Source organism: Micromonospora sp. NBRC 101691 (assembly GCF_030269285.1).
Lineage (GTDB): Bacteria > Actinomycetota > Actinomycetes > Mycobacteriales > Micromonosporaceae > Micromonospora > Micromonospora echinospora.
The window spans coordinates 1-57333 of record NZ_BSTB01000002.1 but is presented as its reverse complement, the minus strand read 5'-3'; the positions used below and the strand labels follow the sequence as shown (position 1 = coordinate 57333).

Annotated in this window: 53 protein-coding genes and 1 pseudogene (1 of these 54 only partly in view); 21 read left to right on the top strand and 33 right to left on the bottom strand. The window is 73.9% G+C overall.

What is annotated here, in order from left to right:
* Positions 1-298, bottom strand: the 5' end (the start) of a protein-coding gene (proS, locus tag QSK20_RS04325; protein ID WP_285787252.1) for a proline--tRNA ligase. It extends 1109 nt beyond the left edge of the window; 298 of the gene's 1407 nt are visible here — the first part of the coding sequence; its start codon is at positions 296-298; its stop codon lies beyond the left edge, outside the window.
* Between the two features lie 203 nt (positions 299-501).
* Between proS and QSK20_RS04320 the strand changes: the two genes are divergently transcribed.
* Both QSK20_RS04320 and QSK20_RS04315 read left to right on the top strand, forming a co-directional pair.
* Positions 502-1677, top strand: coding sequence for a PP2C family protein-serine/threonine phosphatase (locus QSK20_RS04320; protein WP_285787251.1), 1176 nt, complete (start codon positions 502-504; stop codon positions 1675-1677).
* Positions 1678-1734: 57 nt separating this feature from the next.
* Positions 1735-2325: pseudogene (locus QSK20_RS04315) on the top strand (TetR/AcrR family transcriptional regulator); the annotation flags it as partial.
* A gap of 165 nt (positions 2326-2490) precedes the next feature.
* On the opposite strand, the gene QSK20_RS04310 reads toward QSK20_RS04315, so the two are convergent.
* Positions 2491-3570 (bottom strand): amidohydrolase family protein, encoded by a 1080-nt coding sequence (locus QSK20_RS04310; RefSeq protein ID WP_285787250.1) that lies wholly within the window; start codon positions 3568-3570, stop codon positions 2491-2493.
* 279 nt (positions 3571-3849) lie between these two features.
* On the opposite strand from QSK20_RS04310, the gene QSK20_RS04305 reads away from it, so the two are divergent.
* Positions 3850-7395: a S8 family serine peptidase gene (locus QSK20_RS04305; RefSeq protein WP_285787249.1), complete on the top strand. Its 3546-nt coding sequence runs from the start codon at positions 3850-3852 to the stop codon at positions 7393-7395.
* Between the two features lie 55 nt (positions 7396-7450).
* Here QSK20_RS04305 and QSK20_RS04300 read toward each other — a convergent pair whose 3' ends face one another.
* The 7 genes from QSK20_RS04300 to ftsY form a co-directional block, all read right to left on the bottom strand.
* Positions 7451-8026: a Uma2 family endonuclease gene (locus tag QSK20_RS04300; RefSeq protein ID WP_285787248.1), complete on the bottom strand. Its 576-nt coding sequence runs from the start codon at positions 8024-8026 to the stop codon at positions 7451-7453.
* A gap of 71 nt (positions 8027-8097) precedes the next feature.
* A complete protein-coding gene (gene ffh, locus QSK20_RS04295) occupies positions 8098-9660 on the bottom strand; it encodes a signal recognition particle protein (RefSeq protein WP_285787247.1) in 1563 nt (520 codons plus the stop codon).
* Between the two features lie 205 nt (positions 9661-9865).
* Positions 9866-12145, bottom strand: coding sequence for a [protein-PII] uridylyltransferase (locus QSK20_RS04290; protein ID WP_285787246.1), 2280 nt, complete (start codon positions 12143-12145; stop codon positions 9866-9868).
* Between the two features lie 13 nt (positions 12146-12158).
* Positions 12159-12497 (bottom strand): P-II family nitrogen regulator, encoded by a 339-nt coding sequence (locus QSK20_RS04285; protein ID WP_172900363.1) that lies wholly within the window; start codon positions 12495-12497, stop codon positions 12159-12161.
* A 25-nt stretch (positions 12498-12522) separates the two neighbouring features.
* Positions 12523-13893: an ammonium transporter gene (locus QSK20_RS04280; RefSeq protein ID WP_352232273.1), complete on the bottom strand. Its 1371-nt coding sequence runs from the start codon at positions 13891-13893 to the stop codon at positions 12523-12525.
* A gap of 162 nt (positions 13894-14055) precedes the next feature.
* A complete protein-coding gene (locus QSK20_RS04275) occupies positions 14056-14844 on the bottom strand; it encodes an aminoglycoside phosphotransferase family protein (protein ID WP_285787245.1) in 789 nt (262 codons plus the stop codon).
* 81 nt (positions 14845-14925) lie between these two features.
* Entirely contained in the window at positions 14926-16110 is a 1185-nt protein-coding gene (gene ftsY, locus QSK20_RS04270; RefSeq protein ID WP_285787244.1) for a signal recognition particle-docking protein FtsY, read from the bottom strand.
* 147 nt (positions 16111-16257) lie between these two features.
* Here ftsY and QSK20_RS04265 point away from each other — a divergent pair, with 147 nt between their 5' ends.
* The 5 genes from QSK20_RS04265 to QSK20_RS04245 all read left to right on the top strand — a co-directional run bounded on the left by QSK20_RS04265 (position 16258) and on the right by QSK20_RS04245 (position 21278).
* Positions 16258-17967, top strand: a complete 1710-nt coding sequence (locus tag QSK20_RS04265; protein WP_285787243.1) for an alkaline phosphatase D family protein — start codon at positions 16258-16260, stop codon at positions 17965-17967.
* A 23-nt stretch (positions 17968-17990) separates the two neighbouring features.
* Positions 17991-18443 (top strand): MarR family winged helix-turn-helix transcriptional regulator, encoded by a 453-nt coding sequence (locus tag QSK20_RS04260; RefSeq protein WP_285787242.1) that lies wholly within the window; start codon positions 17991-17993, stop codon positions 18441-18443.
* A 107-nt stretch (positions 18444-18550) separates the two neighbouring features.
* Entirely contained in the window at positions 18551-20170 is a 1620-nt protein-coding gene (locus QSK20_RS04255; RefSeq protein ID WP_285787241.1) for an MDR family MFS transporter, read from the top strand.
* 11 nt (positions 20171-20181) lie between these two features.
* Positions 20182-20676 carry a universal stress protein gene (locus tag QSK20_RS04250; RefSeq protein ID WP_285787240.1) on the top strand — a complete coding sequence of 165 codons (495 nt, stop codon included), beginning with the start codon at positions 20182-20184 and terminating at the stop codon, positions 20674-20676.
* An 86-nt stretch (positions 20677-20762) separates the two neighbouring features.
* Positions 20763-21278, top strand: a complete 516-nt coding sequence (locus QSK20_RS04245; protein WP_285787239.1) for a DinB family protein — start codon at positions 20763-20765, stop codon at positions 21276-21278.
* Positions 21279-21393: 115 nt separating this feature from the next.
* Here QSK20_RS04245 and QSK20_RS04240 read toward each other — a convergent pair whose 3' ends face one another.
* From QSK20_RS04240 to QSK20_RS04230, 3 genes are all read right to left on the bottom strand, one after another.
* Positions 21394-22014, bottom strand: coding sequence for an HAD-IA family hydrolase (locus QSK20_RS04240; RefSeq protein WP_285787238.1), 621 nt, complete (start codon positions 22012-22014; stop codon positions 21394-21396).
* Positions 22014-25613 carry a chromosome segregation protein SMC gene (smc, locus tag QSK20_RS04235; RefSeq protein WP_285787237.1) on the bottom strand — a complete coding sequence of 1200 codons (3600 nt, stop codon included), beginning with the start codon at positions 25611-25613 and terminating at the stop codon, positions 22014-22016. Before smc ends, QSK20_RS04240 begins: the two co-directional genes overlap by 1 nt.
* A 257-nt stretch (positions 25614-25870) precedes the next feature.
* The gene (locus tag QSK20_RS04230; protein ID WP_088980213.1) at positions 25871-26065 is read right to left on the bottom strand and encodes a hypothetical protein; all 195 of its coding nucleotides are present in this window, start codon (positions 26063-26065) and stop codon (positions 25871-25873) included.
* Between the two features lie 393 nt (positions 26066-26458).
* On the opposite strand from QSK20_RS04230, the gene QSK20_RS04225 reads away from it, so the two are divergent.
* Positions 26459-27493 (top strand): CAP domain-containing protein, encoded by a 1035-nt coding sequence (locus QSK20_RS04225; RefSeq protein WP_502888839.1) that lies wholly within the window; start codon positions 26459-26461, stop codon positions 27491-27493.
* A 45-nt stretch (positions 27494-27538) separates the two neighbouring features.
* On the opposite strand, the gene mutM is transcribed toward QSK20_RS04225, so the two are convergent.
* From mutM to QSK20_RS04175, 10 genes are all read right to left on the bottom strand, one after another.
* Positions 27539-28396: a bifunctional DNA-formamidopyrimidine glycosylase/DNA-(apurinic or apyrimidinic site) lyase gene (gene mutM, locus QSK20_RS04220; RefSeq protein WP_285787235.1), complete on the bottom strand. Its 858-nt coding sequence runs from the start codon at positions 28394-28396 to the stop codon at positions 27539-27541.
* Positions 28389-29267 carry a ribonuclease III gene (gene rnc, locus QSK20_RS04215; protein ID WP_285787234.1) on the bottom strand — a complete coding sequence of 293 codons (879 nt, stop codon included), beginning with the start codon at positions 29265-29267 and terminating at the stop codon, positions 28389-28391. The genes mutM and rnc overlap by 8 nt, the downstream gene beginning before the upstream one ends.
* Positions 29264-30301 carry a phosphate acyltransferase PlsX gene (locus tag QSK20_RS04210; RefSeq protein ID WP_285787233.1) on the bottom strand — a complete coding sequence of 346 codons (1038 nt, stop codon included), beginning with the start codon at positions 30299-30301 and terminating at the stop codon, positions 29264-29266. The genes rnc and QSK20_RS04210 overlap by 4 nt, the downstream gene beginning before the upstream one ends.
* A gap of 66 nt (positions 30302-30367) precedes the next feature.
* On the bottom strand, positions 30368-30541 hold the full coding sequence (rpmF, locus tag QSK20_RS04205; RefSeq protein ID WP_088963525.1) for a 50S ribosomal protein L32: 174 nt from the start codon (positions 30539-30541) through the stop codon (positions 30368-30370).
* Between the two features lie 5 nt (positions 30542-30546).
* A complete protein-coding gene (locus QSK20_RS04200; protein ID WP_285787232.1) occupies positions 30547-31110 on the bottom strand; it encodes a YceD family protein in 564 nt (187 codons plus the stop codon).
* A gap of 112 nt (positions 31111-31222) precedes the next feature.
* Entirely contained in the window at positions 31223-31720 is a 498-nt protein-coding gene (locus tag QSK20_RS04195; protein ID WP_285787231.1) for a hypothetical protein, read from the bottom strand.
* Positions 31721-31870: 150 nt separating this feature from the next.
* The gene (gene coaD, locus QSK20_RS04190; protein WP_088980219.1) at positions 31871-32359 is read right to left on the bottom strand and encodes a pantetheine-phosphate adenylyltransferase; all 489 of its coding nucleotides are present in this window, start codon (positions 32357-32359) and stop codon (positions 31871-31873) included.
* Complete coding sequence (gene rsmD, locus QSK20_RS04185) at positions 32356-32919, bottom strand: 16S rRNA (guanine(966)-N(2))-methyltransferase RsmD (protein WP_285787230.1); 564 nt, start codon at positions 32917-32919, stop codon at positions 32356-32358. Before rsmD ends, coaD begins: the two co-directional genes overlap by 4 nt.
* A gap of 45 nt (positions 32920-32964) precedes the next feature.
* The gene (gene recG / locus QSK20_RS04180) at positions 32965-35163 is read right to left on the bottom strand and encodes an ATP-dependent DNA helicase RecG (RefSeq protein WP_285787229.1); all 2199 of its coding nucleotides are present in this window, start codon (positions 35161-35163) and stop codon (positions 32965-32967) included.
* Positions 35160-36785 carry a DAK2 domain-containing protein gene (locus tag QSK20_RS04175; protein ID WP_285787228.1) on the bottom strand — a complete coding sequence of 542 codons (1626 nt, stop codon included), beginning with the start codon at positions 36783-36785 and terminating at the stop codon, positions 35160-35162. The genes recG and QSK20_RS04175 overlap by 4 nt, the downstream gene beginning before the upstream one ends.
* A 225-nt stretch (positions 36786-37010) precedes the next feature.
* Here QSK20_RS04175 and rpmB point away from each other — a divergent pair, with 225 nt between their 5' ends.
* Both rpmB and QSK20_RS04165 read left to right on the top strand, forming a co-directional pair.
* The gene (gene rpmB / locus QSK20_RS04170) at positions 37011-37202 is read left to right on the top strand and encodes a 50S ribosomal protein L28 (protein WP_011905179.1); all 192 of its coding nucleotides are present in this window, start codon (positions 37011-37013) and stop codon (positions 37200-37202) included.
* A 184-nt stretch (positions 37203-37386) separates the two neighbouring features.
* Positions 37387-38640, top strand: a complete 1254-nt coding sequence (locus QSK20_RS04165; RefSeq protein WP_285787227.1) for an ATP-grasp domain-containing protein — start codon at positions 37387-37389, stop codon at positions 38638-38640.
* Positions 38641-38658: 18 nt separating this feature from the next.
* Here QSK20_RS04165 and QSK20_RS04160 read toward each other — a convergent pair whose 3' ends face one another.
* The 4 genes from QSK20_RS04160 to QSK20_RS04145 form a co-directional block, all read right to left on the bottom strand.
* On the bottom strand, positions 38659-39126 hold the full coding sequence (locus QSK20_RS04160) for a GNAT family N-acetyltransferase (RefSeq protein WP_285787226.1): 468 nt from the start codon (positions 39124-39126) through the stop codon (positions 38659-38661).
* Positions 39127-39219: 93 nt separating this feature from the next.
* A complete protein-coding gene (locus tag QSK20_RS04155) occupies positions 39220-40197 on the bottom strand; it encodes a hypothetical protein (protein WP_285787225.1) in 978 nt (325 codons plus the stop codon).
* The gene (locus tag QSK20_RS04150) at positions 40194-40733 is read right to left on the bottom strand and encodes an RNA polymerase sigma factor (protein ID WP_285787224.1); all 540 of its coding nucleotides are present in this window, start codon (positions 40731-40733) and stop codon (positions 40194-40196) included. The genes QSK20_RS04155 and QSK20_RS04150 overlap by 4 nt, the downstream gene beginning before the upstream one ends.
* 49 nt (positions 40734-40782) lie before the next feature.
* Positions 40783-41754: a thiamine-phosphate kinase gene (locus tag QSK20_RS04145; RefSeq protein ID WP_285787656.1), complete on the bottom strand. Its 972-nt coding sequence runs from the start codon at positions 41752-41754 to the stop codon at positions 40783-40785.
* A gap of 113 nt (positions 41755-41867) precedes the next feature.
* Here QSK20_RS04145 and QSK20_RS04140 point away from each other — a divergent pair, with 113 nt between their 5' ends.
* On the top strand, positions 41868-42101 hold the full coding sequence (locus QSK20_RS04140; RefSeq protein WP_285787223.1) for an Lrp/AsnC ligand binding domain-containing protein: 234 nt from the start codon (positions 41868-41870) through the stop codon (positions 42099-42101).
* Complete coding sequence (locus QSK20_RS04135) at positions 42102-42773, top strand: DUF3515 family protein (protein WP_502888838.1); 672 nt, start codon at positions 42102-42104, stop codon at positions 42771-42773.
* A 103-nt stretch (positions 42774-42876) separates the two neighbouring features.
* Here QSK20_RS04135 and QSK20_RS04130 read toward each other — a convergent pair whose 3' ends face one another.
* Positions 42877-43971, bottom strand: a complete 1095-nt coding sequence (locus QSK20_RS04130; RefSeq protein ID WP_285787222.1) for a D-alanine--D-alanine ligase family protein — start codon at positions 43969-43971, stop codon at positions 42877-42879.
* A 205-nt stretch (positions 43972-44176) separates the two neighbouring features.
* Between QSK20_RS04130 and QSK20_RS04125 the strand changes: the two genes are divergently transcribed.
* A complete protein-coding gene (locus tag QSK20_RS04125; protein WP_285787221.1) occupies positions 44177-45568 on the top strand; it encodes an ATP-binding protein in 1392 nt (463 codons plus the stop codon).
* Between the two features lie 42 nt (positions 45569-45610).
* Here the strand turns inward: QSK20_RS04125 and QSK20_RS04120 are convergent, their stop codons facing one another.
* Positions 45611-45829, bottom strand: a complete 219-nt coding sequence (locus QSK20_RS04120) for a hypothetical protein (protein WP_285787220.1) — start codon at positions 45827-45829, stop codon at positions 45611-45613.
* Between the two features lie 210 nt (positions 45830-46039).
* On the bottom strand, positions 46040-46213 hold the full coding sequence (locus tag QSK20_RS04115) for a hypothetical protein (protein ID WP_285787219.1): 174 nt from the start codon (positions 46211-46213) through the stop codon (positions 46040-46042).
* A gap of 230 nt (positions 46214-46443) precedes the next feature.
* Between QSK20_RS04115 and QSK20_RS04110 the strand changes: the two genes are divergently transcribed.
* Entirely contained in the window at positions 46444-47289 is an 846-nt protein-coding gene (locus QSK20_RS04110) for a helix-turn-helix domain-containing protein (RefSeq protein ID WP_088980230.1), read from the top strand.
* 2 nt (positions 47290-47291) lie between these two features.
* The gene (locus tag QSK20_RS04105; RefSeq protein ID WP_285787218.1) at positions 47292-47501 is read left to right on the top strand and encodes a DUF397 domain-containing protein; all 210 of its coding nucleotides are present in this window, start codon (positions 47292-47294) and stop codon (positions 47499-47501) included.
* Positions 47502-47534: 33 nt separating this feature from the next.
* On the opposite strand, the gene QSK20_RS04100 is transcribed toward QSK20_RS04105, so the two are convergent.
* From QSK20_RS04100 to QSK20_RS04085, 4 genes are read right to left on the bottom strand one after another with little or no spacing between them, the layout of a single operon-like run.
* Positions 47535-48344: a putative protein N(5)-glutamine methyltransferase gene (locus QSK20_RS04100; protein WP_285787217.1), complete on the bottom strand. Its 810-nt coding sequence runs from the start codon at positions 48342-48344 to the stop codon at positions 47535-47537.
* A gap of 9 nt (positions 48345-48353) precedes the next feature.
* A complete protein-coding gene (locus QSK20_RS04095) occupies positions 48354-49565 on the bottom strand; it encodes a cystathionine gamma-lyase (RefSeq protein ID WP_285787216.1) in 1212 nt (403 codons plus the stop codon).
* Between the two features lie 13 nt (positions 49566-49578).
* Entirely contained in the window at positions 49579-50577 is a 999-nt protein-coding gene (locus QSK20_RS04090) for an NAD(P)H-dependent glycerol-3-phosphate dehydrogenase (protein WP_285787654.1), read from the bottom strand.
* Positions 50578-50600: 23 nt separating this feature from the next.
* On the bottom strand, positions 50601-51356 hold the full coding sequence (locus tag QSK20_RS04085) for a lysophospholipid acyltransferase family protein (protein WP_285787215.1): 756 nt from the start codon (positions 51354-51356) through the stop codon (positions 50601-50603).
* A gap of 125 nt (positions 51357-51481) precedes the next feature.
* Here QSK20_RS04085 and cofC point away from each other — a divergent pair, with 125 nt between their 5' ends.
* The 5 genes from cofC to QSK20_RS04060 all read left to right on the top strand — a co-directional run bounded on the left by cofC (position 51482) and on the right by QSK20_RS04060 (position 57207).
* On the top strand, positions 51482-52117 hold the full coding sequence (gene cofC / locus QSK20_RS04080) for a 2-phospho-L-lactate guanylyltransferase (protein WP_285787214.1): 636 nt from the start codon (positions 51482-51484) through the stop codon (positions 52115-52117).
* A gap of 25 nt (positions 52118-52142) precedes the next feature.
* Positions 52143-52340: a cold-shock protein gene (locus QSK20_RS04075; protein ID WP_285787213.1), complete on the top strand. Its 198-nt coding sequence runs from the start codon at positions 52143-52145 to the stop codon at positions 52338-52340.
* Positions 52341-52574: 234 nt separating this feature from the next.
* Entirely contained in the window at positions 52575-54779 is a 2205-nt protein-coding gene (locus QSK20_RS04070; RefSeq protein WP_285787653.1) for an RNA degradosome polyphosphate kinase, read from the top strand.
* A 26-nt stretch (positions 54780-54805) separates the two neighbouring features.
* Positions 54806-56341, top strand: a complete 1536-nt coding sequence (locus tag QSK20_RS04065) for a CYTH and CHAD domain-containing protein (protein ID WP_285787212.1) — start codon at positions 54806-54808, stop codon at positions 56339-56341.
* Complete coding sequence (locus QSK20_RS04060) at positions 56329-57207, top strand: bifunctional NUDIX hydrolase/histidine phosphatase family protein (protein WP_285787652.1); 879 nt, start codon at positions 56329-56331, stop codon at positions 57205-57207. The genes QSK20_RS04065 and QSK20_RS04060 overlap by 13 nt, the downstream gene beginning before the upstream one ends.
* Positions 57208-57333 lie beyond the last annotated feature (126 nt).

Here is a 57333-nt window from a genome sequence, read left to right as displayed (position 1 = left end):
GCTGCTTGCCGCCGCCGTGGGTGACCACGGCCAGCTCGGGCGAGAAGCCCTCGACGTGCTCGGCCTCCCGCTTCAGGTAGCTCTCCGGGATGAAGAGCGGGAAGTACGCGTTCTCCGCGCCGGCGTCCTTGATCCGGGCGTCCATCTCGGCCTGCATCCGTTCCCAGATGGCGTAGCCGGCCGGTCGAATGACCATGGTGCCCCGCACCGGCCCGTTGTCGGCGAGCTTCGCCTTGGCGATCAGGTCCTGGTACCAGCGGGGGAAGTCCTCCGCGCGGGGAGTGAGCACGCGTGCCATGACCGGACATCCTATGCGCCCGGCCGCCGGGACCCACGACCGGACGCGGCGGGTCCCGCCGGTCCCGGGCGGACGACGGGCGGCTCTGCCATCATGGGGGAGCCCGTTCCGGGTCACCGGACCGAATCCGCGCACCTCCCGGCGTCCGTCCGGCGATCCGGACGGACGCCCGGGCCGGCGACGCGGAGAACGGGAGACGGACGGTGGATCTCGCCGAGGCGTTACGCCAGGTGCTGCACGTGTCGCACCGCGCCCGCCCGGAGGACCTGCCGAACCTGATGATGCGGGTCGCGCCGCTGCTCGACGCGAGCGCGGTGCTGCTCTACCTGGTCGACCACCAGCAACGGTGGCTGGTGCCGCTCACCGGCCCGCTCTCCCCGTCCCGCCAGCCGGTGCCGATCTCCGGCACGGTCGCCGGACGGACGTTCAGCACGCTGACCGACCACGAGGTCCCCGACGCGGACGGCGTGTCGCGCTGGATTCCCCTGCTCGACGGCACCGAGCGCCTCGGGGTGCTGGAGGTGGTCAGCACCGGCGGCCACGACGAGGCGCACCACGACGACCTGCGGGTCCTCGCCGCCCTGATGGCCGAACTGACGGTCACCCGGGGCCTGTACGGCGACACCCTGGAACTGGTCCGGCGACGGGCGCCGATGCAACTCCCCGCCGAGCTGTTGCGCGCCCAACTCCCGCCGTTGACCTTCTCCACCGGACGGCTGGTGATCAGCGGACTGCTGGAGCCCTGCTACCAGGTGGGCGGGGACGCCTTCGACTACGCGGTCAACGGGGACCTGGCCCATCTGGCGCTCTTCGACGCGGTCGGCCACGGTTCGCAGGGCGGCCTGCGGGCGGCGGTGCTCGCCTCGATCGCCCTGGCCGCGTACCGCAACGCCCGGCGCGGCGCGCTGCCGCTGGTCGGGACGTACCACCACATCGACTCGGCGGTCCGGGCCCACGACCGGGCCGGGATGATCACGGCGGTCCTGGCCGAGCTGGACCAGGGCACCGGACGGCTACGGGTGATCTCGGCCGGGCATCCGAGCGGGCTGGTGCTGCGCGGCGGAAGGGTGGTGCGGGTCCTGCCGACGCCGACCGCGCTGCCGATGACCCTGGGCGACCTGCAACCTCCGCAGGTGGTCGAGGAGGACCTGCAACCCGGCGACGACGTGCTGTTCTACACCGACGGCATCGTGGAGGCACGCTCGGCCGACGGTGAGCCGTTCGGCGTGGACCGGCTGGTCGACTTCGCCGTCCGGGCCCTGGCCGACGGTCTGCCCGCCCCGGAGACCACCCGCCGGCTCGTGCACGCCATCCTCGACCACCAGAACGACGAGTTGGCCGACGACGCCACCCTGCTGATGGCCCGCTGGCTCGGCTGACCGCGCCCCGCGCGAGCGCGACGGTCCGGCTGGTGCGCGACCGTAGACTTCGGCCGGATGGACGGGATCCGGGACGCCGCGCGGCAGCGGCTTCGTGACACGATCGTCGACGCCGCCCGCGCGCAGGCCGTCGCCGTCGGCTGGGACGGCGTGCGCATGGGCGGTGTGGCGAGCGCGGCGGGGGTGAGCCGGCAGACCGTCTACAACGAGTTCGGCAGCAAGGCGGGGCTGGCCGAGGCGCTCGCCCGCCGTGAGGTCGACCGGTTCGTCGCGGACGTCCGGGCGACGCTGCGCCGGCACGGCGACGACGTGCGCTCCGGGGCGTACGCGGCGATCGCGCACACCCTCACCGAGGCGGCCGGCAACCCGCTGGTCAAGGCGATCCTGACCAGTGCCCGGGGTGGCTCGGACGCGCTGCTGCCCTACCTGACGACGCGTGCGGAGCTGGTCCTCGACGAGGCGACGGGCGCGTTGCTGGAGTGGGCCGGTCACCGGCTGCCGGAGGCCGACCCGGAGGCCCAAGCCTTCGCCGCCGACGCGGTCGTCCGCCTGGTGGTCAGCCACATCGTGCTGCCGCAGGCACCCCCCGACCGGACCGCACGGCACCTGACGAACCTGGCGCTCCACCTGCTCTCCGCCACCACGGCCACCCCGGCGGCCACGCCGGCCCCACGGACGAGCACCACGACAGCGACGCCCGCCCCGGACACCACGCCCACCCCGGCGGTCGACCACGGGGGCACCGGCGCCCGGCGGGTCGACCCGCCGACCTCGTGAGCGCCGGACGGGGCGGCCCGCCCGCACTCCGTACGGTCAGCGGAGCGGGCGACCCCGGAGGACGACGCGGCTGGGGGCGCGCACGACACGCAGGTCGCGACGCGGGTCCTCGGGGTAGACGACCAGGTCGGCGGGGCCGCCCTCGGTGAGCCCGCCGAAGCCGAGCCAGGCGCGCCCGCCCCAGGAGGCGGCGGCGAGCACGTCCGGCGGGCTCATCCCGGCCCGCTCGTGCAACAGCAGCATCTCGTCGGCGGCCAGCCCGTGGTCGATGCCGCCGCCCGCGTCGGTGCCGACGTAGATCGGCACCCCTGCCTCGTACGCGGCCCGGACCACGTCGGGGAAGCCGTCCCGCAGGGCGAGCATGTGGTCGGCGTACCCGGGGAACTTCTCCCGGGCCTGGTCCGCGATCCGGCCGAAGGTCTGAATGTTGATCATGGTGGGCACCAGGGCGGTCCCCCGGCGGGCCATCTCGTCGACCAGGTCGAGACCGAGGCCGGTGCCGTGCTCCACCGAGTCGACCCCGGCGCGCACCATGATCGCGACAGCCTCCTCGGAGAAGGTGTGCACGGCGGCGCGTACGCCGGCGCGGTGTGCGGCCTCGACCGCCGCGGTCATGGTGGCCGCGTCCCAGGCCGGCGCGAGGTCCCCGACGCCCCGGTCGATCCAGTCGCCGACCAGCTTGACCCAGCCGTTGCCGGCGCGGGCCTGCGCGGCCACGGTCGCGGCGACCTCGGCCGCCGGCACCTCCACCCCGATGTCCCGCAGGTAGCGCCGGGGTGGGGCGATGTGCCGGCCGGCCCGGGCCAGTCGCGGCAGGTCCGGGTCGTCGTCGAGTTCGGGGTACGGGTACGGCGAACCGGCGTCGCGGATGGCCAGCACCCCGGCGTCCCGGTCCACGATGGCCAGTTCCCGCGCCTGCTCCAGCGAGCCGACCGGCGCGCCGCCCCGGACGATGCCGATGTGGCAGTGCGCGTCGACCAGGCCGGGCAGGATCCACCCGCCGTCGGCGATCGTCTCCGCGCCGGCGACCGGCTCGAAGGTCACCCGGTCCCCCACCAGCCACAGGTCGCGCTCCTCGTCGTCGGGGAGCACCACGCCGCGTACGTGCCAGGCCATTCGTCCTCCGTCTTGCCGGTAGCGGGCGGTCGCCGCCATTCTTCCCCGCCGCGCCGGAGGTCGCGGACCGGGCCGGGACGGAAACACTCATGTCCAATCCGTAACGAAACCAACACACAGAGCGACACGAACGGTTGATTGACAGATTTCTTTATTTAAGCCTGCCTTGATGTCGGGGGCACGCGGGATCAAGATGCACCGATGGATCCCGGGGTGCCCGGGCTCGTACTCCTCGCCTCACAAAGGAGCGTCACAACCGTGTCACCACGAAGATGGCGTGTGGCAGCGCTCGGTCTCGCGGTCGGTCTGACCATCCCCGTCGGGGCTGTCGGACACCCCGCCTCGGCCGCGCCGGACCAGGCCGGCACCGCGCGGGCGGTGGCCGCCAAGGTCGACAAGAAGGTCACCAAGCGGATCGCCGACACCGGCAAGTCGGCCTTCTGGGTCTTCCTCGACAGCCAGGCCGACCTGACCACGGCGGCGAAGCTGCGCACCAAGGCGGAGAAGGGCGCCGCCGTGCTGCGGGCCAAGACCGCCCACGCCGAGCGCAGCCAGGCCGGAGTCCGTGGCCTGCTGACCAAGCGAGGGGCCGACTTCACGCCCTTCTGGCTGGTCAACACCATCCGGGTGACCGGCGACGCCAAGCTCGTCGAGGAACTGGCCGCGCACGGGGACGTCCGCGAGATCGTCGCCGACGACCCGGTAAGCATCCCCACGCCGCTCCCCGGCCAGACCGTCGCGACGGTGGACGGCGTCGAGTGGAACATCGACCGGATCAACGCCCCGCAGGTCTGGAACGAACTGGGCGTCCGGGGCGAGGGCGTCGTCATCGGCGGCATCGACACCGGGGTCAACTACCTGCACCCCGCGCTCAACGCCAGCTACCGGGGCCGGGCCGCCGACGGCAGCTACGACCACGACTACAACTGGTTCGACCCGTCCGGCGCGTGCAGCACCGACGAGCCCTGCGACAACAACGACCACGGCAGCCACACCATGGGCAGCATGGTCGGCCTGGACGGCGAGAACGTCGTCGGCGTCGCCCCGAACGCGAAGTGGATCGCCGCCAAGGGCTGCGAGTCCAGTTCCTGCTCGCGGACCTCGCTGCTGGCCTCCGGGCAGTGGATGCTCGCCCCGACCGACGTCAACGGCGCGAACCCCCGCCCGGACCTCGCGCCGGACGTCATCAACAACTCGTGGGGCAACACCACCTACGACCCGTGGTACGCCGAGACCGTCTCGGCCTGGGTGGCCGCCGGCATCTTCCCGGCCTTCTCCAACGGCAACAGCGGACCCGGCTGCAACACCTCGGGCAGCCCCGGCATGTACTCGATCAGCTACAGCTCCGGCGCGTTCGACGTGAGCAACGCGATCGCCAGCTTCTCCAGCCGGGGCACCGGTGAGAACGGCGAGATCAAGCCGAACATCGCCGCTCCGGGCTCGAACGTCCGCTCCTCCACCCGCACCGGCTACGGCTCGTTCAGCGGCACCTCGATGGCCTCGCCGCACACCGCCGCCACGGTGGCGCTGATGTGGTCGGCTTCCCCCGCCATCCACGGGGACATCGCCGCCACCCGGGCCATCCTGGACTCGACCGCCATCGACGTGGACGCCCTCACCTGCGGCGGCACGGTCGAGAAGAACAACGTCTTCGGTGAGGGCCGGCTCGACGCGTACGCGGCGGTCGAGGCCACCCCGCGCGGCGCGCTCGGCACCGTGGACGGCCACGTCACCTCCGGCGGCGCGCCGCTCGCCGGGGCCACCGTGACCGTGACCGGCCCGACGACCCGCACCGGCGCCACCGCCGCCGACGGGTCGTACGGGTTCGACCGGCTCATGGTCGGCGACTACACCGTGACGGTCAGCAAGTTCGGCTACGTCACCGCCACCGGGCAGGTGACGGTCACCGAGAACCAGACGGTCAGCAAGGACCTCGTCGTCGAGCAGGCCCCCTCGGCCACGCTCAGCGGCACGGTGAGCACCTCGGCCGGACCGGCGGCGGGCGCCGCCGTCAGCGTGCTGAACACCCCGCTCACCGCCACCGCCGACGCGCAGGGCAACTACTCGGTCACCGTCCCGCAGGGCAGCTACGAGGTGCGCTTCACGCACGCCTACCGCTGCGCGGACGCGGTCACCCGGGCGACGACCGTCGACGCCGACACGGACCTGGACGTCGCCCTGCCCGACCGGGTGGACAGCTTCGGGTACGCCTGCGGCGCAGCCGGCGGCACCTTCACCCCCGGCACCGAACTGCTGAACGTCACCGGCGACGACCGGGCCACGACGGTCTCCCTCCCCTTCCGGGTGCCGCTGTACGGCAGGTCGTACAAGGACGCCTGGGTCAGCACCAACGGTGTGCTGGGCTTCGGCACCTCGTCCACCAGCCGGGTCAACACCACGATCCCCAACACGGTCGCCCCGAACCTCGCCCTCTTCCCGTTCTGGGACGACCTCTACGTCGAGACCGACTCGGCGATCTACACCACGGTCGGCGGCAGCGCCCCGCGCCGGACCTTCACCGTGGAGTGGCGCAACGTGGCGATCTACGCCAACCGAGGCCAGCGGCTGACGTTCAGCGCCACGATCGGCGAGGACGGCTCGGTCGTCTACCGGTACAAGGACATCGCCAGCACCGGCGACGAGACCGGCACCGGGGCCACCATCGGCCTGGAGAACGCCGACGGCACCGCTGGCTTCCTCTACTCCTTCAACACCGGCGCGGTCGCCGACGGCACCGCCATCGCGTTCCGTACCACCCGCACCGGCGTCCTCTCCGGCGTGCTCACCGACGCCAACGACGGGCTGCCGCTGGCCGGGGCGACGGTCACCGCCACGGTCGGCGACGCCACGGTCAGCGACACCTCGGACGCCAGCGGCCGGTACCTCCTCCAGGCCCCGGCCGGCGCGGTCGGGCTGAGCCTGACCCAGCCGAACTACGAGACCTCCACCGCCACGGCCACCCTGGCCGCCGGCGCGCTGGAGACCCGGTCGGCGGCGCTGCGCACCGCCCGGATCGGCGCCAACGCCAGCAGCGTCACGGTGACCGCTCCGGCCGGGCAGACCCGCGGCCGGTCGATCGCCCTGAGCAACACCGGGTCGCTCGGTACGGACGTGACGGTGACCGAACTGGACGCCGACGGCTTCCCGGCGGACCTCGGCTGGCTAGAGCTGTCCGGCAGCACCGCCACCGTGGCGGCCGGTGGCCGGCACACCGTCGGGGTGACGGTCCGCACCGCCGGGCTGGCCCCGGGCAGCCACCACCAGGCGAAGGTGCAGATCAGCTCGACCAGCGGCCGGAAGCCGGTGATCGTGCTGCCGGTCACCCTGGTCGTGCCGAGCTACGCGCTGGCCATCGACGCCGGGGGCACCGCCGCCCGGACCGATGTCGAGGGGCAGACCTGGTCGCCCGACCAGGCGTACGCCACCGGCAAGGCGGGCTACCTGGGCAGTTCGAGCCGCCGGTCCACCAGCACGACGATCACCGGCACCAACGACCCGGCCCGCTTCGCCACCCAGCGCGAGGGGATGTACGAGTACCGGGTCGACGGGCTCGCCGACGGCTGGTACACCGTCGAGCTGGACTTCGCCGAGGTCAAGCAACAGCGGCCGGACCGGCGGGTCTTCGACGTGCTGCTGGAGGGCCAGGAGATGCTGCCCTCGCTGGACGTGGCCGGTGAGGTCGGCAGCTACGCCGCGCTGAGCCGCACGTACACCGTCCAGGTGACCGACGGGCAGCTCAACGTCCGGTTCGTCACGCACGCCGGCTACGGCCAGCCGATCGTCAACGCCCTCCGGGTGACCAACCGCCCGGACCTCGGCGTCTGACCCGAGGTGAGTGGGGCCCGGCCGGTCGGCCGGGCCCCACGTCGTCGTACGGGGATCAGGCCCCCCGCTCCAGCACCGCCCGCCGCCGGGCGGTCAGCGCGGGCAGGTCGACCGAGACCTTCCAGGGCCGTTCGGTGACGAAGACGTCATCGGTGTGGGTGACCACGTCGTACTCCCCCCGGGGCCCGAGGGCGTACTCGGTGAGCGTGATCCGCTCGTGCAGGGGATCGACCACCCAGTACGTCGACACCCCCGCGTGCCCGTACACCTTCGCCTTGTCGTACAGGTCGCGGAAGTTCGAGGTGGGCGAGATGACCTCGACCGCGAGCAGGGCACCGTCGACCGGCACGGGGCTCCGGTCGGCGTGCTCCCGCCGGATCGCCACCACGTCCGGGCGGGGCTCGTTACGCCGGTCGATCCGCACCGACAGGTCGAAGCTGACGAAGTACTCGGGCGGGCAGTCGGCTTCGAGCGCGAGCAGCAATCGGACACACATGTCCTGGTGCAGGGCGGTGGGGGAGGGCAAGATCAACCTTCCGTCGACCAACTCGTACGGAAGGTCCTTCGGTAGGTCGTCGAGGTCGTCGACCGTCCACTCCGACCGCTCGGGCAGGATGGGCGCCGCAGTCATGGAGAACTCCTTCCAGGGAACTCCGTCACCGTAGGCGTTCATCAGATCACCCTAGGTCATCGACACGCGGGTCAACCCTGCTTGCCGTCGCCCTTGCCGAACTTGTTGAAGTCGATCTTCGGGAGCTTGAAGCCCGGGGGCAGTCCACCCTGCCCGCCCAGGTCGTTCGGGTTCATCCCCGGCGGGAGCTGGGGCATGCCTCCCGGGAATCCACCGGGCATCCCGACGCCGGCACCGGCGCCGGTACGCGGCCGGTTGCCACCCTTGGTGCCCTTGCGCTTGTTCTTCGGGCTCTTGGTGGCCTTGCGCCGCCCACCGCCGGGCAGCCCCATCATGCCGCCCATCTGCTTCATCATCTTCTGCGCGTCGGCGAAGCGGTTGAGCAGTTGGTTGACGTCCATCACGGTGACCCCGGAGCCGTTGGCGATCCGCGCCCGCCGGGAGCCGTTGATGATCTTCGGGTTGGTGCGCTCGGCCGGGGTCATCGAGCGGATGATCGCGGTGACCCGGTCGAAGTGCTTGTCGTCCAGCTCGCCGAGCTGGTCCTTCATCTGCCCCATGCCGGGCATCATGGCCAGCACGTTGGCGATCGGGCCCATCCGACGGACCGCGATGAGCTGGTCGAGGAAGTCCTCCAGGGTGAACTGCTCGCCGCCCATCAGCTTGGCGGTCATCTTCTCCTTCTGATCGGCGTCGAAGGCCTGCTCGGCCTGCTCGATCAGAGTGAGGACGTCGCCCATGCCGAGGATGCGGCTGGCCATCCGGTCCGGGTGGAAGACGTCGAAGTCCTCCAGCTTCTCGCCGGTGGAGGCGAACAGGATCGGCTGCCCGGTGACCTCCCGGACGGAGAGCGCGGCACCACCCCGGGCGTCGCCGTCGAGCTTCGACAGCACCACACCGGTGATGCCGACGCCGTCCCGGAACGCCTCGGCGGTGCGGACCGCGTCCTGGCCGACCATCGCGTCGATGACGAAGATGACCTCGTCGGGGTCGACCGCCGCCCGGATGTCGGCGGCCTGCTGCATCATTTCGGCGTCGATACCGAGTCGACCGGCGGTGTCGACGATGACGACGTCCCGGGCGGCCCGCCGGGCGTGCTCGATCGAGGCCCGGGCCACCTGAACCGGGTCACCGGTGCCGTTGCCGGGCTCCGGAGCGTAGACCTCGACGCCGGCCCGGCCGCCGAGGACCTGGAGCTGCCCGACGGCGTTGGGACGCTGGAGGTCGGCGGCGACCAGCAGGGGCTGGTGCCCCTGGGCCTTGAGCCAGCGGGCCAGCTTGCCGGCGAGGGTGGTCTTTCCGGAACCCTGGAGACCGGCCAACATGATCACGGTCGGCGGCTGCTTGGCGAACTGGAGCCGCCGCCCCTCGCCACCGAGGACGGCGATCAGCTCCTCGTTGACGATCTTGATGATCTGCTGGGCCGGGTTGAGCGCCTGGGAGACCTCGACGCTGCGCGCCCGCTCCTTGACGTTCGCGATGAAGCCCTTGACCACCGGCAGCGCGACGTCCGCCTCCAGCAGCGCCAGCCGGATCTCGCGCGCGGTGGCGTCGATGTCGGCGTCGGTGAGCCGACCCTTGCCGCGGAGCTTGGTGAAGATCCCGGAGAGGCGGTCACTCAAGGTGTCAAACACGCGAACATCCCGTTTGTCAGTGTTACGGCGGGCACAACGCGGCCGGGGAACAGGGTCCGACCAACGTTTAGCGTAGCCCGCCGCCCGCACCCACGCCTCGGGCCGTGCCCGGCCGCACCACGCCCAGGTGGTTGCAGGGGACCCTTCCTCGGCAGAAAGCGGTAACAGGGTGCCCCTGCAACCACCCACCACCGGCAAGCCGCTCTCACACGACGGCGAGCACGGTGGCTTCCAGGTGGGCGCGCCTGTCGTCGTCCGGGCCGGCGCCGACCAGGTAGAAGGCGTCCACCACGTCCCCGCCGAGAGTGGAGATCCGGGCCGCCCGCACCTCGACGCCGGCCGCGTCCAGTGCGCTGGTCACCCGGTAGAGCAGTCCGGCCGCGTCGGCCGCCCGCAACTCCAGCACCACGGCGTCGGTCGCGGCGTCCCGGTGCCAGACCACCCGGGGGGCCGCGCCGCCGGTCCGGGCGGCCAGGGCCCGACCCCGCAGCCGCTGGATGACCGAGACGTCCCCGACCACGGCGCGGCGCAGGTCGGCGGCGAGCGCGACCGGATCCGGCGGCAGCCCGTAGCGGGGCTGGACCCGGCAGGTGACCAGGGCCCGCCCGTCGACCGTGGCGGCGTCGGCGGCGACCACCTCCAGCCGGTGCAGGGCCAGGCAGCCGGCCACGGTCGCGAGCAGGCCGCGCCGGTCCGCCGCGGCCACCGCCACCGTGTCGGCGGTCAGGTGGACGACCGGCAGCGGCTCCGCCAGCAACGCCGGGTCCGGGGCGGGGGGCGCGGGCAGGGCTCCGGTGTCCAGCGCGGTGCGGACCCGGCCGACGAGGCCGGCGACGAGGCGGCCCTTCCAGTCCGACCAGGCGGCCGGCCCGGTGGCCGCGGCGTCCGCCCGGACCAGGGCGTACAGCAGGTCGAGAGTGGCCACGTCACCGACCGCCTCGGCGACCCGGGTGATGGTCACCGGGTCGTCCAGGTCCCGCCGGGTGGCGACGTCCGGCAGGAGCAGGTGCAGCCGGACCAGCGTGCCGATCAGCGCCACCTCGGCCGGGGGCAGCCCGACCCGGGTCGCCACCGCCTCGGCCAGCGGCGCGCCGAGCACGCTGTGGTCGGCCGGGGCGTCGACACCCTCGCCGGGCAGCCCCTTGCCGATGTCGTGCAGGAACGCGCCGAGCAGCAGCAGGTCGGGTCGGTCCACCTCGCGGGCGAACCGGCTCGCCTCGGCGGCGGCCTGCACCAGGTGCCGGTCGACGGTGTACCGGTGCACCGGGTTGTGCTGCGGCAGGCTGCGCAGCCGGGGCCACTCCGGCAGCCAGGCGTCGACCAGTCCGTACCGGTCGCAGGTCTCCCAGGCGGCGACCAGGCCCGGACCGGCCCCGAGCAGGGTGACCAGCGCGGCGCGGGCCTCCGCCGGCCAGGGCGACGGTAGCGGTGGGCAGTACGCCGCGAGCCACTCGCAGGTGGCCCGCGCGATGGGCAGCCGGGTGGTCGCCGAGGCGGCGGCGACCCGGAGCGAGAGGACCGGGTCGGGGCGGGGTCCGATGGCGGTACGGGCGAGCACCAGCTCACCGTCGTGCTCGACCACGTCCCGGGCGACCGGACGGCGCACCGGGCGACCGTCGGTGCCGCGTCGCCGCCGGACGCGCAGCCGGTCGGCGGCCCGCCAGGCGTCGTCGAGCGCGTGGCTGACCGTGCGGGCGTCCCCGGCGACCCGGCGCAGCAGGGTGTCTCCGTCGTCCAGGTCCAGCAGCCGGGCCACCCCGGCGCGTTCCTGCGCGAGCAGCCGGTCGACCCGCCGGCCGACCTGCTGGTGCAGGGCGTCCCGGGTGTCCAGCAGCCGCAGGTGGGCGGCCCGGACCGCCGGGCGCAGCGCGTCGGTGAGCCCGGCGGTGGCGATGCCCCGCAGGATGCCCACGTCGCGCAGCCCGCCGGCCGCCTCCTTCAGGTCCCCCTCCAGCAGGAAGGCCAGCTCGCCGTGGGTCTGCCAGCGGCTCTCGGTGACCTCCCGCAGCGCGGGGAGCTGACGGAGGGCGGTACGCCGCCACTGGTCGGCGGCGGTGCGGACGAGTTCGTCGGCGACGCCCCGGTCCCCGGCGACGTACCGGGCGTCGAGCAGACCGAGCGAGACCTTGACGTCGTCCAGGGCCACCGAGAGCGCCTCGCCGACGGTGCGTACCGAGTGGTCCAGCCGAACCCTGGCGTCCCAGATCGGATACCAGATCGAGGCGGCCAGGTCGTCGACGCCGGACACACCGGTGTGCACCAGCACCAGGTCGAGGTCGCCGTGGGGTGCGCACTGCCGGCGACCGAGACCACCGACGGCGACCAGCGCCACGCCCGCCCGCTCGGGCAGCAGGGTGCGCAGCCACCGGTCGTGCCGCTCGGCGCGGTCGCGCCGGGCGGCCTCGCCGACGCCGACGACCCCGCCGACCACGGGAGCCGGGCCGCCGGGGGCGGCGGTCGGATCCGGTGCGGTCGGCGGGGTCATCGTGGGTCGGCGATCAGAGGGCGTCGAGGCCGCGCTCGCCGGTGCGGACGCGGACGACCTCCTCGACGGCGGTCACCCAGACCTTGCCGTCGCCGATCTTGCCGGTCCGGGCGGCGCCGACGATGGCGTCCACGACCTTGTCGACGTCGATCTCGTCGGTGAGCACCTCGACCCGGATCTTGGGCAGGAACTCGACCGTGTACTCGGCACCCCGGTAGACCTCGGTGTGCCCCTTCTGCCGGCCGTAACCCTGGACCTCGCTGACGGTCAGGCCGGCCACGCCGAGGGCGTGCAGGGCCTCCTTCACCGCGTCCAGCTGGTACGGCTTGATGACCGCGGTCACCAGCTTCATGTCCAACCCTTCCATCGCAGAAACGTTAGCCCGCGACCTTCTCGCCGACTCCGGTGGTGGGTGCGGGCTCGGCGGCCTTCGGCGTCGTCGCCGTCGGGGTGCCGATGCCGGCCATCGCGAACGCGCCACCGGCGCTGCCGGTCGAGGGCGAGAGGTCGTAGCCGCTCTCCGCGTGCTCGGTGATGTCGATGCCGTTGACCTCGTCCTCGGCGGAGATCCGGAAGCCGATGGTCTTCTGGATGACGAAGCCGAGCGCGAAGGCCACCGCGAAGGAGTAGACCGTGACGATCAGGGCGCTGAGGGCCTGCACGCCGAGCTGGGCGACCCCGCCGCCGTAGAAGAGGCCCTCGTCGGTGACGAGCGAGCTGACCGAGCTGGTGCCGAAGAGGCCGATCCAGAGGCAGCCGATCCAGCCACCGACGAAGTGCACGCCGACCACGTCGAGGGAGTCGTCGTAGCCGAGCTTGTACTTCCAGCCGACGGCGAGGGCGCAGACCGCACCGGCGACGATGCCGAGCAGGACCGCCGCCCACGGGGCGACGAACGCGCAGGCCGGGGTGATGGCGACCAGGCCGGCGATGGCGCCGGAGGAGGCGCCGACCAGGGTGGGCTTGCCGTCCCGGATCTTCTCCACGACCAGCCAGCCGAGGACGGCGGCGGCGGTGCAGACCTGGGTGTTGAGGAACGCGATCGCGGTGGTCGCGTCGGCGGTCAGCTCGGAACCGGCGTTGAAGCCGAACCAGCCGAACCAGAGCAGGCCGGTGCCGAGCGCAACCATCGGGACGTTGTGCGGCTTCATGGCCTCCTTGGGCCAGCCGAGCCGCTTGCCGAGCACCAGCACCAGGGCGAGCGCGGCGGCACCGGCGTTGATGTGCACCGCGGTGCCACCGGCGAAGTCGAGCGCGCCGAGACCGGCTCCGATGAAGCCGCCGCCCCACACCCAGTGCGCGACCGGGAAGTAGACCAGGGTCGCCCAGCCGAAGGCGAAGAGCAGCCAGCCGGAGAACTTGGCCCGGTCGGAGATGGCACCGCTGATCAGGGCGACCGTGATGATGGCGAACATCATCTGGAAGGCCATGAAGACGTAGAGCGGGATGCCGGTCTCGCCCCACAGGTCGGTCTCGGCCATGAAGGTCTTGGTGCCGAGGTACTGGCCGACGTCACCGATGACGCCGCCCTGGTCGGCGCCGAACGCGATGCTGAAGCCGTAGAACAGCCAGAGGACACTGACGAGCCCCATGGCCGAGAAGCTCATCATGATCATGTTGAGCACGCCCTTGGACCGGTTCAGACCGCCGTAGAACAGCGCCAGACCCGGTGTCATGAGCAGCACGAGCGCGGTCGACACCAGCAACCATGCGGTGTTGCCGGTGTCGATCGTCGGTGCTTCAGGCACGCTGGCCTCCTAAAGGTGAGGTTCCCTCCTTCACGGCTTCCGGGGCAGCGTCGCCCGTACGCCGGATGCGCGAAAGAATCCGCCCCGGCTGTTTCACCTTCGGTCCCGGCCCGGTTTCCGGTCGGTCACGGGTTGTTTCGGACGTGTGAAGAAGTCCGCACCTCAGCGCAGCGCCCACTCCAGGGTGTGCCGTTCGTAGTCGAGCAGGCGCAGGTCGCGCATGGGGCGACGGAGGTGACCCTTGTGCACGATCCGGACGAACGCCGGATCCCCGGCGGCGGCCATCCGGCGGATGCCCTCGACGTGGTCGACGATCCGCTTGCGGATGGTCCGGATCAGCCGGTGCCGGTCCCGGGGGATCAGCCCGTACGCGTCGGCGAAGAGGCGCAGCCGGCGCGGCCGGTCGGGGCGTTTCCAGCCGAGGGTGTAGGAGTCCCGGTCGGAGAAGATCGGCACCCAGGTCCACGCCGCGTACGCCACGTCGTAGATCCGCGCGCCGGGCGAGGCGAGGTCGAAGTCGATCAGCCCGAGGGTGCCGTCCGGCCGCCAGATGACGTTGTGCGGGGCGGCGTCGTGGTGACAGATGACCTCGGTGTCCGGCGGGGGCGGCCCGAAGGAGCGCCAGACCGCCCCGGGCGGCGGGACGAAACCGTACTGGGCGTCGTGGAACATCCGCAGCATCGTCGCCACCGTCACCAGCGCCTCGTCGGTGACCCAGTGCGGGGCGAGCGGGTACTCCCCGCACTCCCCCTCCAGGTACGACAGGACCTCCCGGTTGCGTTCGTCCATGCCGTACGCCCGGGGCGCGCCGGTGAAGCCGACGTACTCCAGGTGGCGCAGGAGGGCGTGCACCGCCGGGGTCCACGGTCCGGCGTTGCGCCGGACGGTGTCGCCCACCCGGACGACGGTGCTGACGTTCCCGCCGTGCAGCGGGATCTCCTGTGCGGTCACGTGCGGTCTCCCGAGGCCCGGTGCCGGCTGGTGGTGCCCACGCCCCCCGGTGGGAGGGTGTTCGTCGGTGGTCACCCGAGGTTACGCGTCCCGGGCGAGCGGCTCGGTGCCGAGCAGCGCGTCGACGAACTGCGTCGGCTCGAACGGGGCCAGGTCGTCCTTGCCCTCGCCCAACCCCACCAGCTTGACCGGAATGCCGAGTTTGCGCTGGACGGCGATGACGATACCGCCCTTGGCGGTGCCGTCGAGCTTGGTGAGCGCCACGCCGGTGACGTTGACCGCCTCGGTGAAGACCCGGGCCTGCTCCAGCCCGTTCTGGCCGGTGGTGGCGTCCAGGATGAGCAGCGTCTCGTCGATCGGGCCGTGCTTCTCCACCACCCGCTTGACCTTGCCCAGCTCGTCCATCAGGCCGATCTTGTTCTGGAGCCGGCCGGCGGTGTCGATCAGGACGGTGTCGACCCCGGTGGCGATGCCCCGCTTGACCGCGTCGAAGGCGACGCTGGCCGGGTCGGCCGCCTCCGGGCCGCGTACGGTCTCCGCGCCGACCCGACCGCCCCAGGTCTCCAGCTGGTCGGCGGCGGCGGCCCGGAACGTGTCGGCCGCGCCGAGGAGCACGCTGCGGCCGTCCGCGACCAGCACCCGGGCGATCTTGCCGCAGGTGGTGGTCTTGCCCGCGCCGTTGACCCCGACCACCAGCACCACCGCCGGCATGCCCTCCTTCGGCGCGGTGCGCAGCGAACGGTCCAGCGTCGGGTCGAGCGCGTTGACCAGCTCGGCGGCGAGCAGGGCACGCAGTTCGGTGGCGCTGCGGGTGCCGAGCACCCGGGTCCGCTCGCGCAACCGGTCGACGATCTCCCGGGTGGCGTCGATGCCGACGTCGGCGGTGATCAGGCTGTCCTCGATCTCCTCCCAGGCGTCCTCGTCCAGGTGGTCCCGGCTGAGCAGGCCGAGCAGGCCCTTGCCGAAGACGTTCTGCGAGCGGGACAGGCGGGAGCGCAGCCGGACCAGTCGCCCGGCGGTCGGCTCGGGCACCTCCAGCGGCGGCACCTCCACCACCGGAGGGACCTCCACCACGGGCGGCTCCACCACGACCCCGGTGGGCGCCTCGACCGGTGGGGCGACGGGCCGGTCCTCGACCCGGGTGGGTGCCGGCGCCTCCGGCAGCCGGGGCTCCGGCCGCCGCCGCAGCTTCGGCACGACCAGGCCGGCGACCGACAGGAGCAGCACACCGAGCAGGACCAGTGCGACTACGAGGTAATCCGCCATGCGGAAATCCTGTCAGATGCCGTCGCCGTCGGCTCAGCCACCGCGCCCGATCCGCGGCCGACCTGCGGGTCCTCCGGCGGGAGGTGTGCGTGCCGGAGCCGGCGGCAGGGTAGAAATGGTGAGCCCATCTCGCCCCGGAGGTCTTCCATGCCCAGTCCCCGCCTGCTCATCGGCCCGTTGCTGCGACGGGTCGTCGGCACGCGGGCCACCGTCTGGGTGGAGACCAGCGCGCCCGCGGTGGTCCGGGTCCGCACCGCCGACGGGGCCGAGGGCAGCGCGTCCACCTTCAGCGCGTACGACCACCACTACGCGCTGGTCGTGGTGGAGGGGCTCACCCCGGACAGCACGTCGACGTACGAGGTGCTGGTCGACGACGAGGTGGCCTGGCCGGAGCCGCGCAGCCCGTTCCCGCCGAGCGTGATCCGCACCCGGGCCGCCGACGACCGGGACCAGCCGGTCCGCCTGGTCTTCGGCTCGTGCCGGGAGACCACCCAGCACTCCACTGCCCGGAAGCTGCCGCCGGACGCGCTGGACGCGTACGCCCGGCGTCTGATGGCCGACGCGGACGGCCCGGACCGGCCCGACCTGCTGGTGCTCCTCGGCGACCAGGTCTACGCCGACGAGACCTCGCCCACGGTGCGGCGGCTGCTGCGTCGACGGCGGCGACGGCCGGCGGGCGCGCCGACCGACCAGGTGGTCAGCTTCGACGAGTACACCAAGCTCTACCTGGAGTCGTGGCGCGACCCGGAGATCCGCTGGCTGCTCTCCACCGTGCCGAGCGTGATGATCTTCGACGACCACGAGATCATCGACGACTGGAACACCTCGGCCGCCTGGCGGGCGGAGATGCGCGAGCAGCCCTGGTGGGCCGAGCGGATCGGCAGCGGCCTCGCCTCGTACTGGGTCTACCAGCACCTGGGCAACCTGTCCCCGGACGAGATCGCCACCGACCCGGTCTACACGCAGGTCGTCGCCGCCGGGGACGCCACCGAGGTGCTGCGCGAGTTCGGCCACCGGGTCGACACCGAGTCCGACCTGGCGCACGACACCGAGCGCTGGCGCGCGGTGCAGTACCAGTGGAGCTACGCGCTGGACCTGGGCCGGACCCGGCTGGTGATGCTGGACAACCGGTGCAGCCGGGTGTTGGAACCGGCCCAGCGGGCGATGCTCCCGCCGGGCGAGTGGGCCTGGTTCGTCGACCGGGCGCACGGCGTCTACGACCACCTGGTGGTCGGCTCGTCACTGCCCTGGCTGCTGCCCCCGGGCATCCACCACGTGGAGGCCTGGAACGAGAAGCTCGCCTCCTCCCGCCGGCCCTGGGTCGCGAACGCCTCCGAGAAGCTGCGCCGGGCGCTCGACCTGGAGCACTGGGCCGCCTTCCAGCGTTCCTTCGACGCGCTCGGGGCGCTCTTCGCCCGGATCGGCACCGGCTCCCCCGGCACGCCCGGGGACCGGGTCGGGGCCGGGCCGGCGTACGCCCCACCGGCGTCGATCAGCGTGCTCGGCGGGGACGTGCACCACTCGTACGTGGCGCGGGCGCGCTTCGGTGACGGCATGGTGACCCCGGTGCACCAGCTCACCTGCTCGCCGATCCACAACCAGGTGCCGGCCGGGATGCGCCCGTTGATGCGGCTGGGCTGGTCGGCGGGGCCCTCGGCGATGGTCCGCGCGCTGGCCCGCTCGGCCGGGGTGCGCCGTCCGTCGGTGCGGTGGCGCAAGCTCAGCGGCCCGTACTTCGGCAACGCGGTCGGCACCCTGCTGCACCGCCAGCGGGAGGCGGAGGTCACCATCGAGGGCACCACCAGCGACGGCAAGCTGCACCCGGTGGCGTACCGGCGACTGACGCGGGAGCGCTGAGCGGGGCACCGTACCCTCGTGGCGTGGACGATCAGCTACCGGAGCCGCTACGGACGGTGGAGCACGAGTTGACCACCCTGCTGCGGCGGGGCCGGACGGTCTCCTGGGGGCTGGTCAAGGAGGTGCACCCGCACCTCGAGCCGAACAGCTACAGCCTCCTGCTCTGGCTGCGGCGCAGCGGGTCGACCCGGCTGACCGACCTCTCCACCCGGCTCGGGGTCGGCAAGGGGACGCTCAGCCGGCAGATCCGGGGGCTGGAGGAGCTCGGGCTGGTCCGCCGGGAGCCGGATCCGCTGGACCGGCGGGCCGCCCAGCTCAGCCTGACCGAGGAGGGGCAACGCCGCTTCGACGCGGCACGCGGGACCCGGCTCGACGAGCTGGAGCGGGCCCTGGACGACTGGCCGACGGAGGACCTCGCGGAGTTCGCCCGGCTGCTGCGGCGGTTCAACCAGAGCTGGACTCCCGAGCGGGGCTGAGGCACGACTCACACCGGGAACAGGTCTCCACCTCCGAAAGTTGTTGCTTGAGGCAACCAAAGGTATACGGTTGCCCCGAACAACTTCTCGCCCCCGGAGGTATCACCATGTCCCAGGCCGCCGCGCCACCACGGACGACCCCGGTCGAGATGACCCACCGCCAGGTCCTGGAGGCCCTCTCCGGCCTGCTGCTGGGCCTGTTCGTCGCGATCCTCTCCTCCACGGTCGTCTCGAACGCGCTGCCCCGGATCATCACCGAACTGCGGGGCGGGCAGTCCGCCTACACCTGGGTGGTCACCTCGACGCTGCTCGCCACCACCGCCACCACCCCGCTCTGGGGCAAGCTCGCCGACCTGATGAGCAAGAAGGCGCTGGTCCAGATCTCGCTGGTGATCTACGTCTTCGGCTCGGTGCTGGCCGGACTCTCCCAGTCCACCGGGCAGTTGATCGCCTGCCGGGTGGTCCAGGGCATCGGGGCCGGCGGCCTCACCGCGCTGGCGCAGGTGATCATGGCCACGATGATCGCGCCCCGGGAGCGGGGCCGGTACAGCGGCTACCTCGGCGCGGTGATGGCGGTCGGCACCATCGGCGGCCCGCTCATCGGCGGCGTCATCGTGGACACCTCGTGGCTCGGCTGGCGCTGGTGCTTCTACGTCGGCGTGCCGTTTGCGATCGCCGCCCTGGTGGTGCTCCAGAAGACCCTGCGCCTGCCGGTGGTCCGACGCAAGGCGAAGATCGACTGGTGGGGCGCGACCCTGATCACCGCCGCCGTCTCGCTGCTGCTGGTCTGGGTCTCCCTCGCCGGCAACCGGTACGCCTGGGCCTCCTGGCAGACCGTCGCGATGGTGGGTGGGGCGCTGCTGCTCGGCGCGCTGGCGGTCCGGGTCGAGACCCGGGCGGCCGAGCCGGTCATCCCGCCGAAGCTGTTCCGCAACCGCACCATCACCCTGGCGACGGTGGCCAGCGTCGCGGTCGGCGTCGGCATGTTCGGCGCGTCGGTCTTCCTCGGCCAGTACTTCCAGATCAGCCGGGGCCAGAGCCCGACCATGTCCGGCCTGATGACCATGCCGATGATCCTCGGCCTGCTGGTCTCCTCCACCCTGACCGGCCGGATCATCACGAAGACCGGCCGGTGGAAGCGGTACCTGGTGGCCGGCTCGGCGCTGCTCACCCTCGGTTTCGCCCTGATGGGCACGGTCCGCTACGACACGAACTTCTGGCTGCTCAGCGTCTACATGGCGGTCATCGGCGTCGGAGTGGGCATGACCATGCAGAACCTGGTGCTGGCGGTGCAGAACACCGTGGGCGCGCACGAACTGGGCGCGGCCAGCTCGGTGGTGGCCTTCTTCCGCAGCCTCGGCGGCGCGGTCGGCGTCTCCGCGCTCGGCGCGGTGCTCGGCCACCGGGTGCAGGGCTACCTCGCCGACGGCCTGGCCCGGCTCGGCATCCCCACCGGCGGCGCGGCCGACGGCGGAGTCCTGCCGGACGTGCACGCCCTGCCCGGCCCGGTGCGCATCGTGGTGGAGAGCGCCTACGGCCACGGCGCCGGGGACATCTTCCTGGTCGCCACCCCGTTCGCCCTGATCGCGCTGATCGCGGTCTGCTTCATCCGGGAGGTGCCGCTGCGGCGGCACAACGAGCCGCTGGCCGACGAGGTCGAGCGGGAGTCGACGGTGGCCACCGGGGCCGGCGCGGCGGTGGTCCGCGTCTCCGGCGAGCGGAACTGAGGGGCCGGGCCGTGAGCGTCGGAGCGCCGGACCGGGAGGAGTACGGCCCCCGGTCCCGGCCGCTACCCTTCGAACGCGGCACGGACGGGCCCCGGGTGGTGCTCGTCGGGGTGGACGGCACCCGGACGTCGCTGCGGGCCGCGTCGTACGCGGCGGGGCTCGCCCGGCGGCAGGGCGCCGCCCTGGTCGTGGTCCTCGTCCACTCCCCCACCCTCTACACCGCGCTGGCCGAGGGCGTGGTGGCCGGGGTGGTGCAGCGTACCCACGACGACCTCGCCGCCGAGCTGCGCGCGGAGTGCCGCCGCGAGGCGGAGAGCCTGGGCCTGCCGGTCACCTTCCTGTCCCGGCGCGGCGACGCGTACGCCGAACTCTCCGCCGCCGCCGACGAGACCCTCGCCGACCTGGTCGTGGTCGGCGCCTCCGAGCAGGCCGGGCACCGCCTGGTCGGTTCCGTCGCCACCCGCCTGGTCCGCGCCGGCCGCTGGCCGGTCGTGGTGGTGCCCTGAGGCCGTCTCCGGCCGGGACGGGCGGCGTCCCCGGTCGCCGGCAAATCCGGTCGCCCGTTGTCACCCCGGGCGACCAGGATGACCGGATGACCTGGAGAGCACCGCAGACCACCCGTACCCCGGAACCCCTCGTCGGCGACGAGCGCACCATGCTGGAGGGCTGGCTCGACTACCACCGGCAGACGTTGCCGCTCAAGTGCGCCGGCCTGACCGCCGAGCAGCTCCGCACGCCCAGCGTGGAGCCGTCCGGGCTGACCCTGCTCGGCCTGGTGCGGCACATGGCCGAGGTGGAGGCCTGGTGGTTCCGGGAGAACGCCGCCGGGGAGACGGTCGACTACCCGTACTTCACCGAGGCCGACCCGGACGCCGACTTCGACGTGACCGACGCCGACGCCGAGGCCGACCTGGCCGTCTTCCACCGACAGGTCGAGCTGGCCCGGGCCGCCGCCGCAGGACGCTCCCTCGACGAGACCTTCACCGACCGGCGCGGCCGGGAACGGAACCTGCGCTGGGTGTACGTCCACATGATCGAGGAGTACGCCCGGCACAACGGCCACGCCGACCTGATCCGGGAACGCATCGACGGGGTCACCGGCGACTGACCCGCCCAGCCCCGCCGGGACGGGGCGTGCGGCGATGCTGCCGTGCGGAGGCTGTCGAGCTGCCCCGTCCGTGCGCCCGCCCGCCGGGGACGTCGCCACGCCCCGGCGGTCGGCGTCAGTACGCCAGCGCGGCCCGGACGTACCGCAGCCCCTCCGGCCCGCTCCACCGGTACGCCGACAGCCCGGCCACCCGGGCGCCGCTGATCATCCGGTCGTCGTCGTCGACGAAGAGCACCCGGTCCGGCGGGGTGCGCAACGCCTCGCAGGCGGCCCGGAAGTACTCCTTCGCCGGCTTGTGCACGCCGAGCGCCGAGGAGTTGACCACCGCGTCCAACTCGTCGGTCAGGCCGAGCGCCGCGAGGTCGGCGTCGAGCAGGTCGGTGGCGTTGGTGGCCAACCCGACCGGGATCCCGGCGGCCCGCACCTCACGGACGAACGCGAGCACGTCCGGGTCCACCTCACCCCGGTACGTCTGCCACTCCGTCACCGCCGCCCGCGCCCGCTCGGCGTCCACCGACTGGCTGGCCAGCGCGTCGGCCACGCTGGTCATCCAGTCGGCGTGGCTGACGCGCCCCACCAGCACCGGCTGGAGCCGTCCCCAGTGCATGGCGATGTCACCGAGCACGCCGGGGGTCAGCCCGTACCGCTGTTCCACCCCCGCCGCCACGGCCGGATCCCAGCGCCGCAGGACGCCGTCGAAGTCCACCAGGAGCGCCGTCGCGCGTTCCCGAGCCACTACTGAATCTCCTCGCTGCCGCGGAGCGGCTGGTCCTTGAGCCGTTGGCTGATCACCTGGGTCACGCCGTTGCGCATGGTCACCCCGTACAGGGCGTCGGCGACCTCCATCGTCCGCTTCTGGTGGGTGATGACGATCAGCTGGCTCTTCTCCCGCAACTGTGCCATCAGGGTGATCAACCGGCCCAGGTTGACGTCGTCGAGGGCCGCCTCGACCTCGTCCATGATGTAGAACGGGCTGGGCCGGGCCCGGAAGATCGCCACCAGCATCGCCACCGCGGTCAGCGACCGCTCCCCGCCGGAGAGCAGCGAGAGCCGCTTGATCTTCTTGCCGGGCGGCCGGGCCTCCACCTCCACGCCGGTGGTGAGCAGGTCGTCCGGCTCGGTGAGCACCAGCCGCCCCTCGCCGCCGGGGAAGAGCACCGTGAAGACCTGCTGGAACTCCCGCGCGGTGTCCTCGAAGGCGCTGGCGAAGACCTCCAGGATGCGGTCGTCGACGTCCTTGACCACGGTGAGCAGGTCACGGCGGGTGGCCTTGAGGTCCTCCAACTGCTCGGAGAGGAACTTGTACCGCTCCTCCAGGGCGGCGAACTCCTCCAGGGCGAGCGGGTTGACCTTGCCGAGCAGGGCCAGCTCGCGTTCCGCCTTCGCGGCCCGCTTCTCCTGCGCCGGACGCTCGTAGCGGACCGGATCGGGCACCGGCGTCCCGTCCCGCTCGGCGGCGGCCACGTCCGCCTGGGTGGGGGGCACCAGCTGGTCCGGGCCGTACTCGCCGATCAGGGCGGCCACGTCCAGCCCGAAGTCCTCGGCGGCCTTCGCCTCCAGCTGCTCGATGCGCAGCCGCTGCTCGGCGCGGGCCACCTCGTCCCGGTGCACCTGGCTGGTCAACCGCTCCAGCTCCGCGCCGAGCCGCTTGGCCGCGCCGCGTACCTCGGAGAGCTCGGCCTCCCGCGCGGCGCGCTCGCGCGCCACCGCGTCGCGGTGCTCCTCGGCCCGGGCGGTCGAGGTGGCCAACCGGGCCAGGGTCTCGCGGGCGCCACCGGCCACCGCCCGGGCGATGGCCGCTCCCCGGGTACGCGCCGCCCGGCGGGCCGCCGCGCGTTCCCGGGCAGCTCGTTCGGCGCTGGCCTGCCGGCGCAGCGAGTCGGCCCGACCGGCGATCGAGGAGACCCGCTCCTCGGCGGTCCGCACCGCGAGCCGGACCTCCATCTCGTTCTGCCGGGCCTGCGGCACCATCGCGGCCAGCTGGTCGCGTTCCTCACTCGACGGTTCGGCGTCGATCGGGGTGGCCTCGGCCAGCCGGAGGCGTTCCGCCAGCTCGGCGAGGGTCGTCAGGTCCCGTTCGCGGGCCGCCTGGGCCCGGGCCAGGGATTCACCGAGCCGGTCGGTCTCCCCCTTGGCGCTGCGGGCGGCGGCCCCGAGTTCGGCCAGCCGCCGGGCGGCGGCGTTGCGGTGGCTCTCCGCCTCCCGCTTGGCGGCGGCGGCGTGCTGCACCGCCTCCTTCGCGCCGGCCACCTCGGCCCGCGCGTCCACGAGCTGCTCGCGTAGCTCGGCACTGGCCTGCTCGGCGGCGAGCCGGTTCGACCGGGCCTCCTCGACGGCGGCGGTCACCTCGATGAAGCTGGGTGCCTTCGCCGAGCCGCCGGCCGCCGCGTACGCCCCGACCACGTCACCGTCCGGGGTGACCGCGCGCAGCTCCGGGTTGGCGGCGACCGCCTCGGCGGCGGCGGCGAGGTCGTCGACGAGCACCACGTCCCGCAGCGCCCGGTGCACCGCCGGGCGGAGCTGCGCCGCGCACTCGACCAGGTCGGGCGCCCAGCGGGCGTTGTCGGGCAGTTTCGGACGCAGCGCGTCGGCGGGACCGTCCATGCCGGGTCCGGCCGGGCTGCCGACCAGCAGTCCGGCCCGGCCGGCGTCGGAGATCTTCAGCAGCCGCATCGCCTCGACCGCCTCGTCGACCCCGGTGACCGCGACCGCGTCGGCCAGTCCGCCGAGCGCGGCGGCGAGGGCCGCCTCGTGACCGGGGGCGACGGTGAGCAGCCCGGCCAGGCTGCCGAGCAGGCCGGGCACGTCGCCGGCGCGGGCGAGCAGCGCGCCCGCCCCGTCCTTGCGGCGCAGGCCGAGGGCGAGCGCCTCCTCCCGGGCCTTCCAGGTGGCGGCGTCCTTCTCGGCCGACCGTTCGGCGTCGGTCAGCGCACGGACGCCGGCCTGCGCCTTCTCGTGGGCGGCGACCGCCTCGGCGTGCCGGGCGTCCAGCTCGGCGTTGTCCCGGTCCGCCTCGGTGGACTGCTCGGCCACCGCGTCCAGCTCGCCCTGCGCCTGCTCGGCGCGCGTCATCGCGTCGGTGTGGGCGGCGGCGAGGCGCTCGATCTCCTCCCCGGCGCTGGTGGTCCGGGCCCGGGCGGAGTTGACCTGGCCGGTGAGCCGGGCCAGCCCCTCGCGCCGGTCCGCGATGGCCTTCGCCGCGGCGACCAGTTCCCGCTCGGCGGCGGCGAGCTGCCGTTCCAGCTCCTGACGGTGCTCCACCGCCTCGGCCAGGCGGACCTGGTCCTCGGTGAGCGCCGCGCGCAGGTCCTCCTCCTGCTCACGGACCCGCTCCGCCTCCGCCTCCAACTGGTCCGGGTCGCGGCCGGGACGCTCGTCGTCCGGCGTGGCGCTGAGGTGGCGCAGCCGTTCCCGGGCGAGCTGCTCGATCGAGCGGAACCGCTCGGAGAGCGCGGAGAGCTTGTACCAGGTGTCCTGGGCGGCGGCGAGCAGCGGCGCGTCCTCGGCGAGCGCCGCCTCCAGCTCACCGAGGCGCTGCTGCACCTGGGTGTGCTCCTCCTCGACCTGCTCGCGGCGCTCGCGCAGGGCCGCCTCGTCGGCGATCTCCCGGTCGAGCGTGGCGCGCAGGGTCGCCAGGTCGTCGGCGAGCAGCCGCAGCCGGGCGTCACGCAGGTTGGCCTGGATGGCGGCGGCCCGGCGCGCCACCTCGGCCTGCCGGCCCAACGGTTTGAGCTGACGGCGCAGCTCGGCGGTGAGGTCGGTGAGCCGGTTGAGGTTGGTCTGCATCGCGTCGAGCTTCCGCAGCGCCTTCTCCTTGCGCTTGCGGTGCTTCAGGACGCCCGCGGCCTCCTCGATGAAGGCCCGCCGGTCCTCCGGCTTGGCGTGCAGCATGCCGTCGAGCCGGCCCTGGCCGACGATGATGTGCATCTCCCGGCCGATGCCGGAGTCCGACAGCAGTTCCTGGATGTCGAGCAGGCGGCAGGAGTCGCCGTTGATCTCGTATTCGCTCTCGCCGGAGCGGAACATCCGGCGGGTGATGGAGACCTCGGTGTACTCGATCGGCAGCGCGCCGTCGGTGTTGTCGATGGTCAGGGTCACCTCGGCCCGGCCGAGCGGGGCCCGGCCGGCGGTGCCGGCGAAGATGACGTCCTCCATCTTGCCGCCGCGCAGCGCCTTGGCGCCCTGTTCACCCAGCACCCAGGCGATGGCGTCGACGACGTTGGACTTGCCGGAGCCGTTCGGCCCCACCACGCAGGTGATGCCCGGTTCCAGCTTGAGCGTCGTGGCGGAGGCGAAGGACTTGAACCCCTTCACCGTCAGGCTCTTGAGATGCACCTTCTCGATCCTCGTCCGGTGGCCGCCGTACCGTCGCGGGCTGCCGCGCCGGGCTCGGTTGCCGTGCCGTTGTGGGCCGCGCGGACCTGGTCAACCCGCAGACTAACCCGCTGCCGGACGGGCCGGCGCATGCGACCCACCCCGCGGCGGGACGGAGGACGGAGGGTGAACGAGCGGTGCACAGAGCTGCGCGCCGGCACATACGTGTCGGCGCGCGTTTTCTTTCTGCTGCGATTCAGTTGTCCGGTGACCGGAGATCAGGTCAGCGCGGGCTCGGCCAGCCGGAGCAGGTCGTCCGCCTCCGAAGCCGCAGCCACGAGCCGATCGTTCTCGGCCCGCAGACGCGTGATCTCGAACTCCAGTGCCTGAACCCTGGCACGCAGCCGGGTGACCTCGTCGAGCAGGCGCCGGTCGGACGCCGCACCAACGTGGCCGTACAGGGCCTTCGCCATTTTGAACTCCTCGATATGCGCTGCCGGAAAGGCCGGCCAACGCGCGCCCACTGGTTCGCGGCTGCCATGCCGAGGAAAATTCGGGCATGACTGGGCGCGACTGGCGACACCTATATATTGGGCCGCCAACCCCCCGTTCGTCAAGTTCCCGCAGGCCGTGGATCATCACCGTGTCAACCCGAATGTCACTCGGATCGCCGTCAGGCACGGACGGTCAATGTCCGGACCGCATCACTGTAACTCCGCAGCGTTCCGAAGCGGTTACCTCACGAACACGTTTCGCCTTAACTCTTCCTTAGCGGCATTGCCGCTGCTCAGACCCGCGCCGTAGCGTCACCCCGGCCCGTGAACCCGACCCGTGGAGGCACAGGAGTGTACGGCTGGACCGACCCGATGGAACCGGACCGCGCCGAACGGCGCCCCGAGCCGCCGACGGAGGAGCCACCGTACTGGGACAACGGCCGCCCGATGCCCCGGTCGGCGTACCTGTTCGGGGACGAACCGGACGAGCCCACCGTCGGCCGGCACGACGGGCCACCCGCCGGCCACCGGCACGGGGAGCGACGCGACGGCTACGCGTGGGCCGGTGAGACGCACCACATCCCGCCGGTCGACCGGGACCGAACCCGCCCCGCCCCGGACGCGGTCCCGCACCGGAGCGTCGGCGCCCCGGTCGGCGACGGCCGCCACCGGTCGCGTCGCCGGTTCCCCCGACCGTTCCTGGTCGTGGGCGCCGCCGCGGCGGCCACGCTCGTGGTGGCCGTCGGCGTCGGCGCGGTACTGCTGCCCGACGACGAACCGCCCGCCACCGTCACCGCCGAGGAGGTGCCGGTGGCCCCGCCCCTGCCCGGCTCCGACCTGCCCCCCTCGGCGTCGGCCAGCGCCAGCCCGTCCCCGACCGTCCCGGCCAGCCCGACCCCCTCGCCCAGCCGGAGCGTCAAGCCGACGCCGGCCCCGAGCCGCACCACCGCGCCGTCACGGCGCACCGTCGAGCGGCCCAGCACCCCGACCACCCGGGCCACGACCGCCGCCGCCCCGGCCACCGGCGGCACCGAGCAGGCCCAGGTCGTCGCCCTGGTCAACGCCGAGCGGGCCAAGGCCGGCTGCGGCGCGGTCAGCGTGGACGCCAAGCTCACCACCGCCGCGCAGCGGCACAGCGAGGACCAGGCCGCCACCCGGAAGATGTCGCACACCGGGAGCGACGGCAGCAACGTCGGCGACCGCCTCGACCGGGTCGGCTACGACTGGCGCGGCTACGGCGAGAACGTCGCCTGGAACCAGCAGACCCCGGCCGCGGTCATGTCCGCCTGGATGAACAGCTCCGGCCACCGGGCCAACATCCTGAACTGCGCGTTCACCGAGATCGGCGTCGGGGTGGCGCGCAGCAACGGTCCGTACTGGACGCAGGTCTTCGGCACCCCCGGCTGACCTCTTCCGCCGCCGCGCGGCGCTCCGGCGTCGCGCGGCGTCCGGTCAGGCGCGCGCGGCCGTACGGGGACGGGGCTGACAGCGGGGGCAGCTGTACGACGACCGGTTCATGAACGGCTCCCGTCGGATCGGCGCACCGCACCGCCGGCACGGCTCACCCTCCCGGCCGTACACGTTCAGGGACCGGTCGAAGTAGCCGCTCTCGCCGTTGACGTTGACGTACAGCGCGTCGAAGCTCGTCCCGCCGACCGTGATCGCCTCGCCCAGCACGTCCCGGACGTGGCCGAGCAGCCGGGTCACGGCCGGGCCGGTCAACGCGTCGGTGGGCCGGGCACCGTGCAGTCCGGACCGCCAGAGCGCCTCGTCGGCGTAGATGTTGCCGACCCCGGAGATCAGGGTCTGGTCGAGCAGGGCCCGCTTCACCTCGGTACGCCGCCGCCGCATCGCGCCGACGAACCCGGCGTCGGAGAACTCCGGGTCCATCGGGTCCCGGGCGATGTGGGCGATCTCGGCGGGCAGCTCCGACCCACCGGCGGAGACGGCGAGACCGCCGAACGTGCGCTGGTCGACGAAACGCAGCTCCGGCCCGTCGTCGGCGAAGGTGAACCGGACCCGTAGGTGCAGCTCGTCGGGGGCCTCGGCGGGTTGGACGAGAAGTTGACCGGACATCCCGAGGTGCCCGACCAGCGCGTCCCCGCTGTCCAGCGGCAGCCAGAGGTACTTCCCGCGCCGCCGGACGTCCCGGACGGTCCGGCCGGTGAGCACGTCCGCGAAGTGCGCCGCGCCGGGCAGGTGCCGGCGTACCGCCCGGGGGTGCCGCACCTGCACCGCGACCACCCGTCGTCCGGTGACCCAGCGGGCCAGTCCCTGCCGGACCGTCTCGACCTCGGGCAGCTCAGGCACGGCCGGACTCCGGGCGTCCGTCGAGGGTGGCGTCGGCGGCGACCCGGCCGTCGGGCAGGTCGACCACGACCATCTCGGCGACGGCGGCGGGCGCACCGGTCGGGGCGGTCTCGGTGCGGGCCTCCGGGGCAGCGTCCTCCGGGGCGGCGGCGTCGGCCTCGGCCTGCTCGGTCAGGGTGCGCCAGGCAGACTCGGCCGCCCGCTGCTCGGCCTCCTTCTTGCTGCGCCCCTCCGCGCCGCCGTACCGGTTGCCGGCGACCACCACCCAGGCGGTGAAGGTCTTCAGGTGGTCCGGGCCGGCCCCCTCGATGCGGTACTCCGGCACCCCCAGGCCGAGCGCCGCGGTCAGCTCCTGGAGGCTGGTCTTCCAGTCCAGCGCCGCGCCCCGGCCGGCCGACTCGGCCATCAGCGGGTCGAAGAGCCGGTGGATGACCTCCGCCGCGGTGTCCAGGCCGTACTGGAGGTAGATCGCGCCGAGCAGCGCCTCCAGGGTGTCCGCCAGGATGCTGGCCTTGTCCCGACCGCCGGTCGCCTCCTCGCCCTTGCCGAGGAGGAGGTACTGACCGAGCCCCTCCGGCCCCAGTCCCCGGGCCACCTCGGCCAACGCGCGCATGTTGACCACGCTGGCCCGCAGCTTCGCCAGCTGCCCCTCGGGGAGGTCCGGATGGTTGCGGAAGAGCGCGGTCGTGATGACCACGCCGAGCACCGAGTCACCGAGGAACTCCAGCCGCTCGTTGGTGGGCAGGCCACCGTTCTCGTACGCGAACGAGCGGTGGGTCAGCGCACGCTCCAGCAGTTCCGGATCCAGCGACACGCCGAAGGCCGCCTCCAGATGGCCCACCGGGGCGCGGTGGCGCTTGTCGTTGCTCATGGGATCACCTCGGTGTGCGTGGTGCGGTCGGGAGTGTCGGTGGGGCGACCGGCGGAGAGCAGGGAGGCGACCCGGGCCGTGGCGTCACGCCGCCACAGGTGGGCGGCGAGCGCGATACCGGAGGCGACGTCCTTCCCGCGCGCGGCGCCGTGGCACACGACCACCGTCCCGGCCACGCCGAGCAGGGCCGCGGCCCGCGGCACGCCGCCACCCTCCGGCGGCCCACCGGCCATCGCGTACGCGCCCTCGATCGCCTTGAGCAGCACGTTACCGGTGAAGCCGTCGGTCACCACCACATCGGCACGCCCGCCGAGCGCGACGTCGTAGCCCTCGACCAGGCCGACGTACCGGCCGTCGCAGGGCAACGACAGCGCGGCCAGGAGCGGGTCGGCGGCCCGGCGGAGCCGGTCCCCCTTGCCGGGTTCGGTGCCGACGGAGAGCAGGCCGACCCGGGGGCCGGTGACCGTGTGGGCGACCGCGGCGTACGCCGTGCCGAGCACGGCGTGCCGGGCGAGCGTGGTGCTCCGGGGCTCCAGGGAGCCGCCCACGTCGAGCAGCACCACCGGACCGGCGACCGCCGGCAGGGTGGCGACCAGCGCCGGACGCCGTACGTCCGGCCAGCGGCCGAGGCCGAGCGCGGCGGCGGTGACCGTCGCGCCGGTCGACCCGGCGGAGACGACCGCGTCCGCCGTTCCCTCGGCCACCGCGGCGACCGCCGCCCGGACGGTCGTCACGGCCCGGGGGGCCCGGGTGGGTTGGTCGGCCATGGTGACGGCGTGCCGGACCTGACGTACGGTCACCCGGCTGCGCTGCTCCGGGGTGAGTACGTCGACGAGCCCGCCGGCCACCTCGGAGGGGCCGACGAGCAGCAGATGCAGGTTCGGGTCGGCGCGCAGGGCCCGCAGAGCGCCGTCAACCACGACGGCGGGTGCGCGGTCCCCGCCGAGGAGGTCAACGGCGATCCGCGCGGTGCCCGGCTCCTCCACCGGAACGCCGGCCGGGAGAACCCGGCCGGCGTCGGAGGGAGCCGGCACACCGGGCGATCGCCTGGACGTGCGCGCCACCCGACCCGAGGTCGGAGGCGTCACCCGGCGTCCAGGTCAGACCTCGAGGACCTGGCGGCCGTTGTAGGTGCCGCAGACGGAGCAGGCGGCGTGCGGCAGCTTGGCCGACTTGCACTGCGGGCAGGCCACGGTCGCGACCACGGCCGCCTTCCAGTTCGCCCGGCGGGACCGGGTGTTGCTGCGCGACATCTTGCGCTTCGGGACGGCCACGGTTCTTACTCCTCTTTACGGGTCAGTTGCGACAGGCCCGCCCAACGCGGGTCGATCTGCTGGTGACTGTGGTCGGCCGGCAGCTCGTCCCGATGCACCCCGCACTCGGGGCACAGTCCTGGGCAGTCCTCCCGGCAGCGCGGGTTGGTCGGCAGCATGAGCACCACCGCGTCCCGCAGCGCCGGCTCCAGGTCGATCAGATCGCCCTGCATCCGGCCCACCTCGTCCTCCTCGGTCGTGGCGTCCGTGGTGCTGTTCTCGTACGCGTACAGCTCCTGGATCGTCACGGCCACGGATTCGTTGATCTCCCGGAGGCACCGGCCGCACTCGCCCCGGACGGGACCGGAGACCCGCCCCGAGACGAGCACGCCCTCGGACACCGACTCCAACCTCAGATCGAGGTCGAGGTCCGCGCCCTCCGGCACGCTGATCAACTCCACGCCGAGGTCGGACGGCGCCGGGACCACCCGCTTGACCGTACGCAGAGCGCCAGGCCGGCGTGGTAGCTCCCTCGTGTCGAGGACCAGCGGCGACCTGGGGTCGAGGTGCGATGGCGAGTGCTTGGGCATAGTCAGACTCCGGCCGTGGACAGGCCGACACAAGAGGTTACCTGGACCGTCGCCCCACCGTCGAACCGGGGGCGACAGCCAGCCGCACCCCGGCCGGCCGCTGAGGTGCCGCTCAGAAGGTTAGCGGGCGCTCCGAGTCGTCGCCCCCGAAGGTCCCGATCTCCCGCAGCGCGTGCATCTTGTCCCGGCCACGCTCGATCGAGGCGAGGGCCCGGGTCAGGAACTGCTCGAAGTTGGCCAACGCGGTGTCGACGTAGTCGTCGACCTCCTCACGCAGCCGCTGGGCCTCGGCGCGGGCCTCGGCGATGATCCGCGCGCCCTCGTGCTCGGCGGAGACGGTGATCTCGTTGACCGAGACCAGCCGCGCGTGCTCGGCCTCACCCTCACTGATGATCCGGTCGGCCTCCCGCTTACCGGCGTCCATGATCTTGTCCCGCTCCCCGAGGAGCACCGCGGCCCGGCGCAGGTCGGCGGGGAGTTCGGCGCGCAACTCGTCCAGCGCGGCGATCATCTCCCCCCGGTCGACCATGCAGTTGTTCCGGGACATCGGGACGGAACGCGCCGTCTCCACCATGGCGATCAGTTCGTCGATGCGGTCGAGCGGGTCCACCGGTGTACCTCACTCCTGTCGTCGTCGGCCGACCACCATGATGCGGTCCACGGCCGGGTTCGTGCTGCACCCATCATGCGGGGTACGGGCGAGCGCCGGACCATCCCGCCCGCCCGGCGCGTCGCCACGCCGTCCGCGCGCGCGGACGGATCAGCCGGGCCGCTCGACGGTCAACCGGGCCCGCAACTGCTCCCGGACCAGGTCGGGCACGTGCGGCGAGACGTCCCCGCCCCACTTCGCGACGTCCTTGACCAGGCTGGAGGAGAGGAACGAGTAGAGCGGGTTGGTCGGCATGAAGAGCGTCTCCACCCCGGCCAGGCCGATGTTCATCTGGGCCATCTGGAGCTCGTAGTCGAAGTCGCTGACCGCTCGCAGCCCCTTGACCAGGACACTCGCCTGCTGTTCCCGACAGAAGTCGACAAGCAGACCCTGGAAGGACGCCACCCGGACGTTGTCGTAGGAGGCGGTCACCTCCCGCAGCATGGCGATCCGCTCGTCGACGGTGAACAGACCACTCTTCGACTGGTTGACCAGCACACCGACGATGACCTCGTCGAAAAGCCGGCTGGCCCGGCCGATGATGTCGAGGTGACCGTTGGTGACCGGGTCGAACGAGCCGGGACAGACCGCACGTCTCATGATCGGCGACCGTACCAAAGAGTGGTCTCGCCGTAACGCCGGCTGCGTTCGGCGGTGATCCCCTCCACCCACTCCACCGGCCCGGACCGGCTCGCCCGCTCGACCACCACCAGGGCGTCGGGGGCCAGCCAGCCACCGTCGACCAACGCGGTCAGGACCGCGGTGACCTCCCGGTCCGGCACCGCGTACGGCGGGTCGGCGAAGACCAGGTCGTACGGTCCGCCCTCCGGGCCGGCGGCGAGCGCGGTGGACACCTTCCCGGTCACCAGCCGGGCGGTCGGAGCGGCCCGGAGCAGGGCGATGTTCTCCCGCACCACCCGGGCGGCACGCGCGTCGGACTCGACCAGCAGCACGTGCCCCGCACCCCGGGACACCGCCTCCAGCCCGACCGCGCCGGAGCCGGCGTAGAGGTCGGCCACCCGGGCCCCGGTCAGGTCGAGGCTCGCCTCGACCGCGCTGAACAACGCCTCACGCACCCGGTCGGAGGTCGGTCGGGTGCCGCCGCCGGGCGGCGCGGCGATCCGCCGACCGCCGAGCGTCCCGGCCACGATCCGGGTCACCGTCGCCTCCTGTCCATGGCCCAGACGCTACGCGACACGCCGGGCTCAGCCCTTCTCCAGGTACTCGGCCCGCTCCTCGTCCACCAGGGCGGCCACCGAGGCGGCCAGGGCGGGGTGCCGGGCCAGCTCCGGGTCCTCCTCGACCAGGGTGATCGCCTCGGCACGGGCGTCGCGGATCAGGTCGGCGTCCCGCAGCAGGGAGAGCAGCCGCAGGTGCGAGCGGCGGCCGGACTGGGTCGCGCCGAGCACGTCGCCCTCCCGGCGCTGCTCCAGGTCGAGTTCGGCGAGCTTGAAGCCGTCGGTGGTGGAGGCGACGGCGTCCAACCGTTCCCGGGCCGGGGTGCCCTCGGTCGCCTCGGTGACCAGCAGGCAGAGCCCGGCGGCCGAGCCCCGCCCGACCCGGCCGCGCAACTGGTGCAGCTGGGAGACGCCGAACCGGTCCGCGTCGAGGACGATCATCACGGTGGCGTTGGGCACGTTCACGCCCACCTCGACCACCGTGGTGGCGACCAGCACGTCCAGCTCGCCGGCGGCGAAGGAACGCATCACCGCGTCCTTCTCGTCGGCGGGCAGCTTCCCGTGCAGTATCCCGATCCGCAGCCCGTGCAGCGGCCCCTCGGCGAGCAGCGGAGCAACCTCGGTCACGGCCAGGGGTGGCCGCCGCCCGGTGTCGTCCTCCTTCGGGGCCTCCTCCTCGGACTGCGGACCCTCGCCGATCCGGGGACAGACCACGTACGCCTGGTGGCCGGCGGCGACCTCCTCGCGCAACCGACGCCAGGCCCGGTCCAGGTAGGCCGGCTTCTCGGCGGCCGGCACCACGTGCGAGGCGATCGGCGAGCGCCCCTGCGGCAGCTGGGCGAGGGTGGAGACCTCCAGATCGCCGTAGACGGTCATGGCGACCGTCCGGGGGATCGGCGTGGCGGTCATCACCAGCACGTGCGGCGGCTGGTCGGCCTTGGCCCGCAACGCGTCGCGCTGCTCCACGCCGAAGCGGTGCTGCTCGTCGACCACCACCAGACCCAGGTCGGCGAAGTCGACGCCCTCGTAGAGCAGGGCGTGGGTGCCGAGCACGATCCCGGCACGGCCCTCGGCGACCTCGGCGAGGGCCCGACGGCGGGCCGCCGCGCCGAGCGAACCGGTGACCAGCTCGACCCGGGTGGCGTGGTCGGCAGCCCCCAGCTCACCGGCCTGCGCCAGCGGACCGAGCAGCTCCTGGATGCCCCGGTGGTGCTGGGCGGCGAGCACCTCGGTCGGGGCGAGCAGCGCCGCCTGCCCACCGGCGTCGACCACCTGGAGCATGGCCCGCAACGCGACCAGGGTCTTGCCGGAGCCGACCTCGCCCTGCAACAGCCGGTGCATCGGGTGCGCGGTGCCCAGGTCGGCCGCGATCTCCCGGCCGACGTCCCGCTGGCCGCCGGTCAGCTCGTACGGCAGGCGGGCGTCGAACGCGGCGAGCAGCCCGTCCGGCTTCGGCGGTCGGGGGCGGGCCGGCCAGTCCGCGGCGCGGAGCTTGCGCTGCACCAGGGTCACCTGGACGGCGAACGCCTCGTCCCACTTGAGCCGTCGCCGGGCCCGGTAGAGGGCCTCCTTGGTGGACGGCCGGTGGATCTCCCGCAGCGCCACGTCCAGGCCGACCAGGTTGCGGGTGGCGCGCATGGTCCCCGGCAACGGATCCTCCGGCGGGGTGAGGGTGTCCAGCACCATCCGCACGCACTTGGCGATCACCCAGGTGGGCACCGCCGCCGCGGCCGGGTAGACCGGGATCAGCGCCCCGGCGAACTCCTCGACCTCCTCGTTCGCCGCCGCCTCGCCCTCGCCGCCCTCGCCGAGCAGCACGTACTCCGGGCCGTTGAGCTGGCGTTTCCCCCGGAACTCGGTCACCTTGCCGGCGAACAGCCCCCACCGGCCGGGACGCAGCTCCCGTTCCCGCCAGGCCTGGTTGCCGAAGAAGGTCAGGGTGAGCGTGCCGCCGGAGCCGTCCCCGACGGTCACCTCCAGCAGGTTGCCCCGGCGCTGCCGCATCGGGCGCACCGCCGTGCGCTGCACCTGGGCCAGCACGGTCACCTGCTCGCCGACGTCCAGCGCGCGGATGTCGGTGTGCTCGCCGCGCTCGTCGTACCGGCGGGGGAAGTGGTAGACCAGGTCGCCGGCGGTGTGCAGGTCGAGGTGGCCGGCGAGGGCCTTGGCGGTCTTCTCCCCGACCAGCTTCTTCAGCGGCGTGTCCACCGTGGACGACTCGGTCATTCGACCCCCACCAGGAGCGGATAGTGCGGTTGGCCCCCGGCGTACGCCTGGACCTCGACGAACGGCCAACGCCGGGTGACGTGCGCCCGGACCGCGTCGACCAGCCCGGCCGGGGCGTCCGCCCCGGTGAGCAGGGTGACCAGTTCCCCGCCGCCGCCGAGCATCCGGTCCAGCAGGGCGGTGCAGGTGTCGAGCAGGTCGACACCGATCAGGTGCACCTCCCCCTCGACCAGGGCGAGCACGTCGCCCGGACGGCACGGGCCGGCGACGGTGAGCGCCTCCCGGCGGGCGTGGCAGACCTCGGCGTACCGGCAGGCCCCGGCGGCCTCGGCCATCGCGATGACGTCGTCCTCGAAGGAGCGGGACGGATCACGGACGGCGAGCGCGGCGAGCGCCTGCACCGGCGAACGGGTCGGCACCACGCTCACCTTCACCCCGAACGGGTGGGCCTGGCGCACGACCTCCCCGGCGACCGACGCGGTGGCGGCGTCGTTCGGCAGCACCACCACCCGGGCCGCGCCGGTCGCCCGGACCGCGTCGAGCAGTTCCCCGATCGAGGGGTTGGCCGGGACCACGGCCGCGCCCTCCCGGGCGAAGACCGCGGCGATGCCCGCGCCGGGAGCCACCACCACGGCCGCCCGGGCCGCGCCGTCCGGGGTGGGCGTCGGGGTCGGCGTCGGCTGGTCGGCGAAACGGGTCACCGAGATCCGGTACGGCCGTCCGGCCTCCACCCCGGCCTCGACCGCCGCGCCGACGTCGTTGACGTGGACGTGGACGTTCCAGGTGCCGGGCTCCCCCGGTGGCGGGTCGTCGCCGACCACCACCAGCGAGTCGCCGAGCGTGTCGAGGGTGGCCCGCATCCGGGCCACCGCCGCCGGCTCGGCGTCGAGCAGGAACTGCACCTCGTAGGCGTACGCGTCGGAGCCGGTCTCGCGGGCGGCGCTGGCCGGCGGGCGGACCGGACGGCGCTCCGGGGCCGGGCGGTCGGGCGCCTCCCCGGTGACCACCTCGACCAGGGCGTCGAGCAGCAGGCAGAGGCCCCGCCCACCGGCGTCGACCACTCCGGCGCGGGCCAGCGCCGGCAACTGCTCGGGCGTGCGCGCCAGCGCCCGGCTCGCCGCGCCGGCCGCCGCGTGGGCGACCACGCGGAGATCGTCGCTGGCCGCCTCCGTCGCCCCGGCCGCGGCGGCGGCCACCACGGTGAGCAGCGTCCCCTCGACGGGGTGGGCGACCGCCCCCCGGGCGGCGGCGGACGCGCCCCGCAGCGCCTCGGCGAGGGCCCGGCCCCGGACGACCGGGGTGGCGACGAGGGCGTCGGCCAGGCCGCGCAGGATCTGCGCGAGGATCACCCCGGAGTTGCCCCGGGCGCCGAGCAACGCCCCGCGCGCCACCAGGCGCAACGCGTGGCCGTGCGGGGTGGCTCCGCCCTCCGGTGAGGTGTCGAGGTCCATCCCCAGGGCATGCTGGGCGGAGGTGAGGGTGAGCACCAGGTTGGTGCCGGTGTCGCCGTCGGGTACCGGATAGACGTTCAGCTCGTCGATCTCGCCCTGGTGACGGCGCAGCGCCGCGAGCCCGACGGCGCACCAGCGGCGCACCGCGGCAGCGTCCAGGGTCTCCAGCACGGCGGAAAGCCTACTGGCGGGTGCCGACAGCCGCCGGACATCGCCGGCCGCGTCGGACGGCCGGAAGCCGTTCGGGGAGTCCTCCCGGGTACCGTCACGAGGTGTCGGGGCCGTCCGGCCGGGTGCCGGTTGGCTGGTCTGCGGGGGCATCGGGTAACCTGACCAGGTTGCCCGGGCAGCACCTGCCGGCGACCCTCGTGAACGAACAAATCCCAGGAGTATCCCGTGGCTAGCGTGTGCGACGTCTGTGGCAAGGGGCCGGGCTTCGGCCACAACGTGTCCCACTCGCACCGGCGGACCAACCGCCGCTGGAACCCGAACATCCAGTCGGTGCGTACCCCGGCCGGTGGCGGCAACACCAAGAAGCTCAAGGTCTGCACCTCGTGCATCAAGGCCGGCAAGGTCACCCGCGCCTGACGCGGTAACACCGCGCCCCACCGTCGTCACTGCCGGCGGACCCCCGTGGTCCGCCGGCACTGTCGTGTACGCCCAGGGCACCGCCGTGCCCGGTCGCCGCGCCTCCCACAGCGCGCCCAGCGCCCTCCCCGCCCCGCGGCGGAGCCGGCCTTCCCCGCGATCGAACCACCCGGAGGGCCGACCCGTGGCGCTACGCCTCGCCCGAGACGAGATGATCATCGTCGGGGTGCCGCCGGGCGTACTCGGCGTGCTGGGTGAGCTGCTTCCGGCCGGCTGCGCCGTGATCGTCGAGGATCCGGCGCTGATCCGCCGGCGTGACCTGTCCCGGGCGCTGGCCGGGATGCCGTTCGTCTCCCGGATCGTGCCGGCGGCGTACCAGCAGGACGCCTTCGACGTCGACGCGCTGCTGGCGGCCGAGCCGGCGCTCGCCACCGCCCGGCTGGTCATGCCCGGCGTCGAGTACGCGGTCACCGCCGCCGCCCGGCTCGCCGAACGGCTCGGCCTGCCCGGTGCCGGGGTGTCCGCCGCCGAGACCTTCACCGACAAGCACCGCCTGCGCCGGCTCGCCGCCGGCCACGGCCTGCCCAACCCGGCGTACGCGCTGGTCCGGACGCCGGCCGAGGCGGAGGCGTTCGTCCGGCGGGTGGGCGGACGGTGCGTGCTCAAGCCGACCCGGCGCGCGGGCAGCCTCGGCGTGCAGTTCGTCGACGACCCGGACACGGTGGCCGCCGTCTGGGCGGCCACCACGGACCCGCCCGGCTCCGAGGAGGATGCCGGGGTGCCCACCGAGGTGCTGGTCGAGGCCGCCCTGACCGGTTCGGAGCACAGCGTCGAACTGCTGGTGGCCGAGGGCGAGGTGATCTTCGGCAACGTCACGGACAAGCGGGTGCTGCCGGGCCGGTATCCGGTGGAGACCGGGCACACCGTCCCGTCCGGACTGCCCGGGGCACAGTGCCGCGTCCTGCTCGACGTCGCCGGCCGGCTGGCCCGGACAGCCGGGTTCCGCACCGGCGTGCTGCACAGCGAGTGGATCCTCGCAGACGGGGTGCCGACCCTGGTGGAGTGCGCCGCCCGGCTTCCCGGCGACCTCATCGCCGCGCTGATCACGGTGGCGTACGAGGCGTCGTTCGTCGAGGCGTACCTGCGGGTGCTCCTCGGGGAACGCCCGGCGCTGCCGGCCCGCGCGGTCGCGGCGGCGGCGGTGGAGTTCCTGGTCGCCCCACCCGGCACGGTCACCGCGATCGGGGACGTCCGCCAGGCCAGCCGGGTGCCCGGTCTGCTCGACCTGCGGCTGGACGTGGCGGTCGGCGACCGGGTGGCCGAGCTGGTCTCCTCCCGGCAGCGCTGCGGTCACGTGCTGGCCTGGGGTGCCGACCCGACCGGGGCGGCACACACCGCACGGCGGGCCGTCGAGCTGATCCGGCTCGCGGTGGCCTGACTCCCGGCGGCGTGGCCGTCAGAGCGTACGACCGAAGGAGACGCAGCCCGGGGCGTCCCGGTAGTACCCGAAGTTGGGGATCCGCTCGTAGCCGGCCGCCTGGTACATGGCGATCGCCTCGGGTTGCCGGTCCCCGCACTCCAGGACGATCCGCTTGCGGCCCTGTTCCCGCGCCGAACGCTCCACCGCCGCCAGCACCGCCCGGGCCACTCCCCTGCCCCGGGCCGCCGGGGTGGTGTACATCCGCTTGACCTCCGCCACCTCACCGGTGTCGCCGTGACTGCGCCAGCCGCCGCAGCCGAGCGGCTCCCCGTCCCGGTAGGCCACCAGGAACGCCCCGTCCGGCGGCTCGAACTCGGCCGCGTCGACCGGGGTGTCGTCGCCGCTGCCGCCGTACCGGGCGGCCAGGTCGGCCAGGGCCGCCCGGACCAGGCGCTGCGCCACCTCGGCGTCGAAGCGCAGCACGCGGATCTCGATGTCGCTCACCCCGGCAGGGTACGACCGCGGCCGGCCCGGAACCGGGCCGGCCGCCCCCGATCGGTCGTACGTCACGTCCGCCGCCCGTGGCGCAGGGACGGGTCAGCCCGGCTGGTCGGTGCCGGGCACCACCGCGAAGGTCCAGAGCAGGTAGCTCGACGCCCCGGCCGTCCCGGGCGGAAACCGCGCCGGCGTGGGCGGGGCGGGCGCACCGCGCTCGGCGTACTCGTGGTACTCGCCCACCGCCCGGCCGCTCGCCGGATCGAAGAGGAGCGCGGTCAGCACCTTCCCGGCGGGCTCACGCTGCCCGACGGCCTGGTACCGGTGGCCGTCGACGACGACCTCCCGGGCGACGAGCCCGTCGAGGTCGGCGATCACCTCGTAGAGCGCCACCCGCACCTGCGGCGACAGGCGCGGCTCGGCGGCGGCGAACGTGGTCAGGAGATGGTTGGTCAGGTGCGCCTCCGGCTCCACCGGTCCCGGCCCGGCGTAGGCGTCGATCTCCTCGTCGAGCCGGGCCCGCAGGGCGGCCGGGTCGGTGGGCAGCCCGGCCAGCCAGCCCGGCGTCGGGAAGTACCAGCTGCCGCCCGCGGCGACCACCCGCCGGTTCTCCTCGGCGGTGCTGCCCGCCGGGTACGGGTCGTCGACCGGCCGGTCGACGCCGTCTACGCGCAGCCGCAGCGGCAGCGTGGTCTGCCCGTCGAACCAGGTCTCCCGGACCTCCTTCCAGCCCTCCGGCCCCTCGCTGCGCCGGTAGAGGAGCATGCCGGGCGGGACCGGCTCGGCGGGAACCTGCCCGGCCCGCTCGATCAACTGGGCCATCACCTCCTGCGGGTTCGGGGCCGCCGGCACCGGCGTCGGCCGGCCGGGCGCGAGCACGACCGCCCCGCCGACGGCGAGCGCGACGACCGTCGCGGCGGCGGCGACCGGCGCCAGCCAGCGGGTTCGCCGCACCGGGTGGACGGCCGCCTGATGCCGGCTGATCGCGTGCCAGGTGCGGGCGACCGACTCGGCGGTCGGCTCGGGCCGTCCGGGGGGCAGGTCCCGGACGGCGACCAGGTCGGGCTCGTGACGGCTCATCGGGCGGCTCCTTCGGTGGCCAGGGCGACCCGGACCTTGCTCCGGGCCCGGTGCAGGGCGGACTGGACCGAGCCCAGCGGGATGTCCAGGGCGGCGGCGATCTCGGCGTACTCCAGCTCGGCGACGGCGTACAGGAACAGCACGTCCCGCTGCCGTCGGGGCAGCCCGGCGAGCACGGCGGAGAGCCGGGCGACGGTGCGCTCGGCGTCCACCCGTTCGGCGGTACGCCGCAACGGGCCTTCGACCTCCGGACCGGCCCGCGCGGCGAGGCGCAGCGCGCGGATCTCGGTCCGGCGGTGCCGGCGCAGGAGGTTGGTGGCGATGCCGTAGAGCCACGGCAACAGCTCGCCCCGGGCGCGGTCGTACCGGTCGCGGCGTTCGTAGGCGATCAGGAAGGTCTCCGCCACCACGTCCTCGGCCAACTGCTCGCCGACCCGACGGGTGCAGTAGCGCAGCAGGTCGCGGGCGTACCGCTCGAACATGCCGGCCAGGTCGGCGGGATCCGCCCCGGCCGGCGTGCGCGTGGGCGTCGTCATACCCCTTCTTGCCATCCGCCGGCCGGCGTGTTCCCCGGCCCGGCGACGGTCAGCGGAAGTGGTCCCACCCGGCGGGGCCGTCCCAGGGGCGGCCGTCGACGGTCACCCCGTTCCCCTCGGCCACCCGGCCGATCGCCCGCCACGGCGGGGGCAGGGCCACCGCCGGCGGGAAGGTCGCGGCCAGTGCGTGGTCGTCGCCGCCGGCGAGGATCCAGCCGTACGGGTCGACGCCGAGCGCCTGGGCGGCGTCGGCCATCTGCCGGGGCACCTCGAACGCGTCGCGCCGGAGGTCGACGGCGACCCCGCTGGCCCGGGCCACGTGCCCGAGGTCGGCCAGCAGTCCGTCCGAGACGTCGATCATGGCGGTGGCGCCGAGCCGGGCGGCGTACGGGCCGGCCGGGTAGGGCACCTCCGGTCGCCGGTACGCCTCGACCAGCAGTTTCGGCGTCCGGAAGCCCCGCGACAGCACGGTGTAGCCGGCCGCCGCGTACCCGATCCGCCCGGCCAGGGCGACCACGTCGCCGGGGCGGGCCCCGGAGCGGAGCACCGGCGCCCGGCCGCCCAGGTCACCGAAGGCGGTCACCGCGACGGTCAGCGTCGGGCTGGCGGACATGTCACCGCCGACCACTCCCGCCCCGACCTTGGCGGCCTCGGCGGCCAGCCCGTCGGCCAGCCCTTCCGCCCAGGCCACGTCGAGGTCCGGCGGCACGCAGAGGGCCACCAGCAGGGCGGTCGGGCTCGCCCCCATGGCCGCGATGTCGGCCAGGTTCGCCGCCGCCGCCCGGTGTCCCACGTCCACCGCGCTCGACCAGTCCCGCCGGAAGTGCCGCCCCTCCACCAGCACGTCGGTGGAGGCGACCACCCGGCTGTCCGGGGCCGCCACCACCGCCGCGTCGTCGCCCGGGCCGAGCAGGCACGCCGACCCGTACGACAGCCGGGCGGTCACCCGGTCGATCAGCTGGAACTCTCCGCTGCCCACGACGCTCCTGTCGTTGTCGGCGTCACCGTTGCCGCGCTCCACGCCGCTCTGCTCGCTCACCGCTTCTCCTTGACCACCGATCGGGGTCGGCCCTGGTGGGTAGGGTAGTTTCACTCCTCGGGCCGCCCCTGGTGGCGACGGACGGAGGTCGAGTCGTGGTTCAGGCGTACATCCTCATCCAGACCGAGGTCGGCAAGGCACGTGACGTGGCCGGTGTGATCGCGGATCTTGCCGGCGTGGTACGGGTCGACGCCGTCACCGGGCCGTACGACGTGGTGGTGCTCACCGAGGCGAACAACGTCGACGAACTCGGCAAACTGATTGTCAGCAAGGTGCAGATGGTGCCCGGCATCACCCGCACCCTGACCTGTTCGGTGGTGCGACTGTAAGTGGACGAGAAGACTCCCCCTGCCGGCCCCGAGGAGACCACGGCGGCCACCGGCCCGGCGGACTCCGGCGCGGAGCCGACCGGCCCGGTGAAGCGGCGCGGCGGCTGGGACCGGTCGACCCGGACGGCGGCCCTGGTCGCCGCGGTGGTCGCCCTGCCGGTCACGGTGGCTGTGGCCGGTCTCACCTTCAACGTGCTCTCGCCCGACGAGTCGGCCGCGCCGAGCCCGAGCGAGAGCGTGCAGGCGCTCGGGCCGAAGTCCACCGTCCCGGTGGAGATGGCCGCCCAACCGCTGGCGGAACGCCCCGCGACGGTCTGCCGGGCGCTGCTGTCGAACCTTCCCGCGGCCGTCCGGGAACTGCCGCAGCGGCCGGTCACCGCCGGACCGGAGCAGAACGCGGCGTACGGCGACCCGGCGCTCACCGTGTCCTGTGGCGTGCCCGAGCCGACCATCCCCCTGACCGACACGGTCTGGGTGGTCGAGCAGGTCTGCTGGCACGCCAGCGAGCAGGGCGACGCCACGGTGCTCACCACGGTCGACCGGGAGGCCGCGGTCCGGGTGACCGTGCCGAAGCGGTACGAGCAGCCGTTGCAGTGGGTGAGCCCGATCTCGGAGGCGATCGTCGCCTCCATCCTCAGCGCCGGCCCCGTCCCGTCCGGCTGCCGGGGCTGAGTCGTCACCGCTGCCGCGGTGGTTCCCCGGCCGGGGCAGGCCACCGCCGCAGCGGGATCGGCGGCCCCGGTCCGGTCGCCGACGCTCGTCCTCCCGCCGACGCTCAGCCGCGCCGCAGCGCGGTGCGGATCAGCCGGTTGACCAGCTTCGGATACTCCAGTCCCGAGGCCGCCCACATCCGAGGGAACATCGACGACGGGGTGAAGCCCGGCATCGTGTTCACCTCGTTGAGGTAGACGTCCAGCTCCGGGGTGACGAAGAAGTCGACCCGGGCCAGGCCGGCACAGTCCAGGGCGGTGAAGGCCCGGGTGGCGTACTCGCGCACCTGCCGGGTGACGTGCTCGGGCAGTTCGGCCGGGACGTCGTACTCGCAGACCTCGTCGGCGTCGATGTACTTCGCCTCGAAGTCGTAGAAGTCGTGGTCGGCGACGAGGCGCACCTCGGCCAGGACGGACGCCTCGGGCGCGCCGCCGGCCTCCCCCTCCAGCACGCCACACTCGATCTCCCGCCCGACGACGGCCGCCTCGACCAGCACCTTCGAGTCGATCTGACGGGCCGTGGCGATGGCCGCGTCGAGCTGCGACCAGTCGGTGACCTTGCTGATGCCGAAGGACGAGCCGGCCCGGGAGGGCTTGACGAAGACCGGCAGGCCGAGCCGTTCCTTCTCCTCCTCGGCGAGGGTCGCGCCGCTGCGCAGCACCGTGTACGGGCCGACCGGGATGCCCTCGACGGCACAGAGCTTCTTGGTGAACTCCTTGTCCATCGCGGCGGCGGAGGCGAAGACGTTCGCCCCGACGTACGGGATGCCGGCCATCTCCAACAGGCCCTGGATGGTGCCGTCCTCCCCGTACGCGCCGTGCAGCACCGGGAAGACCACGTCCACCCCGGCCAACGCCCGGGGCCCCTCGGTCGGGTCGAGCACCATCAGTCCGCCACTGGTCGGGTCGGCCCGGAGCACCACCTCCGCCCCGGTGGCCGTGGTGATCTCCGGCAGCCGACGGTCGGCGATCGCCAGGCGGGACGGGTCCCCGTCGGCCAGCACCCACTGCCCGGCGCGGGTGATCCCGACCGGCACCACGTCGAACTCGTCCGGGTCCAGCGCGCCGAGCACGCTGCCCGCGCTCACGCAGGAGATGCCGTGTTCGGGGCTACGGCCGCCGAAGACGATGGCGACGCGGGTCTTGCCTGGGGTGGTCACTGGCTTCATCTCCGGTTCGGCGAATGCGGTGGCCCGCGAGCCCGCTGACGGCGCTCGCCTGGTCGACCTTACTGTGCGTGGCGGCACGCCGGTGGTGATACCCGGACCGGCCGCCACCCTCTCGGCAATCGGTCATCACGTCCTGTACGGTGCGTGACACCCCGGCGAGGAACGGCGGCGCGACGGCGGACACTACCCTGCTCTGGTGACCGATGCCGACCCGTTGATCGCCAGTCTCACCGCCGCCGTCGACGCCCGTCCGGAGGACCTGCCGCTGCGCCTGCACCTGGCCGGGCTGCTGCTCGACGCCGGACGCGGCGGGGAGGCGATCGCGCACCTCGGGCAGGCGCTGACCCGCGACCCGGGCCACACCGGGGCGCAGGCCCTGATGCAGCGCGCGCTGGGCGTGCCTCCGGCCGGAGCCGGCACCCCGGACGGGCGCACCACGGACGGGCGCACCCCGGCCGGAGCCGGCACCCCGGACGGGCGCACCACGGACGGGCGCACCCCGGGCGGAACCGGCACCCCGGACGGGCGCACCACGGACGGGCGCACCCCGGGCGGAACCGGCACCCCGGCGCCGACCGGGTCTCCGGACGCCCCGGATTCCCCGGTCGATCCGCTCGCCGCGTACGAGCGGGAACTGGCGGACGTCGTACCGCCCCGGTTCGTCCGGTCCGGGGACGAACCGGAGCCGGTGACCGGCGACGCGGACCGGGCGTACGACGTGGAGACCTCGACGGTGCGACTGGCCGACGTCGGCGGCATGGAGGCGGTGAAGGAGCGGCTGGAGCTGGCCTTCCTCGGCCCGCTGCGCAACCCGGAGCTGCGCCGGATGTACGGCAAGAGCCTGCGCGGCGGCCTGATGCTCTACGGCCCGCCCGGTTGCGGCAAGACGTTCCTGGCCCGCGCGGTCGCCGGCGAGATGGGGGCGAAGTTCCTGTCCCTGTCCATCGTGGACGTGCTGGACATGTGGATGGGCAACTCGGAGCGGAACCTGCACGAGCTGTTCCAGGCGGCCCGGCGTAACGCCCCCTGCGTGCTCTTCCTCGACGAGGTGGACGCGCTGGGGCACAAGCGGTCGAAGGTCACCTCCAGCTCGATGCGGACGGTCGGCAACCAACTCCTGGCCGAACTGGACGGCATGGAGGGCAGCAACGAGGGCGTCTTCGTGCTGGCCGCCACCAACACCCCGTGGGACGTGGACGCGGCGCTGCGCCGGCCGGGACGGCTGGACCGGATGGTGCTGGTGCTGCCGCCGGACGCGGAGGCCCGCCGGGCGATCCTGGAGTACCACCTGCGGGACCGGCCGATCGCCGGTATCGACCTGCGGAAGGTGGTGGCCGCCACCGAGGACTTCTCCGGCGCCGACCTGGCTCACCTCTGCGAGACCGCCGCCGAGTTCGCGATGGCCGACTCGGTGCGCCGGGGCGAGGTGCGGATGATCGGCCAGGGCGACCTCGACCGGGCACTGAAGGAGGTCCGGCCCTCGACGCGTCCGTGGCTGGCCACCGCCCGCAACGTCGCCATGTTCGCCAACGAGGGCGGCGTCTACGACGACCTGGTCGCCTACCTCAAGCGGCGGCGGCTGCTCTGAGTCGGGTGCTCCCGGCGGCCCGGGGCAGCGCCGTGGAGCGGATCAGCAACCGCCGTAGCGGCGTCCGACCGCGATCACCTTGACCCGCTGCCGGCCGGCGCGGACCATGCCGAGCGCCATGAAGGCGCTGGCGATCCGGTCGGCGGCGGCCCGGCTGCTCGCGCTGACCACCTGCCGGCGGCGCTCCGGCATGATCCGCTCGTTCCGGACCGTGTCGTCGAGCGGGCGCACGTCGGTGAGCACGACCAGGAACCGGGTCACCGGGGATCACCGCCGCCCCACCCGGGTCCCCGTACGTCCCGGGCCGGGGGTGCCGCCGGCCCGTCCGCGTCGTACGGCGCGTGCCGCGCCACGCCACCCCTCGCGTGACGCGGCACGCCGTACCGGACGGCCGCTCCCGTCGTCCGGTCGTTTCCCGCGCGTCGCGCGCTCCCCGGCCCGGGCCGGCACGGGGTTCGCGGACACCCGGGGTCAGGAGGCACGACGCACCTCTTCGGGCTCGGCGGTGGTGGCGGCGAGGCCACCGGAGGAGTCCCGGCAGACGTAGGCGAGGTTGGTGTGGATCCACGTGCCCTCGTTGTCCCGTAGCACCGGGCACGCGCACCAGCGGCAACGCGACACCCGAGGCCAGCAACCGGTGGTCATCAGATCCCCTTCCGGTGCGCCGTGGTGGGAGACACGTGGTGGTCGGGTGGGGGAGTAGGAACCCGACCACCACGCGTCTCATTTCCCCTCCGTCGCTCACCGCCACCGTCGCCACGACCACCGGCGGTGAGGACTCCGCCACAGCCTGACACCTCGAACAGCATGAATGCAACTCTCATGCATCCCTCTCTCATGCACGCATTCCCATGGATCTGTGCGACGATCGAGGCATGGCACCGAAGACCGCCCGGGCCCGTCGGCTCGGCATCGCGCTGCGCAGTCACCGGGAGGCGGCCGGCCTGACCCTCGAAGCCGCCGCAGACGAGATCAACAGCACCCGCAGCACCCTGTCCCGCTACGAGAACGCCCAGACGCTGATCAGTCCGGCCACCGTCCGGGCGCTGCTCACGCTCTACGGCGTCGGCGCGGAGGACATCGACGCCGCCGTCGCGCTGGCCAAGGACGCCCGCAAACCCGGCTGGTGGGTCTCCTACTCGTACGTCCTCGACAAACGCACCATCGACTTCATCGCGCTGGAGGCCGAGGCGAGCGCCATCGCCAACTTCGAGCCGTCCGTGGTGCCGGGCCTGCTCCAGACCGCGGACTACATCCGGGCGGTGATGCGGGGCGGCCCGCACACGCTCACCGACGAGGGGGTCGAGCAGCGGGTCAAGGCCCGGCTGGACCGGCAGCAGCGGCTCACCGGCCCGGAACCGCCCATCTTCGACGCGATCATCGACGAGGGCGCGCTGCTCCGACCGGTCGGCGACCAGGCGGTGATGGCGACACAGCTCGACCACCTGCTCAAGATGATCGAGCTGCCCAACATCACGGTCCAGGTCATCCCGCTGGTCGCCGGCTACCACCGGGGCACCCGGGGCTCCCTGCACATCCTGGAGTTCCCCGACCCGGAGGACCCGATCATCGCCTCGGTGGAGACGGTCGCCGGTCAGATGGTCCTCGACCGCCCCGGCGACCTGCGTACCTGCACCAAGATCATGGAACACCTGCGGAGCGTCGCGCTCAGCCCGGCGGCGAGCCGCGACCAGCTCGTCCGACTCCTGAAGGGACGGTAACGATGACACCGACGACCCACCCGGCGCTGGCCACGGCCCGGTGGCGCAAGAGCAGCCACAGTGGAGACGAGGGCGCCTGCGTGGAGATGGCGGTCGTCCCGCGTACGGTCGCGATCCGCGACTCCAAGGACCCGGACGGCCCGGTGCTCCTGTTCTCCCGGTCCGCCTGGACCGCCTTCGCCGACGCCCCGCCCGCCCCGCCGGTGCGCTGACGCCGGGTGTCTGCCGGGGCCCCTTCCCGTGCCCTACTCGGTGGGCAGGGGCCCCGGCCGACACCGCAGGCGAGCGGTCACCGCCGTGGCGTCGAGTTCCGCCGAACGGGTGACCGTCGGCACCAGGCCACACCCGGCCAGCTCGGCGCAGAACGCGTCGACCTGGTCCCCACCGACCTCCACCACCAGGTGCCCGCCCGGGGCGAGCCAACGTACCGCGTCCCCGGCCAGCCGGCGCAGCACGGCGAGCCCGTCCGATCCGCCGTCCAGCGCCACGGTCGGCTCGTGCAGGCGGGCCTCGGGCGGCATCAACTCCACCGCCGCCGTCGGCACGTACGGCGCGTTCGCCACGACCAGGTCCAGCCGGCCCCGCCAGTGGGCCGGCAACGGATCGAACAGGTCGCCCTCGTACACCGGCACGCCCAGCCCGGCCAGGTTGCGCCGGGCGCATCCGACGGCGACCGGGTCGACGTCGGCGGCGGCCTGCCAGCGGGGCCGCAGCCGCCGCGCCAGCAGCAGCGAGACCGCGCCGGAGCCGCAGCAGAGCTCCACCACCGCCGGTTCCGGCCCGGCCACCGCCCCGGCGGCGGTGGCCAGCCAGGCGGTCCGACGGCGCGGCACGAACACCCCCGGCGCGACGGTCACCCGCAGGCCGCCGAACTCGACCCAGCCGAGCAGGTGTTCCAGGGGCTCGCCGGCCACCCGGCGGTCGGCGAGCGCCGCCAGCGCGGCGGGCGAGTCGGCGGCGGCGACGAGCAGCTCCGCCTCGTCCTCGGCGAAGACACAGCCCGCGGCGCGGAGCCGGCGGACGAGGGCGGAACGGTCGGACGTGGACGATGCCATGGTGGGGCCCTACGCCGGGCGTACGGCGTCCAGGGCGGCGGTCAGGTCGGCCACCAGGTCGGCGGTGTCCTCCACCCCGCAGGAGAGTCGGACGAAGCCGGGCGCGGTGTCGTCGCCCCACTGGGCCCGCCGGTCGGCGGTGGTGTGCAGCCCGCCGAACGACGTGGCGGCGGCGACCAGCCGGGACGCCGTCACGAAGCGGGCGACCCGAACGGCGTCACCGAGGTCGAACGAGACGATCCCCGGCAGCCGGCGCATCTGGGCCGACGCCACCGGGTGGGCGGGGTCCTCGGGCAGCCCCGGCCAGCGCACCCCGGTCACGTCGGGGCGGCCGACGAGCAACCTGGCCACCGCCTCGGCGTTCGCCGACTGCCGGGCCAGCCGCAGGTCCAGGGTGGCCAGCGAGCGGTGGGCCAGCCAGGCGTCGAACGCGCCGGGTACCGCGCCGGTGGTGGTGCGCCAGGCGGTCACCGTCTCCAGCAGGTGCGCCGACCGGCTGGCGACGTAGCCGAGGAGCAGGTCGGAGTGGCCGGTCAGGGCCTTGGTGCCGGAGGCGACCACCAGGTCCGCGCCGAGGTCCAGCGGACGCTGCCCGAGTGGGGTCGCGGTGGTGTTGTCCACCGCGAGCAGCGCCCCGGCCGCGCGCGCCCGCTCCGCCAGCGCGGCGACGTCGCAGACGTCCAGGCCGGGGTTGGCCGGCGTCTCCACCAGCACCAGGCGTACGCCGTCCAGCGCCGGGTACGGTCCGGCGGTCGGTACGAAGCGGACGTCCACCCCCGTCCCGGCCAGGGTCTGCGTGGCGAACGACCGGACCGGGAAGTACCCGTCGGCGGGGAGCAGGACGGTGTCCCCCGGACGCAGCACGGCCAGCAGCAGCCCGGTGATCGCGGCCTGTCCGCTGGCGAAGACCCGGCAGTCGCCCCCCTCCAGCTCCCCGATCGCCGCCTCCAGCAGCCGACGGGTGGGGTTGTCGGGTCGGCCGTAGCCGTTCGGGCTGGCCGCCGGCCCCTGCCACGGGTCGAGGTGGTACGGCGCGGCGAAGACCGGGCCGGGCAGGAACGGCTGGCCGGGGGCCGGTTCGGGCAGCCCGGCGTGCACACACCGGGTGCCGTCGGCCCAGTCCGCCGGGAACCCGCCCGGCTCCGGTGCCGCCCCGACCGGCGGGGACTGCCCGCCCGGTGCCGTCCCGCCCACCGGTCCTGTGCCGGTCCGCTCCGCCACGTCCGCCCCCGTCCTACTCCGGTTTCGTGGTCCGGCTCATCAGGGCCCGGACCGCCAGGCGCGGGTCGACACCCTCGTGGCAGACCCGTTCGACCTGCTCGGTGATGGGCATCTCCACCCCGTGCGCGCGGGCCAGGTCGCGGATCGCCAGGCAGCTCTTGACCCCCTCGGCGGTCTGCCGGGTGGCCACCTGCGCCTGTTCCAGGGTCTCCCCCCGGCCCAGGTGCTCGCCGAAGGTGCGGTTGCGCGACAGCGGCGACGAGCAGGTGCCGACCAGGTCGCCCATGCCGGCCAGCCCGGCGAAGGTCAGCGGGTCCGCGCCGAGCGCCACGCCCAGTCGGGCGGTCTCGGCCAGCCCCCGGGTGATCAGCATGGCGCGGGTGTTGTCCCCGAAGCCCATCGCGGTGGCGATGCCGTACGACAGGGCGATCACGTTCTTGACCGCGCCGCCCAGCTCGCAGCCGATCACGTCGTCGTTGGTGTACGGCCGGAAGTACGGCGTGGTGACCGAGCGTTGCACCAGCGTGGCCCGCCCGACGTCGGTGCAGGCGACCACGGTGGCGGCCGGCTGCCCGGCGGCGATCTCGGGAGCCAGGTTCGGGCCGGAGACCACCACCACCCGGTCCGCCGCCACCTTGGCGGTCTCCACGATCACCTCGCTCATCCGCTTGGTGGTGCCCAGCTCGATCCCCTTCATCAGGGAGACCAGCGTGGCGTCCGGCTCCAGGTGGCCGGCCCACTCGGCGAGGTTGCCGCGCAGCGTCTGGGACGGCACCGCCAGCACCACCACCTCGGCCCCGGAGATGGCCTCGACCGCGTCGGCGGTGGCCGTCACCCGCTCGGGCAGGCGCAGGTCGGGCAGGTACTCCGGGTTCCGCCCCCGGTGCCGGATCTCCTCGGCGACCGTTCGCCGCCGCGCCCAGATCGCCACCTCCCGGCCCGCGTCGGCGAGGATCTTGGCGAACGCCGTGCCCCAGGACCCGGCCCCGAGCACCGCCACGTGCCCGCTCATCGCGGACGGATCGCGCCGCGCGCTCACGCGCCACCCCCGGGTCGCTCGACGCCGTCCCGGCCCGCCTCGACGGCGCCCGGCCGCCCCGGGCGCTCCCACAGCGGCGGGGGTGTGCCGCCCCGGATCCCGGCGAGCAGGTCGCGGATCCCGAGCATGATCTCGTCGGTCATCTCTTCCAACGTCGCTTTCGTCGGTGGCGCGTCCGCCCAGCGGCCCAGGTCGACGGGCGGGCCGGCGGCCACCGTGACCGGGATGCGCGGACGCAGGCTCACCCGGTTCCGCCGGGGGTCGATGATCCGCTCCGGTCCCCACATCGCCACCGGGACCACCGGCGCTCCGGTGGCCAGCGCGAGCCGGGCCGCGCCGGTCTTGCCGCGCATCGGCCACAGGTCCGGCTCCCGGGTGAGCGTGCCCTCCGGGTAGACGACCACCGCGCCGCCCTCGTCGAGCGCGGCGACCAGGGCGTCGAGGGAACGGGCCGCGTCGACGGTGCCCCGCTCCACCGGGATCTGGCGGCAGCGGCGCAGGATCGCCCCCACCACCGGCACCCGGAAGACGCTGGCCTTGCCGAGGAAACGCGGCCACCGGCCGGCGTCGTAGACGAAGTGCGCGGAGACCAGCGGATCGGCGTACGAGAGGTGGTTGGGGACGATGATCACCCCACCGTCGCGGGGGATGTGCTCCATGCCGGTCCAGGTGCGGCGGGTCCAGACGGTCATCACGGGCTTGACCACCACCACGGCGAACCACTGCCAGAAACCCAGCCTGCGCCGTGCCACCGTGCCTCCTCGTTCCGCCCGCCCCGCGACCGCGTCCACCGGTGACGCCCGCAGCGAAATCATGCCTGCTCCCCCCGGACGGGGCCAGCGAGGGTGCCGCACCCCGGCTGGGGCAGGATGAGCCGGTGAGCGAGCCGAGCTGGACCGTGGTGGTACCGGTGAAGCGCCTTGACGTGGCGAAGAGCAGACTACGCGGCGCGCTGCCGGGCGTACCGCACGAGTCCCTGGCCCTGGCCCTCGCGCTGGACACGGTCCGCGCGGTGCTCGCCTGCGACGCGGTGGCCGCCCTGCTGGTGGTGACCGACGACGCCCGGGCCGCCACGGCGGTCCGCGCGGCGGGTGCCCGGGTGCTGCCGGACGCCCCGGACGCCGGGCTCAACGCCGCGCTGCGGCACGGCGCGGCGGCCGTCGACGGTCCGGTGGCCGGGCTCACCGCCGACCTGCCCGCGTTGCTCCCGGGCGACCTGGACGCGGCGCTGCGGGCCACCGCCGACGCCCCGGGACGCCATTTCGTCGCCGACGCCCCGGGCGACGGCACCGTGCTGCTCGCCGCGCCGGCCGGCGTGCCGCTGGACCCGCGTTTCGGGGCCGGCTCGGCCGCCGCGCACGCCGCCAGCGGGGCACTCCCCCTGGCCGGTGGCTGGCCGAGCCTGCGCCGGGACGTGGACACCCCGGCCGACCTGGCGGAGGCCGCCCGGCTCGGGCTGGGTCCGCACACGGCCGCGCTAGCCGCCCGTCGCCCGGCCGTCGCCCCGGGCTGACCCGCGCGGGTGTACGGTGCGGGACATGCAGGGCACGGTGGCCACCTTCGACGGCACGACACGCACCGGGACGCTGCTCCTCGACGACGGAACCGAGCTGTCCTTCCCGGCCCGCGCCTTCGACGCCTCCGGGCTGCGCCTGCTCCGCCTCGGCCAACGGGTCCGCGTCGACCGGGACGCCGCCGGCGAGATCGTCAGGGTGACCTTGCCGACCATGGACTGACCTGGCCTGCGCAAGTTCATTTCGTGTTCACCCTCGTCAGGTCATGATGGCGGGGTGAGCACCCCTCCGCGCCGCCGACCGGTCCGCCCGCGCCGCACCCCCGAGCCGTCCGGCCCGGCGGCCACGGAGACGGCCGACGACGCGGCGGACGGCACCGACACCGCGGCTCCCACGCAGCCCGGCACCGCCCGGGGTGGCGGGGACGGGACGACCGCGAGCGACGTCGACGGCCGGATCAACGACGGCCAGCCGGAACCGGGCGCCGGGGGTGCCGCGTCCGCCGGGGTGGAGGAGGTCGCCGACCCGGAGCGGGTTACGCCGGCCGACGCGGGGCCCGCCGCCCCCGGCCCCGACACGGACGCCCCGGCGGCCGAACCGCTGCCCGAGGACCGCTTCCTCAACCGCGAGCTCTCCTGGCTGGACTTCAACGCCCGGGTGCTCACCCTGGCCGAGGACCCGCGCACCCCGCTGCTGGAGCGGGCGAAGTTCCTGGCCATCTTCGCCAGCAACCTCGACGAGTTCTACATGGTCCGGGTCGCCGGGCTGAAGCGACGCCTCCAGGCCGGTCTGCCGGTGCGCGGCGGCGACCGGATGCCGCTGCGCACCCAGCTCGACCTGATCGCGGAGAAGACCGCCGGCCTGGCCGCCCGGCACGCCGCCTGCTTCGTCGAGGACGTCCAGCCGAGGCTGGCCGCCGAGGACATCCACCTGCTGGACTGGTCCGACCTCGGCGACCCGGAGCGGGAGCGGCTGCGCACGTACTTCCGCGAGCAGATCTTCCCGGTGCTTACCCCGCTGGCCGTCGACCCGGCGCACCCGTTCCCGTACATCTCGGGGCGGTCGCTCAACCTGGCGGTGACCGTCCGCGACCCGCACGGCGGGACGGAGCTGTTCGCCCGGGTGAAGGTGCCGAACAACGTCCCCCGGTTCGTCCGGGTCTGCCGGGACCTGCCCGGGGTGCGGTTCCTGCCGGTCGAGGAGCTGATCTCGGTGCACCTGGGGCAGCTCTTCTCCGGCATGCAGGTGGTCGAGTGCCACCTGTTCCGGGTCACCCGCAACGCGGAGCTGGAGGTCGACGAGGACCGCGACGAGGACCTGCTCCAGGCCCTGGAGCGGGAGCTGGCCCGACGCCGGTTCGGCCCGCCGGTGCGCCTGGAGGTGGCCGCCTCCATCTCCGACCACATGCTGGAGCTGCTCGTCCGGGAGCTGGACATGGACGCCACGGACGTACTGCGCGTGCGGGGCCTGCTGGACCTCTCGGCGCTCTGGCAGCTCTACGGCGAGGCGGACCGCCCCGACCTGAAGGACCCGCCGTTCGTCCCCGCCACCCACCCCCGGCTCACCGAGGGGGAGGTGCCGCGCAGCGTCTTCGCCACCCTGCGGGACGGGGACGTGCTGGTGCACCACCCGTACCACTCCTTCGCGACCAGCGTGCAGCGCTTCGTCGAGCAGGCCGCCGCCGACCCGAACGTGCTGGCCATCAAGCAGACCCTCTACCGCACCAGCGGCGACTCCCCGATCGTCGACGCGCTGGTCGACGCCGCCGAGGCCGGCAAGCAGGTGGTGGTGCTGGTCGAGCTGAAGGCCCGGTTCGACGAGGTGGCGAACATCGGCTGGGCCCGCACCCTGGAACGGGCCGGCTGCCACGTCGTCTACGGGCTGGTGGGCCTGAAGACACACTGCAAGACCGCCCTGGTGGTCCGGCAGGAGGGCAACCAGATCCGCCGCTACTGCCACATCGGCACCGGCAACTACCATCCGAAGACCGCCCGGCTCTACGAGGACTTCGGCGTGCTCACCGCCGACCCGGAGATCGGCGCGGACCTGACCGACCTGTTCAACGTGCTCACCGGCTACAGCCGGCAGACCACCTACCGACGGCTGCTGGTCGCCCCGCAGGGCATCCGGCGGGGCCTGATCGAGCGGATCGAGCGGGAGATCGCGCACACCCGGCTCGGTGCGCCCGGACTGGTGCAGTTCAAGGTGAACTCCCTGGTGGACGAGGAGGTCACCGACGCGCTCTACCGGGCGTCCCGGGCCGGGGTGCACGTGGACCTGATCATCCGGGGCATGTGCACGTTGCGTCCGGGCGTGCCGGGGCTGTCGGAGAACATCCGGGTCCGGTCGATCCTCGGCCGGTTCCTGGAGCACTCCCGGATCTTCCGGTTCGGCAACGACGGGGCGGCGGAGTTCTGGATGGGCTCGGCCGACCTGATGCACCGCAACCTGGACCGTCGGGTGGAGGCGCTGGTCCAGGTCAGCGATCCGGTGGCCCGCGCCGAACTGGACCACGTGCTGACCGCCGCGATGAGCCCCGAGGTGGACGCGTTCGAGTTGGCCGCCGACGGCACCTGGAGCCGCCGGGAGAGCACCCCGGACACGCCGTCGCAGCACCTCCAGGAGCTGCTGCTGCGTCGGGTCGGTGGCACCGCCGGCTGACCCGACGGTCGACATAGTCTGGGGCGATGGTCGAACAGGAGCGCAAGTACGCGGTGCCGGCCGACTTCCGGCTGCCGGACCTGTCCCCCGCCCTGCCCGCCGGTGGCCGGGTCGACAGTCCGGCACCGGTGACCCTGGTCGCCACCTACTTCGACACCGCCGACCTGCGGCTGGCCCGGGCCGGGGTCTCGCTGCGGCACCGGGAGGGCGACGAGGCGCCCTGGACGGTCAAGCTGCCCACCGGCACCCCCGGCGTCCGGCACGAGATCTCCCGTCCGGGGTCCACCGACGCCGTGCCGACGGAGCTGGCCGAGCTGGTCACCGTCCACCACCGGGGTGCGCTGCTGGCCGCGGTCGCCCTGGTCAGCACGGTACGGGACATTCGTCGACTGTGCGACGCCGACGGCGGACTGCTCGCCGAGGTGGTGGACGACCGGGTGACCTCGTTGGCCGCCGAGGGTTCAACGAGCACGGTCGACCTGAGCTTCCGGGAGGTGGAGGTCGAACGCGGCAGCGCGGACACCGACCTGCTGGACCGGGTGGAGGAGCTGCTCACCACGGCGGGCGCGCGGCTGGCGGAGTTCGTCCCCAAACACGTCAAGGCGCTCGGCGCGGCGGCCCGGAAGGCGCCGGACCTGGTCCCGCCCGGGGAGCTGCCGGCCGCGCCGACCGCCGGCGACGTGGTCACCGAGGCGGTCCGGCGCGGCGTGCGCCGCATCCTCCGCTACGACCCGCTGGTCCGCCTCGGCGCGGAGGCCGGTGACGTCGAGGCGGTCCGGAAGATGCGGGTCGGCACCCGGCGGCTCCGCAGCGACCTGCGCACCTTCGCCCCGCTGCTCGACGCCGCCTGGGCGGATCCGCTCGCCGACGAGCTGCGCTGGCTCGGCGGGGTGCTCGGCGAGGCCCGGGACGTCGAGGTGCTCCGCGACCGGCTGCGGCGTACCGCCGGGGCCGACCCGGTCAGCACGCTCGACGCGGGCGCGCTGGACCGGCTGGACGCCGCGCTCGCCGCCCGGCAGCGGCAGGCCGCCACCACGGTGGCCGAGGCGCTGCGTTCGCCCCGCTACGTCGCCCTGGTCGGGTCCCTGGTGGCGGCGGACCGTGCTCCCGGGCTGACGGGCCGGGCGGACGCGCCCGCGGGGAAGGTCCTGCCCCGGCTGGTCCGCAAGCCGTGGCGCAGGCTGGCCCACGGCACCGGTCGGCACGGCGGCGTGCCCGCGCTGGACCCGGTCGGCCCGGACGAGCAGTGGCACGACGTCCGCAAGGCCGCCAAGCGGGCCCGCTACGCGCTGGAGGCGGTCGCCCCGGTGCTGGGCGCGGGCGCGGCGAAACTCGCCCGTGCCGTCCGGGAGAGCCAGACGCTGCTCGGCGCGCACCAGGACGCCGCCGTGGCCGCCGAGACCTGGACGGCGCTGGCGCTGGCGCACCCCGACGACCCGGTCCTGGCGGTGACCGCCGGTCGGCTGGCCGAGCGGGAACGGGCCGAGGTCCGCCGGGCCCGCGCCGACTTCCCGGACACCTGGCTTCGGGCGGTACGTCGCCGGAAGGGCTGGCTGCGGTGAGCGTGATCCGGGCGGCGGGCGGGGTGGCGTGGCGTCCCGCCGCCGGTGGCGGGACCGAGGTCTGCCTGGTGCACCGTCCCCGGTACGGGGACTGGTCGCTGCCGAAGGGCAAGCTGGAGCCGGGGGAACACCCGTTGCTCGCCGCACTCCGCGAGGTCGCCGAGGAGGCCGACGTGCAGGGGGTGCCGCAGGTCCGCCTGCCGAGCGTCTCGTACCGCAGCGAGGGCCGTCCGAAGGTGGTCGACTACTGGTCGCTGCGGGCGGGTGCGGGCGGGGGTTTCCAGGCGGGCACCGAGGTCGACGAGGTGCGTTGGCTTCCGGTGGCGGCGGCGCTGGACCTGGTGAGCTACCCGCACGACGCCGAGGTGCTGCGCGCGTTCGCGGCTCTGCCGCCGGTGACCGGCACGGTGGTGCTGGTCCGGCACGCGCGGGCCGGCGCCCGGGGCACCTGGTCCGGACCGGACACCGCCCGGCCGCTGGACGCCACCGGGTGGACGCAGGCCCGGATGCTCGCCCGGTTGGTGGCCGCGATCCGCCCGGTACGCCTCGTCTCCGCCGCGCCCCGTCGCTGTGTGCAGACCCTCGGTCCGCTGGCCGAGTCGCTGGACCTGCCGATCGAGGTGGACCGCGACCTGGACGAGCCGGAGGCGGGGCAGCAGCCGGTGGAGCGGGCCCTCGCCGCCGCAGCCCGGTTGACCGCGTTGGCCGCCTCGGACGGGCCGGTCGTGGCGTGCAGTCAGGGCAAGGTGATCCCGCCGGCCCTGGAGCGGCTGACCGGCAGGTCGGACGACTTCACCACCGCCAAGGGTGGCGGCTGGCTGCTGGCGTTCACCGCCGACGGGATGCTCCCGCCCGACCGTCTCTGAGAGAGTGTTGGGTAACTGGAGGGCTACTTCTGGTTGAGTTCGTTGTTGAGGCGTCGGGCTGCTTCGGTCTCGATGGGGCCTTGCGGTTCGATGTCCTCACCGGCGAGGCGGGCAGCCATCAGGCGG

Excerpts from the sequence above, each read along its gene's own strand:
- QSK20_RS04075 (WP_285787213.1), top strand. The coding sequence starts at position 52,143 with ATGCAGGGCACGGTGGCCACCTTCGACGGCACGACACGCACCGGGACG.
- rnc (WP_285787234.1), bottom strand. The coding sequence starts at position 29,267 with ATGAGCAACGACAAGCGCCACCGCGCCCCGGTGGGCCATCTGGAGGCG.
- QSK20_RS04200 (WP_285787232.1), bottom strand. The coding sequence starts at position 31,110 with ATGCCCAAGCACTCGCCATCGCACCTCGACCCCAGGTCGCCGCTGGTC.
- QSK20_RS04225 (WP_502888839.1), top strand. The coding sequence starts at position 26,459 with ATGGAACCGGACCGCGCCGAACGGCGCCCCGAGCCGCCGACGGAGGAG.
- QSK20_RS04285 (WP_172900363.1), bottom strand. The coding sequence starts at position 12,497 with ATGAAGCTGGTGACCGCGGTCATCAAGCCGTACCAGCTGGACGCGGTG.
- QSK20_RS04265 (WP_285787243.1), top strand. The coding sequence starts at position 16,258 with ATGCCCAGTCCCCGCCTGCTCATCGGCCCGTTGCTGCGACGGGTCGTC.
- QSK20_RS04110 (WP_088980230.1), top strand. The coding sequence starts at position 46,444 with ATGGCACCGAAGACCGCCCGGGCCCGTCGGCTCGGCATCGCGCTGCGC.
- QSK20_RS04090 (WP_285787654.1), bottom strand. The coding sequence starts at position 50,577 with ATGAGCGGGCACGTGGCGGTGCTCGGGGCCGGGTCCTGGGGCACGGCG.
- ftsY (WP_285787244.1), bottom strand. The coding sequence starts at position 16,110 with ATGGCGGATTACCTCGTAGTCGCACTGGTCCTGCTCGGTGTGCTGCTC.
- QSK20_RS04155 (WP_285787225.1), bottom strand. The coding sequence starts at position 40,197 with ATGAGCCGTCACGAGCCCGACCTGGTCGCCGTCCGGGACCTGCCCCCC.
- QSK20_RS04245 (WP_285787239.1), top strand. The coding sequence starts at position 20,763 with ATGACCTGGAGAGCACCGCAGACCACCCGTACCCCGGAACCCCTCGTC.
- QSK20_RS04065 (WP_285787212.1), top strand. The coding sequence starts at position 54,806 with ATGGTCGAACAGGAGCGCAAGTACGCGGTGCCGGCCGACTTCCGGCTG.
- QSK20_RS04230 (WP_088980213.1), bottom strand. The coding sequence starts at position 26,065 with ATGGCGAAGGCCCTGTACGGCCACGTTGGTGCGGCGTCCGACCGGCGC.
- QSK20_RS04300 (WP_285787248.1), bottom strand. The coding sequence starts at position 8,026 with ATGACTGCGGCGCCCATCCTGCCCGAGCGGTCGGAGTGGACGGTCGAC.
- QSK20_RS04310 (WP_285787250.1), bottom strand. The coding sequence starts at position 3,570 with ATGGCCTGGCACGTACGCGGCGTGGTGCTCCCCGACGACGAGGAGCGC.
- recG (WP_285787229.1), bottom strand. The coding sequence starts at position 35,163 with ATGACCGAGTCGTCCACGGTGGACACGCCGCTGAAGAAGCTGGTCGGG.
- QSK20_RS04255 (WP_285787241.1), top strand. The coding sequence starts at position 18,551 with ATGTCCCAGGCCGCCGCGCCACCACGGACGACCCCGGTCGAGATGACC.
- QSK20_RS04115 (WP_285787219.1), bottom strand. The coding sequence starts at position 46,213 with ATGACCACCGGTTGCTGGCCTCGGGTGTCGCGTTGCCGCTGGTGCGCG.
- coaD (WP_088980219.1), bottom strand. The coding sequence starts at position 32,359 with ATGAGACGTGCGGTCTGTCCCGGCTCGTTCGACCCGGTCACCAACGGT.
- QSK20_RS04100 (WP_285787217.1), bottom strand. The coding sequence starts at position 48,344 with ATGGCATCGTCCACGTCCGACCGTTCCGCCCTCGTCCGCCGGCTCCGC.
- QSK20_RS04290 (WP_285787246.1), bottom strand. The coding sequence starts at position 12,145 with ATGACCCCGCCGACCGCACCGGATCCGACCGCCGCCCCCGGCGGCCCG.
- QSK20_RS04105 (WP_285787218.1), top strand. The coding sequence starts at position 47,292 with ATGACACCGACGACCCACCCGGCGCTGGCCACGGCCCGGTGGCGCAAG.
- QSK20_RS04150 (WP_285787224.1), bottom strand. The coding sequence starts at position 40,733 with ATGACGACGCCCACGCGCACGCCGGCCGGGGCGGATCCCGCCGACCTG.